The sequence below is a fragment of the Pseudomonas sp. CFBP2511 genome, assembly GCF_030209255.1.
GTDB lineage: Bacteria > Pseudomonadota > Gammaproteobacteria > Pseudomonadales > Pseudomonadaceae > Aquipseudomonas > Aquipseudomonas avellanae.
This window is the reverse complement of the sequence record NZ_JARVSI010000024.1, coordinates 288,358-346,028: the sequence shown is the minus strand read 5'-3', so window position 1 is coordinate 346,028 and position 57,671 is coordinate 288,358. Positions and strand designations below refer to the sequence as shown.

50 protein-coding genes, 2 tRNA genes, 1 other RNA gene and 1 pseudogene (2 of these 54 only partly in view) are annotated in these 57,671 nt (G+C 57.6%); 17 read left to right on the top strand and 37 right to left on the bottom strand.

Features of this window, described 5'->3' with window-relative positions:
- From QRN38_RS21280 to mreB, 6 genes are all read right to left on the bottom strand, one after another.
- Positions 1 to 1,557 carry the 5' end (the start) of a YhdP family protein gene (locus tag QRN38_RS21280; protein WP_011105014.1) on the bottom strand. It extends 2,259 nt beyond the left edge of the window, so the window shows 1,557 of its 3,816 coding nt (coding positions 1-1,557); it begins with the start codon at positions 1,555 to 1,557; the stop codon falls past the left edge of the window.
- A 181-nt stretch (positions 1,558 to 1,738) separates the two neighbouring features.
- Entirely contained in the window at positions 1,739 to 3,196 is a 1,458-nt protein-coding gene (gene rng, locus QRN38_RS21275) for a ribonuclease G (protein WP_003377531.1), read from the bottom strand.
- Positions 3,193 to 3,795: a Maf family protein gene (locus QRN38_RS21270; RefSeq protein WP_054090123.1), complete on the bottom strand. Its 603-nt coding sequence runs from the start codon at positions 3,793 to 3,795 to the stop codon at positions 3,193 to 3,195. The genes rng and QRN38_RS21270 overlap by 4 nt, the downstream gene beginning before the upstream one ends.
- A 67-nt stretch (positions 3,796 to 3,862) precedes the next feature.
- Positions 3,863 to 4,354: a rod shape-determining protein MreD gene (gene mreD, locus QRN38_RS21265; RefSeq protein WP_003377527.1), complete on the bottom strand. Its 492-nt coding sequence runs from the start codon at positions 4,352 to 4,354 to the stop codon at positions 3,863 to 3,865.
- Positions 4,347 to 5,426, bottom strand: coding sequence for a rod shape-determining protein MreC (gene mreC / locus QRN38_RS21260; protein ID WP_005766482.1), 1,080 nt, complete (start codon positions 5,424 to 5,426; stop codon positions 4,347 to 4,349). Before mreC ends, mreD begins: the two co-directional genes overlap by 8 nt.
- Before the next feature lie 230 nt (positions 5,427 to 5,656).
- The gene (gene mreB, locus QRN38_RS21255) at positions 5,657 to 6,694 is read right to left on the bottom strand and encodes a rod shape-determining protein MreB (RefSeq protein WP_002555108.1); all 1,038 of its coding nucleotides are present in this window, start codon (positions 6,692 to 6,694) and stop codon (positions 5,657 to 5,659) included.
- 206 nt (positions 6,695 to 6,900) lie between these two features.
- Here mreB and gatC point away from each other — a divergent pair, with 206 nt between their 5' ends.
- The 6 genes from gatC to QRN38_RS21225 all read left to right on the top strand — a co-directional run bounded on the left by gatC (position 6,901) and on the right by QRN38_RS21225 (position 12,090).
- Positions 6,901 to 7,188 carry an Asp-tRNA(Asn)/Glu-tRNA(Gln) amidotransferase subunit GatC gene (gatC, locus tag QRN38_RS21250; protein WP_002555109.1) on the top strand — a complete coding sequence of 96 codons (288 nt, stop codon included), beginning with the start codon at positions 6,901 to 6,903 and terminating at the stop codon, positions 7,186 to 7,188.
- Positions 7,189 to 7,202: 14 nt separating this feature from the next.
- Positions 7,203 to 8,654: an Asp-tRNA(Asn)/Glu-tRNA(Gln) amidotransferase subunit GatA gene (gene gatA, locus QRN38_RS21245; RefSeq protein ID WP_005766477.1), complete on the top strand. Its 1,452-nt coding sequence runs from the start codon at positions 7,203 to 7,205 to the stop codon at positions 8,652 to 8,654.
- A 10-nt stretch (positions 8,655 to 8,664) separates the two neighbouring features.
- Positions 8,665 to 10,110 carry an Asp-tRNA(Asn)/Glu-tRNA(Gln) amidotransferase subunit GatB gene (gatB, locus tag QRN38_RS21240; protein WP_057418814.1) on the top strand — a complete coding sequence of 482 codons (1,446 nt, stop codon included), beginning with the start codon at positions 8,665 to 8,667 and terminating at the stop codon, positions 10,108 to 10,110.
- A gap of 98 nt (positions 10,111 to 10,208) precedes the next feature.
- Complete coding sequence (locus tag QRN38_RS21235; RefSeq protein WP_057418797.1) at positions 10,209 to 10,577, top strand: septal ring lytic transglycosylase RlpA family protein; 369 nt, start codon at positions 10,209 to 10,211, stop codon at positions 10,575 to 10,577.
- Between the two features lie 66 nt (positions 10,578 to 10,643).
- Positions 10,644 to 11,675, top strand: a complete 1,032-nt coding sequence (locus QRN38_RS21230; RefSeq protein WP_005766471.1) for a calcium/sodium antiporter — start codon at positions 10,644 to 10,646, stop codon at positions 11,673 to 11,675.
- Between the two features lie 31 nt (positions 11,676 to 11,706).
- Positions 11,707 to 12,090: a carboxymuconolactone decarboxylase family protein gene (locus QRN38_RS21225; protein ID WP_007243700.1), complete on the top strand. Its 384-nt coding sequence runs from the start codon at positions 11,707 to 11,709 to the stop codon at positions 12,088 to 12,090.
- On the opposite strand, the gene QRN38_RS21220 is transcribed toward QRN38_RS21225, so the two are convergent.
- Both QRN38_RS21220 and QRN38_RS21215 read right to left on the bottom strand, forming a co-directional pair.
- Positions 12,077 to 13,027, bottom strand: a complete 951-nt coding sequence (locus QRN38_RS21220; protein WP_005766467.1) for an AEC family transporter — start codon at positions 13,025 to 13,027, stop codon at positions 12,077 to 12,079. The genes QRN38_RS21225 and QRN38_RS21220 overlap by 14 nt on opposite strands.
- A gap of 104 nt (positions 13,028 to 13,131) precedes the next feature.
- Positions 13,132 to 14,715: an alkaline phosphatase D family protein gene (locus QRN38_RS21215; RefSeq protein ID WP_007243701.1), complete on the bottom strand. Its 1,584-nt coding sequence runs from the start codon at positions 14,713 to 14,715 to the stop codon at positions 13,132 to 13,134.
- Positions 14,716 to 14,863: 148 nt separating this feature from the next.
- Here QRN38_RS21215 and QRN38_RS21210 point away from each other — a divergent pair, with 148 nt between their 5' ends.
- The 3 genes from QRN38_RS21210 to QRN38_RS21200 all read left to right on the top strand — a co-directional run bounded on the left by QRN38_RS21210 (position 14,864) and on the right by QRN38_RS21200 (position 19,302).
- The gene (locus tag QRN38_RS21210; RefSeq protein ID WP_057418796.1) at positions 14,864 to 15,880 is read left to right on the top strand and encodes a class I SAM-dependent rRNA methyltransferase; all 1,017 of its coding nucleotides are present in this window, start codon (positions 14,864 to 14,866) and stop codon (positions 15,878 to 15,880) included.
- Between the two features lie 124 nt (positions 15,881 to 16,004).
- Positions 16,005 to 18,968, top strand: coding sequence for a DUF748 domain-containing protein (locus tag QRN38_RS21205; protein ID WP_057418795.1), 2,964 nt, complete (start codon positions 16,005 to 16,007; stop codon positions 18,966 to 18,968).
- Positions 18,969 to 18,993: 25 nt separating this feature from the next.
- Positions 18,994 to 19,302: a DUF2845 domain-containing protein gene (locus QRN38_RS21200; RefSeq protein ID WP_032710582.1), complete on the top strand. Its 309-nt coding sequence runs from the start codon at positions 18,994 to 18,996 to the stop codon at positions 19,300 to 19,302.
- Between the two features lie 154 nt (positions 19,303 to 19,456).
- Here QRN38_RS21200 and QRN38_RS21195 read toward each other — a convergent pair whose 3' ends face one another.
- The 16 genes from QRN38_RS21195 to rlmE form a co-directional block, all read right to left on the bottom strand.
- Positions 19,457 to 19,810 carry a BON domain-containing protein gene (locus QRN38_RS21195; protein ID WP_004656644.1) on the bottom strand — a complete coding sequence of 118 codons (354 nt, stop codon included), beginning with the start codon at positions 19,808 to 19,810 and terminating at the stop codon, positions 19,457 to 19,459.
- A gap of 290 nt (positions 19,811 to 20,100) precedes the next feature.
- A complete protein-coding gene (gene pnp / locus QRN38_RS21190) occupies positions 20,101 to 22,206 on the bottom strand; it encodes a polyribonucleotide nucleotidyltransferase (RefSeq protein WP_003377508.1) in 2,106 nt (701 codons plus the stop codon).
- A 175-nt stretch (positions 22,207 to 22,381) separates the two neighbouring features.
- Positions 22,382 to 22,651: a 30S ribosomal protein S15 gene (gene rpsO / locus QRN38_RS21185; protein WP_002555121.1), complete on the bottom strand. Its 270-nt coding sequence runs from the start codon at positions 22,649 to 22,651 to the stop codon at positions 22,382 to 22,384.
- Between the two features lie 158 nt (positions 22,652 to 22,809).
- Complete coding sequence (gene truB, locus QRN38_RS21180) at positions 22,810 to 23,727, bottom strand: tRNA pseudouridine(55) synthase TruB (protein WP_005766456.1); 918 nt, start codon at positions 23,725 to 23,727, stop codon at positions 22,810 to 22,812.
- A 3-nt stretch (positions 23,728 to 23,730) separates the two neighbouring features.
- Positions 23,731 to 24,147: a 30S ribosome-binding factor RbfA gene (gene rbfA / locus QRN38_RS21175; RefSeq protein WP_003377505.1), complete on the bottom strand. Its 417-nt coding sequence runs from the start codon at positions 24,145 to 24,147 to the stop codon at positions 23,731 to 23,733.
- A gap of 159 nt (positions 24,148 to 24,306) precedes the next feature.
- Positions 24,307 to 26,832, bottom strand: coding sequence for a translation initiation factor IF-2 (gene infB, locus QRN38_RS21170; RefSeq protein ID WP_003377503.1), 2,526 nt, complete (start codon positions 26,830 to 26,832; stop codon positions 24,307 to 24,309).
- Positions 26,833 to 26,859: 27 nt separating this feature from the next.
- Positions 26,860 to 28,341 carry a transcription termination factor NusA gene (nusA, locus tag QRN38_RS21165; RefSeq protein ID WP_005620402.1) on the bottom strand — a complete coding sequence of 494 codons (1,482 nt, stop codon included), beginning with the start codon at positions 28,339 to 28,341 and terminating at the stop codon, positions 26,860 to 26,862.
- 59 nt (positions 28,342 to 28,400) lie between these two features.
- Positions 28,401 to 28,859, bottom strand: coding sequence for a ribosome maturation factor RimP (gene rimP, locus QRN38_RS21160; protein ID WP_032710579.1), 459 nt, complete (start codon positions 28,857 to 28,859; stop codon positions 28,401 to 28,403).
- Positions 28,860 to 28,989: 130 nt separating this feature from the next.
- Positions 28,990 to 29,066 (bottom strand) — tRNA-Met (locus QRN38_RS21155).
- A 95-nt stretch (positions 29,067 to 29,161) separates the two neighbouring features.
- Positions 29,162 to 29,247: transfer RNA gene (locus QRN38_RS21150), tRNA-Leu, on the bottom strand.
- 46 nt (positions 29,248 to 29,293) lie between these two features.
- Positions 29,294 to 29,674, bottom strand: a complete 381-nt coding sequence (gene secG / locus QRN38_RS21145) for a preprotein translocase subunit SecG (RefSeq protein WP_005766452.1) — start codon at positions 29,672 to 29,674, stop codon at positions 29,294 to 29,296.
- 4 nt (positions 29,675 to 29,678) lie between these two features.
- Entirely contained in the window at positions 29,679 to 30,434 is a 756-nt protein-coding gene (gene tpiA / locus QRN38_RS21140) for a triose-phosphate isomerase (protein ID WP_005739097.1), read from the bottom strand.
- A gap of 66 nt (positions 30,435 to 30,500) precedes the next feature.
- Complete coding sequence (glmM, locus tag QRN38_RS21135; RefSeq protein WP_005766449.1) at positions 30,501 to 31,844, bottom strand: phosphoglucosamine mutase; 1,344 nt, start codon at positions 31,842 to 31,844, stop codon at positions 30,501 to 30,503.
- A 16-nt stretch (positions 31,845 to 31,860) separates the two neighbouring features.
- On the bottom strand, positions 31,861 to 32,712 hold the full coding sequence (folP, locus tag QRN38_RS21130) for a dihydropteroate synthase (protein ID WP_011105022.1): 852 nt from the start codon (positions 32,710 to 32,712) through the stop codon (positions 31,861 to 31,863).
- 8 nt (positions 32,713 to 32,720) lie between these two features.
- The gene (gene ftsH / locus QRN38_RS21125) at positions 32,721 to 34,625 is read right to left on the bottom strand and encodes an ATP-dependent zinc metalloprotease FtsH (RefSeq protein WP_005766445.1); all 1,905 of its coding nucleotides are present in this window, start codon (positions 34,623 to 34,625) and stop codon (positions 32,721 to 32,723) included.
- A 193-nt stretch (positions 34,626 to 34,818) separates the two neighbouring features.
- Positions 34,819 to 35,469, bottom strand: a complete 651-nt coding sequence (gene rlmE / locus QRN38_RS21120) for a 23S rRNA (uridine(2552)-2'-O)-methyltransferase RlmE (protein ID WP_005620411.1) — start codon at positions 35,467 to 35,469, stop codon at positions 34,819 to 34,821.
- A gap of 103 nt (positions 35,470 to 35,572) precedes the next feature.
- Here rlmE and QRN38_RS21115 point away from each other — a divergent pair, with 103 nt between their 5' ends.
- Positions 35,573 to 35,884, top strand: coding sequence for a YhbY family RNA-binding protein (locus tag QRN38_RS21115; RefSeq protein ID WP_003377487.1), 312 nt, complete (start codon positions 35,573 to 35,575; stop codon positions 35,882 to 35,884).
- Positions 35,885 to 35,963: 79 nt separating this feature from the next.
- Here QRN38_RS21115 and greA read toward each other — a convergent pair whose 3' ends face one another.
- From greA to grpE, 7 genes are all read right to left on the bottom strand, one after another.
- Entirely contained in the window at positions 35,964 to 36,440 is a 477-nt protein-coding gene (gene greA / locus QRN38_RS21110) for a transcription elongation factor GreA (RefSeq protein WP_005766442.1), read from the bottom strand.
- A complete protein-coding gene (carB, locus tag QRN38_RS21105; protein WP_007243709.1) occupies positions 36,437 to 39,658 on the bottom strand; it encodes a carbamoyl-phosphate synthase large subunit in 3,222 nt (1,073 codons plus the stop codon). Before carB ends, greA begins: the two co-directional genes overlap by 4 nt.
- A 135-nt stretch (positions 39,659 to 39,793) precedes the next feature.
- Complete coding sequence (carA, locus tag QRN38_RS21100; protein WP_044392814.1) at positions 39,794 to 40,930, bottom strand: glutamine-hydrolyzing carbamoyl-phosphate synthase small subunit; 1,137 nt, start codon at positions 40,928 to 40,930, stop codon at positions 39,794 to 39,796.
- Positions 40,931 to 41,145: 215 nt separating this feature from the next.
- Entirely contained in the window at positions 41,146 to 41,949 is an 804-nt protein-coding gene (gene dapB, locus QRN38_RS21095) for a 4-hydroxy-tetrahydrodipicolinate reductase (protein ID WP_005766439.1), read from the bottom strand.
- A gap of 22 nt (positions 41,950 to 41,971) precedes the next feature.
- Positions 41,972 to 43,114, bottom strand: a complete 1,143-nt coding sequence (gene dnaJ, locus QRN38_RS21090; RefSeq protein WP_003377482.1) for a molecular chaperone DnaJ — start codon at positions 43,112 to 43,114, stop codon at positions 41,972 to 41,974.
- Between the two features lie 325 nt (positions 43,115 to 43,439).
- Positions 43,440 to 45,356: a molecular chaperone DnaK gene (gene dnaK, locus QRN38_RS21085; RefSeq protein WP_005766437.1), complete on the bottom strand. Its 1,917-nt coding sequence runs from the start codon at positions 45,354 to 45,356 to the stop codon at positions 43,440 to 43,442.
- A gap of 110 nt (positions 45,357 to 45,466) precedes the next feature.
- Positions 45,467 to 46,030: a nucleotide exchange factor GrpE gene (grpE, locus tag QRN38_RS21080; RefSeq protein ID WP_005766435.1), complete on the bottom strand. Its 564-nt coding sequence runs from the start codon at positions 46,028 to 46,030 to the stop codon at positions 45,467 to 45,469.
- Positions 46,031 to 46,298: 268 nt separating this feature from the next.
- Here grpE and recN point away from each other — a divergent pair, with 268 nt between their 5' ends.
- Positions 46,299 to 47,972 (top strand): DNA repair protein RecN, encoded by a 1,674-nt coding sequence (gene recN, locus QRN38_RS21075; protein ID WP_007243712.1) that lies wholly within the window; start codon positions 46,299 to 46,301, stop codon positions 47,970 to 47,972.
- 79 nt (positions 47,973 to 48,051) lie between these two features.
- Here recN and fur read toward each other — a convergent pair whose 3' ends face one another.
- Positions 48,052 to 48,459, bottom strand: coding sequence for a ferric iron uptake transcriptional regulator (gene fur, locus QRN38_RS21070; protein ID WP_002555142.1), 408 nt, complete (start codon positions 48,457 to 48,459; stop codon positions 48,052 to 48,054).
- 98 nt (positions 48,460 to 48,557) lie between these two features.
- Between fur and QRN38_RS21065 the strand changes: the two genes are divergently transcribed.
- The gene (locus QRN38_RS21065; protein WP_005766432.1) at positions 48,558 to 49,079 is read left to right on the top strand and encodes an outer membrane protein assembly factor BamE; all 522 of its coding nucleotides are present in this window, start codon (positions 48,558 to 48,560) and stop codon (positions 49,077 to 49,079) included.
- A gap of 65 nt (positions 49,080 to 49,144) precedes the next feature.
- Here QRN38_RS21065 and QRN38_RS21060 read toward each other — a convergent pair whose 3' ends face one another.
- From QRN38_RS21060 to QRN38_RS21050, 3 genes are read right to left on the bottom strand one after another with little or no spacing between them, the layout of a single operon-like run.
- Entirely contained in the window at positions 49,145 to 49,459 is a 315-nt protein-coding gene (locus tag QRN38_RS21060) for an RnfH family protein (protein WP_057417931.1), read from the bottom strand.
- Positions 49,452 to 49,886 (bottom strand): type II toxin-antitoxin system RatA family toxin, encoded by a 435-nt coding sequence (locus QRN38_RS21055; RefSeq protein WP_005620437.1) that lies wholly within the window; start codon positions 49,884 to 49,886, stop codon positions 49,452 to 49,454. The genes QRN38_RS21060 and QRN38_RS21055 overlap by 8 nt, the downstream gene beginning before the upstream one ends.
- 7 nt (positions 49,887 to 49,893) lie before the next feature.
- The gene (locus QRN38_RS21050; protein WP_007243715.1) at positions 49,894 to 51,297 is read right to left on the bottom strand and encodes a sodium-dependent transporter; all 1,404 of its coding nucleotides are present in this window, start codon (positions 51,295 to 51,297) and stop codon (positions 49,894 to 49,896) included.
- 115 nt (positions 51,298 to 51,412) lie between these two features.
- Between QRN38_RS21050 and smpB the strand changes: the two genes are divergently transcribed.
- From smpB to QRN38_RS21025, 5 genes and pseudogenes are all read left to right on the top strand, one after another.
- Positions 51,413 to 51,895 (top strand): SsrA-binding protein SmpB, encoded by a 483-nt coding sequence (gene smpB, locus QRN38_RS21045; RefSeq protein WP_003377471.1) that lies wholly within the window; start codon positions 51,413 to 51,415, stop codon positions 51,893 to 51,895.
- Positions 51,896 to 52,186: 291 nt separating this feature from the next.
- Positions 52,187 to 52,471: a PA2433 domain-containing protein gene (locus QRN38_RS21040; RefSeq protein WP_003377470.1), complete on the top strand. Its 285-nt coding sequence runs from the start codon at positions 52,187 to 52,189 to the stop codon at positions 52,469 to 52,471.
- Between the two features lie 110 nt (positions 52,472 to 52,581).
- Positions 52,582 to 52,969: a transfer-messenger RNA gene (ssrA, locus tag QRN38_RS21035) on the top strand.
- Between the two features lie 498 nt (positions 52,970 to 53,467).
- Complete coding sequence (locus QRN38_RS21030) at positions 53,468 to 54,709, top strand: hypothetical protein (RefSeq protein WP_057417930.1); 1,242 nt, start codon at positions 53,468 to 53,470, stop codon at positions 54,707 to 54,709.
- Positions 54,710 to 55,486: 777 nt separating this feature from the next.
- A pseudogene (locus QRN38_RS21025) lies at positions 55,487 to 56,555 on the top strand (IS630 family transposase).
- A gap of 106 nt (positions 56,556 to 56,661) precedes the next feature.
- On the opposite strand, the gene QRN38_RS21020 reads toward QRN38_RS21025, so the two are convergent.
- Positions 56,662 to 57,615 (bottom strand): retron St85 family RNA-directed DNA polymerase, encoded by a 954-nt coding sequence (locus QRN38_RS21020; protein ID WP_057417926.1) that lies wholly within the window; start codon positions 57,613 to 57,615, stop codon positions 56,662 to 56,664.
- Positions 57,612 to 57,671, bottom strand: partial view of a retron St85 family effector protein gene (locus QRN38_RS21015; RefSeq protein ID WP_057417925.1) — the final stretch only. 885 nt of this gene lie beyond the right edge of the window; the window shows 60 of its 945 coding nt (coding positions 886-945); the start codon falls outside the window, past its right edge; its stop codon occupies positions 57,612 to 57,614. Before QRN38_RS21015 ends, QRN38_RS21020 begins: the two co-directional genes overlap by 4 nt.

Sequence of the window (57,671 nt, the reverse complement as noted above, 5' to 3'; positions counted from 1 at the left end):
GGTGTAGCGACCATCGCCATCGACCATGCCAACCCGCAGGTCCATGTAGTCTTCCTGATCGTGGCTGAGGTGAATTCTGATCAGGAAGTCTGCCGCGATCTTGCCTTCATCGCCAAGCACCTTGATATACGGCGCGATCAGGGTGAACGCTTGATCATCCAGCTTCCAGGTCAGGCGGGCATTGGCTTTCTGATAGCGCCACGGCTTGGCGAAGATCGGGTCCAGGTGCAGCATGAAATCGTCAGTAGCGAGCCTCAGCTCGCCCTGCCCCAGATCGCCGCTGATCGCGCCGCTGACATTTCCGGCCGCCGGTGCGCCGCGATAGGCATTGAAACCGACCTTGTCCAGATTGGCAGCAAAACCCAAGCGCTTGTCGCCGGTGGCCTGCGGGCGGTAATCGAGCAATACGTTGCGAAGCCCGCCCGTCACCTTGAGCCCGTCGACCACCGCCATTGCCTTCTCAGGCAGTGGCGCGAGGGAGTCGATCAGTGGCGTGAGCGGTGTCAGGTCCAGGCGGTCAGCCTGCACATGCCAAAGCTCTTCGCTATCAGGCGTTGCAGCGGTCTGGGTCAGTTGCAGGCGGCTTTCCCAGCGGTCGCTGCCCAGGTTCATCGCCAGTGAATCAAGGTTCAGGTCGAAGCCTGTCGCCGTGCGCGCGAACCAGGCGTTGAGCGCCAGATTATCGATTGTAGACGGCTTGCGATCGGCGTAGACGCCTTTGATCTGCGGGGCATTCAGGCGTGCAGTTGCGCTTTGCACGGTGCCCTTGCCCCAGCTCATCCACAAGTCGCCACCGGCTTGCAGCCTGGACAGCGTCCATTCACGCGTGGCGCTTTTCGGCAGCCATTTGGCCCAGTCGCTTTGCGGCAGGCTGGCGTAGAAATCCGCTTCGCCGTCTTTCCACTGACTGGCCTGGATACGCGAGCGCACATTCAGCGCAAACGGCTGGCCATCCGGCAGGGTCAGGCGTGCGTCCAGACGCTGGTGATAGCTGCCGGTGGTCAGGCTAAGGTTGACGTAGGTCAGGGTCAGTGGCGCGGCGTCGAGCGGTTGCACCGTCACCTGGCTGTCGAGCAGCGACAGGTGCGACACCATTTGCATCTGATTGAGCAATTGCCCAGGGTCTAACGGGGTGTCGTTACGCAGCGGCAAGCCCTGCACGGCCCAGCCGCCTTCTTGATCCTGCTTGATCGTGAACTGCAGACCGTCTACTTCAAGGTGCGCGATGCGCACTTGACGCGCCAACAGGCTTGCCCAGAGATCAGGAACAACCCGCACACGATCCAGACGCAGGGCATTGGCGCCCTCACCGACCATGACGTCGTGGGCCAGCAATACCGGGGCAAAGCGGCTCCAGCTGCCTTCCAGGCTGCCAATGCTCAGCGGTATGCCCAATGCGCTGCTGGCTCGGGTTTCTACATCGACGCGGTATTCGGCAACCAGCGGCGCCAGTTGACGGCCGAGGCTGACGTACAGCGCCGCGAGCACCAGAATCAGCGCGCAGAGGCTCAGGCTCCAGCGCGTCAGGGTTGCAACGGCACGCGAAAGACGCCCCATCTCAGGATGCCCTGCGCAGCGGGATGCAGAGACCGGAATCGGCGAATCTATTCCGGCTCAAGTGTGCAGCTGCGCTCAGGTACAGGCTTTGCTCGTTTGCCACACATCATTCTCGATAAAACGGCATACCTGCCAGAAACCCGTTGGGCGCTTTTCATAACATTTCATACGCTCAGCCGCTTCAGAGCAGCACCACGTCGTATTGTTCCTGCGAGTACATGGTTTCTACCTGAAAACGGATGGTCCGGCCAATAAAGCTCTCCAGCTCAGCCACGTTGCCCGACTCTTCGTCGAGCAAGCGGTCCACCACGCGCTGATTGGCCAGAACGCGATAACCCACTGCCTGATAGGCCCTGGCTTCGCGCAGGATTTCCCGGAAGATTTCGTAACAGATGGTCTCCGGGGTTTTCAGCTTGCCCCGGCCCACGCAGCAATGGCAGGGCTCGCACAGCACCTGCTCGAGACTTTCGCGGGTGCGCTTGCGCGTCATTTGCACCAGACCCAGCTCGGTAATACCGATGATGTTGGTCTTGGCGTGATCGCGCTCCAGCTGTTTTTCCAGCGTGCGCAGCACCTGACGCTGGTGTTCACCGTCTTCCATGTCGATGAAATCGATAATGATGATGCCGCCCAGATTGCGCAGACGCAGCTGGCGGGCGATGGCTGTCGCCGCCTCCAGGTTGGTCTTGAAAATGGTTTCTTCCAGGTTGCGATGCCCGACAAACGCACCGGTATTGACGTCGATGGTGCTCATCGCCTCAGCCGGATCGATCACCAGATAACCGCCGGACTTGAGCGGCACCTTGCGCTCCAGGGCTTTCTGGATTTCGTCTTCGACGCCGTACAGATCGAAAATCGGCCGCTCGCCCGGGTAATGCTCAAGACGGTCGGCGATTTCAGGCATCAGTTCAGCCACGAACTGTGTGGTTTTCTGAAACGTCTCCCGTGAGTCAATGCGGATTTTTTCGATTCGCGGGCTGACCAGGTCACGCAAGGTACGCAATGCCAGGCCCAGGTCTTCGTAGATCACGGTGGGTGGGCTGACGGTCTTGATCTGATCGCCGATCTGGTCCCAGAGCCTGCGCAGATAACGAATGTCCATGAGGATTTCGTCGGCACCGGCGCCTTCCGCAGCGGTGCGCAAAATGAAGCCACCGGCCTCTTTGATGCCTTCCTGGGCGACACAATCGCTGACAACTTTTTTCAGTCGCTCGCGCTCGGCCTCGTCTTCGATCTTCAGAGAAATCCCGACGTGGGCAGTACGCGGCATGTACACCAGATACCGCGACGGAATCGACAGCTGCGTGGTCAGGCGTGCGCCTTTGCTGCCAATCGGGTCTTTGGTGACCTGCACCACCAGACTCTGGCCGTCATGCACCAGCGACGCAATGCTCTCGACGGCAGGCCCTTCGCGCATGGAAATTTCCGATGCATGAATGAATGCGGCGCGATCCAGACCGATGTCGATGAACGCCGCCTGCATGCCAGGCAACACCCGCACCACCTTGCCTTTGTAGATGTTGCCGACAATGCCGCGACGCTGGGTGCGTTCGACGTGCACCTCTTGCAGTACACCGTTTTCTACCACTGCCACCCGCGATTCCATCGGGGTGATGTTGATCAGAATCTCTTCACTCATGACTTGTCACCTTCCAGGCATTGCCAGCAGGGTATGCCGAAACGGCTGAGCAGTTCTGCGGTTTCACACAGCGGCAAGCCCACCACAGCAGAATAGCTGCCATGCAGACCCGCGACGAAAATCGCCGCCAGGCCTTGAATCGCATAGCCTCCGGCCTTGTCGGCAGGTTCGCCGCTGGTCCAGTAGGCGTGAGCCTCATGGGGTTGAATCGGGCGAAAGCGCACGCGACTGGTCACGACACAGGTTTCACTGCGCTGCCGGTCAGTCAGTGCCACGGCGGTGAGCACTTGGTGTTCTCGCCCGGACAGCGCAGCAAGCATGGCCAGCGCATCGGCCAGATCAACCGGCTTGCCGAGAATGCGCCCGTCGAGCACCACCGCCGTGTCAGCCCCCAGCACACAAGCCTGCTGATCGGCCGGCAACGCGGCCAACCCGGCCTGGGCCTTGCCAAGCGCGAGACGCTCGACATAGGCAGCCGGGGTTTCAAGGTCGAAGGGGGTTTCGTCGATCTGAGCGCTCAATACGGTGAAAGGCACACCGATCTGAGTCAGAAGTTCGCGACGGCGCGGCGAGCCAGAAGCCAGATAAAGCGAGGGCATAAGGACATCTCCGTGTCTGTGCGGGTGAACGCGATGGACGCCGCAGAGCGTCACGCTCACCTTGCGCTTAATTGATTTTCAAACGTTTGCGCAATCCACGCAGACCATAACTGACCCAAGGCCACAACAGCGCACTGACCAACGCAGGCAACACCAGCGCAAGGGTTGGCTGGCGATTGCCCGTCAAGGCACTGAGCCACAACTGCGCAAGCTGCGCCAGACCGAACACCACCAGCAGCACCAGGCACTGTTGCCACATGGGGAACATGCGCAGACGCTGCTGCAAGGACATCACCAGGAACGTGATCAGGCTGAGGATCAGCGCATTCTGGCCGAGCAGCGTGCCGTACAGCACGTCCTCCATCAGCCCCAATATCCACGCCGTGGTCATGCCGTATTTGTGCGGCAGCGCCAGTACCCAGAAGGTTAACAGCAAGGCCAGCCACAGCGGCCGAAAGATTTCCATGAACTGCGGCAGCGGCGAAACACTCAGCAACAAACCGATTGCGAACGTCAGCCAGACTACCCAGCCGTTGCGCCCGGAAACATGACTAACCATCGATAGGCTCCCGGGCGTTGGAGTTGGAAGGCGTGGACGCAGGCGGACGCGACGCAGCAGGTCGGGCGGCGGGCCTTGCTGCCGGAGTCGCGGCAGGCGTGGCAGCCGGAGCTGGCGTCGCGGGTTGCGCGGCGGGTTTATGCGTCGTTGTACTGCCGGGGAACGTCGGCACCGTTGCTTGCGGCCACATCGGAAATGCCGGTGTTGGCGGCGGCAAGGTCGCCATGACCGTGGGTTCGAGGCCTTTGTCGATCGACTCCTGAGCCTGCGCGGCATCGGCAGCGCGCTCTTCGGGCGAGCGACCGTCGGAGAACACCAGCAACAGGTAGCGACTACGATTCAAAGCGGCCGTAGGCACGGCGCGGACAATCGCGAAAGGCTGACCGGAGTCGTGAATGACCTCCTTGACCGTGGCCACCGGGTAGCCTGCCGGAAAACGCTGACCAAGGCCGGAGCTGACCAGCAGATCGCCTTCCTTGATGTCTGCGGTGTCCGCCACATGCCGAAGCTCAAGGCGTTCCGGGTTACCGGTGCCGCTGGCAATGGCACGCAGGCCGTTGCGATTGACCTGCACCGGAATGCTGTGGGTCGTGTCAGTCAGCAGCAGAACCCGCGAGGTGTAGGGCATCAATTCGACGACCTGGCCCATCAGGCCCCGTGCATCGAGCACCGGCTGCCCGAGCACCACGCCATCGCGCTCGCCCTTGTTGATGATAATGCGATGGGTGAAGGGGTTCGGGTCCATGCCGATCAGCTCGGCGACCTCGACCTTCTCGTTGACCAGCGCCGAAGAGTTCAGCAGCTCGCGCAGGCGCACGTTCTGCTCGGTCAGTGCCGCCAGCTTTTGCAGGCGACCTTGCAGGAGCAGGGCTTCGGTCTTGAGTTTTTCGTTTTCAGCGATGAGTTCTGTGCGGCTGCCGAACTGACTGGCAACGCCCTGATACAAACGTTGTGGCAGATCGACGACCCAGTAAGACTGCATGAGCACCATCGACATCTGGCTGCGCACGGGCTTGAGGATCGTAAAGCGGGCGTCGACCACCATCAACGCTACCGACAGAACGGCCAGCACCAGCAGACGTACACCCAGCGACGGGCCTTTTGCGAAAAGCGGTTTAATAGGCCGCTCCTCCGGGGCATGCGATCGTTGGATCGAACTTCGATTGGCAATTATTCATGCGGTATGTAACCGGCCTGGACAATGAGAGGGATAGGCACCCTGTTTCGGCGTCAGCCTGAGGCATACAGGTAGCACATACGCCACCTGCATACAAAAGACTCCGTGAAAGGCACCCCGGCGAATTACTCGCTGGAGAGCAGATCCATGGTGTGCTTATCCATCATTTCCAGCGCACGGCCACCGCCACGCGCCACACAGGTCAGCGGGTCTTCGGCAACGATCACCGGCAGACCTGTTTCCTGAGCCAGCAGTTTGTCGAGGTCACGCAGCAGCGCGCCGCCACCGGTCAGTACCAGGCCACGCTCGGCGATGTCAGAAGCCAGCTCCGGAGGCGATTGCTCCAGAGCGCTCTTGACCGCCTGAACGATGGTCGCCAGCGACTCTTGCAGTGCTTCGAGCACTTCATTGGAGTTCAGGGTGAAGGCGCGCGGGACACCTTCAGCCAGGTTGCGCCCACGGACGTCGACTTCACGTACTTCACCGCCCGGGTAGGCGGTGCCGATTTCCTGTTTGATGCGCTCGGCGGTGGATTCGCCGATCAGGCTGCCGTAGTTGCGACGCACGTAAGTGATGATCGCTTCGTCGAAACGGTCGCCGCCCACACGTACGGATTCGGCATACACCACACCGTTGAGGGAGATCAGCGCGATCTCGGTGGTGCCGCCGCCGATGTCGACAACCATCGAGCCACGTGCTTCTTCGACCGGCAGGCCGGCACCGATCGCAGCAGCCATAGGCTCTTCGATCAGGAACACTTCACGCGCGCCTGCGCCCAGGGCAGATTCGCGAATGGCCCGACGCTCGACCTGAGTGGATTTGCACGGAACGCAGATCAGCACACGAGGGCTTGGCTGCAGAAAGCTATTTTCGTGGACCTTGTTGATGAAGTACTGCAACATTTTTTCGCAGACGCTGAAATCGGCGATGACGCCGTCTTTCATTGGGCGAATGGCGGCAATGTTGCCTGGAGTACGGCCCAGCATACGCTTGGCTTCGGTACCGACAGCGACGACGCTCTTCTGATTGCCGTGAGTACGAATGGCAACGACAGAGGGTTCATTCAGGACGATACCGCGCTCACGCACGTAAATAAGGGTGTTGGCAGTGCCCAGGTCGATGGATAGATCACTGGAAAACATGCCACGCAGTTTCTTGAACATGGGATAAGGGACCCTAGGGAACGCGTGGTAAAAAAAGTGCGGCAAACTCTAACAACGACAGGGATTTTGGGCAAGGAGCCAATATGCTAAATTGGCGGTTTTCCGAACACGACCCTCGACGTTAGCGGCTTGAGACAGTAATAACGCGATAGTGTTCCGCAATTGGCAACAAAGCAAATCCGTCAGCATTCCACTGGAGATACCCCATGGCGCTTGAACGCTCCGACGTGGAAAAGATCGCTCATCTGGCCCGACTTGGCCTTAATGACGCCGATATTCCGCGTACTACCGAAGCCCTTAACAGCATCCTCGGGCTGGTCGATCAGATGCAGGCCGTCGACACCACCGGCATCGAACCACTGGCTCATCCGCTGGAAGCGACCCAGCGCCTGCGCGAAGATGCGGTAACCGAGCGAAATCGACGCGACACTTACCAAGCCATCGCACCAGCGGTCCAAGACGGACTTTATCTGGTTCCGAAAGTCATCGAGTAAGGGAAAGCGCCTGCATGCACCAAATGACTCTGGCCGAGATCGCTCGCGGACTCGCCGAAAAAAAGTTTTCTTCCGAAGAGCTGACCCGCGTTCTGCTGTCGCGTATCGCGCAGCTTGACCCGCAGCTCAATAGCTTCATCAGCCTCACCGAAGACCTGGCCATCACCCAGGCCCAGGCGGCAGACGCCCGCCGTGCGGCCGGTGAAAACGGGCCGCTGCTCGGTGCCCCCCTGGCGCACAAGGACCTGTTCTGCACCCAGGGCATTCGCACCAGTTGCGGCTCCCGGATGCTCGACAACTTCAAGGCGCCGTACGACGCCACGGTTGTGTCGAAACTGGCTTCGGCCGGCACGGTAACGCTGGGCAAGACCAACATGGACGAATTCGCCATGGGTTCGGCCAATGAGTCCAGCCATTACGGCGCGGTGAAAAACCCGTGGAACCTGGAATGCGTGCCTGGCGGCTCCTCTGGCGGTTCGGCTGCAGCAGTTGCTGCACGCCTGCTGCCTGCGGCGACCGGCACCGACACCGGCGGCTCGATTCGCCAGCCAGCGGCGCTGACCAACCTCACCGGCCTCAAGCCGACCTACGGTCGTGTGTCGCGCTGGGGCATGATTGCTTATGCGTCCAGCCTTGATCAGGCAGGCCCGATGGCTCGCACCGCCGAAGACTGCGCACTGCTGCTGCAAGGCATGGCCGGTTTCGACCCGCAGGACTCCACCAGCATCGACGAGCCGGTCCCGGACTACTCCGCCAGCCTCAATACCTCGCTCAAGGGCCTGCGTATCGGCGTGCCGAAAGAATATTTCAGTGCAGGCCTCGACCCGCGCATCGCGCAGTTGGTGCATGAGAGCGTCAAGGAGCTGGAAAAGCTCGGCGCAATCGTCAAGCAAGTCAGCCTGCCGAACCTGCAACACGCTATTCCTGCCTACTACGTCATCGCTCCGGCAGAAGCATCGTCCAACCTGTCGCGTTTCGACGGCGTGCGCTTCGGCTACCGCTGTGAAGACCCGAAGGACCTGACCGACCTGTACAAGCGCTCGCGCGCCGAGGGCTTTGGCCCGGAAGTGCAGCGACGCATCATGGTCGGCGCCTACGCGCTGTCGGCTGGTTACTACGACGCCTATTACTTGCAGGCGCAGAAAATCCGCCGCCTGATCAAGAACGATTTCATGAGTGCATTTGCCGAAGTCGACGTGATCCTCGGCCCGACCACGCCCAACCCGGCCTGGAAAATCGGCGCCAAGACCCACGACCCGATTGCCCAATACCTGGAAGACTTCTACACCATCACCGCCAACCTGGCGGGCCTGCCCGGCTTGTCCATGCCAGCGGGCTTTGTCGATGGTCTGCCGGTCGGCGTGCAATTGCTCGCCCCGTATTTCCAGGAAGGCCGTCTCTTGAATGTGGCGCATCAGTATCAGCAAGTCACTGACTGGCACACTCGCGCACCTGAAGGCTTCTGAGGAGAAACACATGCAATGGGAAGTCGTCATCGGGCTTGAGATTCACACTCAGCTTTCGACCCAATCAAAGATTTTTTCCGGCAGCGCCACCACGTTCGGCTCCGAGCCTAACACCCAGGCCAGCCTTGTCGATCTGGGCATGCCGGGCGTGCTGCCAGTGCTGAACAAGGAAGCCGTGCGCATGGCCGTCAAGTTCGGCCTGGCGGTAGATGCCGAAATCGGTCAGCACAACGTGTTCGCCCGCAAAAACTATTTTTACCCGGACCTGCCCAAGGGCTATCAGATCAGCCAGATGGAGCTGCCGATTGTCGGCAAGGGCCACCTGGACATTCCCCTGGAGGACGGCACGGTCAAACGCGTCGGCATCACTCGCGCGCACCTTGAAGAAGACGCTGGCAAAAGCCTGCATGAAGACTTCCAGGGCATGACCGGGATCGACCTGAACCGTGCCGGCACGCCGCTGCTGGAGATCGTTTCCGAGCCGGACATGCGCAGCGCAAAAGAAGCCGTGGCCTACGTCAAGGCCATCCACGCGATCGTTCGCTACCTGGGTATCTGCGACGGCAACATGGCCGAGGGCTCGCTGCGTTGCGACTGCAACGTGTCGATCCGCCCCAAGGGCCAGGTCGAGTTCGGTACTCGCTGCGAGATCAAGAACGTCAACTCGTTTCGCTTCATCGAAAAAGCGATCAACAGCGAGATTCAGCGCCAGATCGACCTGATCGAAGACGGCGGCAAGGTTATCCAGCAGACACGTCTGTACGACCCGAACACCAACGAAACCCGCGCCATGCGCAGCAAGGAAGAAGCCAACGACTACCGTTACTTCCCTGACCCAGACCTGTTGCCGGTGATCATCGAAGACTCGTTCATCGAAGAAACCCGCGCCACACTGCCGGAACTGCCACCGCAGAAACGCGAACGCTTCCAGAGCCAGTTTGGCCTGTCGACGTACGACGCCAGCGTGCTGGCATCCAGCCGCGAGCAGGCCGACTACTTTGAAAAAGTGGTCAGCATCAGCGGCGACGCCAAGCTGGCCGCCAACTGGGTCATGGTCGAACTGGGCAGCCTGTTGAACAAACAGGGGGTCGAAATCGACCAGTCGCCGGTCAGCGCCGAGCAACTGGGCGGTATGCTCAAGCGCATCACTGATAACACCATTTCGGGCAAGATCGCCAAAATGGTTTTTGAAGCGATGGCCAATGGTGAAGGCAGCGCCGATGAAGTGATCGAGAAGCGCGGCCTGAAACAGGTGACCGACAGCGGTGCCATCGAATCGATGCTCGACGAAGTACTGGCTGCCAACGCAGAACAGGTCGAACAGTACCGTGCAGCTGATGAAGCCAAGCGCGGCAAGATGTTCGGTTTCTTCGTCGGCCAGGCCATGAAAGCCTCCAAAGGCAAGGCCAACCCACAGCAGGTCAACGAACTGCTGAAGGCCAAACTGCAGGGTTAATCGTCCCAAGCTGACTGTCGCTGATTATCGTGCCAACGCGGAGCATTGGCACGATAGTCAAGTATCGATGAGCCCGATTTGCACTCAGGACCCCACCCATGCGTCGACTTCTTCTTGCCAGCAGCCTGCTGACCTTGCTGGCTGGCTGCGCCAATCACGTCATTGACCCACAAGGTTATGACGAAACCGGTACTGCCGCTTACTACGGTGCCCGCCATCATGGCAATCGCACCGCCAGCGGCGAACCGTTCAATCAGAACGCTCTGACCGCTGCCCACCGGCAGTTGCCATTCGGCACGCGCGTCAAAGTCACCAACCTGAACAACGACAAATCAGTGATCGTGCGTGTCAATGATCGTGGCCCGCACACACGGGGTCGTCTGATCGATGTCTCTCGCGAAGCAGCCGAACAACTGGGTATGCTGCGCAGCGGCACCGCGCCAGTTCGCGTTCAAGCCCTCGACTAAGCCCTCGATCAAGGACAACCCCCTATTCTCCAGCTATCGGCCCTGCCCGCCCCCGCGCTGATTCAGATGCTCAGTGGTTTGCTGTTGCTGCTGATCGGGGCCGAACTGTCGGTGCGCGCTGCCGTACACCTGGCGGCGATTTTCAAGGTTCGGCCACTGATCATCGGCCTGACTGTCGTGGCGATGGGCACCAGCGCGCCTCAAATGGCCGTCAGCCTGCAAGCCGCGTTTTCCGACAACACCGACATTGCCGTGGGCAGCGTCATCGGCGGCAACATCTTCAATGTGCTGGTCATCCTCGGGCTGTGTTCGCTGATCATTCCGTTGCGCGTCGCGCGTCAGGTATTGCACATCGACATCCCGCTGATGATCGGCGCCTGCCTGCTGGCCATCGGCCTGTCGTGGAGCGGCGAGTTCAGCAAATTTGACGGTGCGCTGCTTCTGGTCGCACTGCTGGTCTGTCTGGTCATCATCATCCGCCAAGGAGGCCAAAGCCCACGTCACGGGCGTGCCGCTACAAGCGGAAAACCGCGCACCTTCACGCGCATGGCCATGCTGGCTGCAGGCCTGCTGATGCTCATCGCGGGCGGGCACTTGCTGGTCGATGCCTCGGTGGTTATCGCCATCCACCTGGGGCTTTCCGAGCGTATTATCGGCCTGACCGTCATTGCCATCGGCACTTCACTGCCCGCGCTGATGACTTCCTTGATCGCAGCACTGCGCGGCGAGCGCGATATCGCGGTGGGCAATGTGATCGGCAGCAACCTGTTCAACCTGCTGGGCGTGCTGGGGCTCACCGCGCTGGTCGCGCCCACGCCGCTGACCATCTCGCCGAACGCGCTGGTTTTCGATCTGCCGATCATGCTGGGCGTTTCGCTGCTGTGCGTGCCGCTGTTCTATTCCGGCTACCGGATGGACCGTATCGAAGGCTTGCTGTTGCTGGCGTTGTACCTGACCTACGGGCTGCATATCCTGGCGATCAGCACCGGCATGGCGCTGGCCGAAAGGCTCGAAGGCTTGATGCTGACTTTCGCTTTGCCTGTGCTGGGAATTATCGTCGCCTGGGGCACTGTTCGCGCCTGGCGACGCCAGCACTGATCTCAATCCACATTCGCTCAAGGGGAAAGCCATGACAGACAAGACAATCAGCAACGGCGAACAGATTCGTCGTCAGGTGATGGGCGATGTCTTCGTTGACCGCGCACTGGGCAATGCCACCGAGTTCAGCCAGCCACTGCAGGACTTCGTCAACGAGCACGCCTGGGGCAGCGTCTGGAGCCGTGATGGTCTGCCGCTGAAAACCCGCAGCCTGATCACCCTGGCCGCCCTCACCGCGCTTAAATGCCCGCAAGAACTGAAGGGCCATGTGCGTGGCGCGCTGAACAACGGCTGCACCGTCGAAGAGATTCGTGAAGCACTGCTGCACTGCGCGGTATACGCCGGTGTGCCAGCGGCTATCGATGCGTTTCGGGCTGCGCAGGAAGTGATCGACAGCTACGTCAAGCCGGATTGATCCAGCCGCCCCATTGCAGAATGAAAATCCCCACGTTGGTGGTGACCGCTGCGGCCAGGGTGGTGATGACGATGATTGCTGCGGCCAGTTCGTAATTACCGTTGGCGGTGCGCGCCATGATGTAGCTGGCGGCGGCGGTCGGGCTGCCGAAATAAAGAAACAGAATGCCCAGCTCGGGACCGCGAAAGCCCAACAGCCATGCGGCCAGCGTGCAGATTAGCGGCAAGGTGATCATCTTCATGACGCTGGCACTGACGGCGAGCTTGCCGCTCTTGCGCAACGACGCCAGCGACAGCGTGCCGCCGATGCAGATCAACGCCAGCGGCAGCGTCATCTGTGCCAGCAAGCTGCCGGAAGTCTCCAGCCATTTGGGCAGACCGATGCCAAAGTAGGCAAAGGGCGAGGCGATGATCACGCTGATGATCAACGGGTTTACCAGCACACTCTTGAAAATGCTCCACGGATCGGACTTGATCACCGGGCTGTAGACCGCCAGCACCACCGTCGACAGCGTGTTATAGAAGACGATGACCAGCGCCGCGAGAATGGCCCCCAGGGAAATCCCTACCGGCCCATACATGCTCGCCGCCAGCGCCAGGCCGATCACACCGTTGTTGCCGCGGAACGCGCCCTGAACGTAGATGCCGCGCTCTTCATACGGGCAACGCCAGATCGCCCAGCCCCAGGCAAAAGCGAAACTCAACAGAGTCGCCGCACTGAAGAAAATAAGCAGGCTGGGTTTGAGCGCGGTGCGCAGATCGGCATGGATGATGCCGAGAAACAACAGCGCAGGCATGGTGACGTTAAACACCAGCCCCGAAGCGGCGACAATGAACCCGTCGTTGATTGCGCCGATACGCCGCAGCAACACGCCCAGAAACAGCATGGCAAACACCGGGGCGGTGATGTTCAGGGTTTCGAGAAAAATAGCCAGCATGCAACACACCCGGTCCCGTCGTTAGGTCGCTCATGATAGGCCACCCGTGACAGGCATGTTGCAAGGAATTTCCGAAAGCCCTACGCCATTGGCCTCATTGCCTGTCAGACGATGCGGCTGACTTGCGCTGCCGGCTGCAATTTGCGCTCGAACACCGACACACCATCCAGATCGCGCAGGGCGACAGACATTTCGCCCGTCTGCCCGTCGATATTCACCTCACCAAAGAATTGATAACCCGCAAAAGGCGAGGTGTTCTGCGCGGGAGGCGCCTTCTGGAACACCAGCTCAGGTCCGAAGGTCTTGTCCAGCACGTTAGGGCCGAAGCTGCCCGCATTCAAGGGCCCGGCGACGAACTCCCAGAACGGATCGAAATCCTGGAACACCGCCAGGTCCGGCTGATAGTGATGCGCGGCGCAATAGTGCACATCGGCCGTCAGCCACACACAGTCGCGAACCTTCTGCGCACGCAGATACGCCAGCAGCTCGGCAATTTCCAGCTCGCGGCCCAGCGCAGGGCCGTCGTTACCGTTGGCAATCGCTTCCCAGCGCGGCACGCCCGGGCTCACTTCGCCATCCGGCACACCCAGGCCGATGGGCATGTCAGCGGCAATCACTTTCCACTGCGCAGTGGACGCATCAAGTTCACGTTTGAGCCAGTCAAGCTGCTCGCGCCCCATAAAAGCAGTCGTCGGACCAGGCTTGTCGGCCAGATTGGCGTCATTGCCGTCGCGGTAACTGCGCATGTCGAGGACAAACACGTCGAGCATCGGCCCGTAGGGAATCTTGCGATAGATGCGCCCGCCCTTGTCCGCCTCTTGCAGGCGCAGCGGCGCGTACTCCAGATAAGCCTGACGGGCACGCGAGGACAACAGCTGGATGTCCTTGACCTTGTAGCGATCATCCAGCTGCTTGCTGGGCGACCAGTTGTTGGTGACTTCGTGGTCGTCCCACTGCCAGATCTGCGGCACTTCGGCGTTGAAGCGGCGCAGGTTTTCATCCATCAGGTTGTAGCGGTAATTACCACGGTATTCGTCGAGGGTTTCCGCGACCTTGCTTTTCGCCTCGGTGGTGATATTGCGCCAGATGCGCCCGCCCTCGGCCGTAATCTGCGCTGGTACCGGGCCGTCGGCATAAATAGTGTCGCCGCTGTGGATAAAAAAGTCCGGCAAGCGCAGGCGCATGGCTTCATAGATGCGCATGCCGCCGATGTCCGGGTTGATGCCAAAGCCCTGCCCGACCGTATCGCCACTCCAGACAAAACGAATATCGCGGCGCTGCTGTGGCGTGCTGCGCAAATGCCCGAACCAGGGTTCGCTGGCGACACCGGTCTGGGCATCTTCAAACGAGACACGGTAGAAAATCGCCTGATCCACCGGCAACCCGCTTAATTCGACACGCGCCGTGAAGTCAGTGCGCTGATCGGCCAGCGCCGACACCACACGGCGTGGCTGGGTGAACATGCTGCGGGTGTCCCACTCGACCACCATTCGCGAAGGCCGGTCGCTGCGGCTCCAGACTATCGCCTTGTCACCGAATACATCGCCGGATTGCACGCCGTCGGCCATCTTCGGACGATCCTGCACCGAGGCGATCACCGCTGGTGCAACACCCGGTAACAGCAGACCGGCACCTACGGCGCCAACGGCCTGGATGACACGGCGACGCTTGAGATCGAACTGGCTCACGGTTATCCCCTCGCTAACAGGCAAAAAAGCAACGTAGCAGGGCAATGTTGGCGCTGTGTGACAGAGGCGCCAATTCTCGACGGCTCAAGCCATCAATGGCAGGTAACTGGTAAACTCCCGCGCTTTATTACAGTCCGAGGCGCTTGGCATGTCTTCCCTGAATCAGGCGCTCAGCGTCGCCCTCGATAATCGTCGACCGTTGCTTGCCGAACTGCACACGCAAGGCACGGACTGCTATCGCCTGTTTCATGGCAGCCAGGAAGGCGCCAGCGGCCTGACCATCGACCGCTACGGTCCGCAATTGCTGGTACAGAGCTTTCACGCCAGCCTGGATCGCGAGGCTTTGCTCGCCGTGCATGCGCAGATCAATACCTACTTGGGCGTGGAAACACTGCTGGTCTACAACGATCGCTCGCAGGGCAATTCGCGGGTGGACCGTGAGGACACCGTCTACAAGGCCGAAGAAGCGGCCCTGGCCGATCATGTCGGGCATGAATGGGGGCTCAATTACCGGGTTCGGGGGCGGCACGCCGGTCAGGACCCGCTGTTGTTTCTCGACCTGCGCAACACGCGCGGCTGGGTCAAGCAGCACAGCGCCGGCAAAAGCGTGCTGAACCTGTTCGCCTACACCTGCGGTGTCGGCCTCAGCGCTGCAGCCGGCGGCGCCAGCGAGGTGTGCAATCTGGACTTCGCCGAAGGCAATCTGGCCGTGGGCCGCGAAAACGGCGCGCTCAACCCACAGCTGCCGACCATGCAATTCATTCAGTCCGATTACTTCCCGGCGATCCGTCAACTGGCCGGGTTGCCTGTCGCCGCGCGGCGCAGCCAGCAATTGCCCAGCTATGTGAAACTGCAGCCGCGCCACTATGACCTGGTTCTGCTCGACCCGCCCGCCTGGGCCAAGAGCGCATTCGGCACCGTTGACCTGTTGCGCGACTATCAAAGCCTGCTCAAACCGGCCCTGTTGGCGACGGCAGATGGCGGCGTGCTGATCTGCTGCAACAATCTGGCAAAGGTCAGCATGCAAGACTGGCGCGAGCAAGTGCTGCGCTGCGCCACCAAAACCGGTCGCCCGGTCCGTGACTGGCAAGAGATGCTGCCTGCCGGGGACTTTCCGTCTCATGACAATCAGCCACCGTTGAAGACGCTGATCCTGCAACTCTGATTCGTCACTTAAAATTGGAAAAGCAATACCGGAAAGTTCCTACAAGCCACGACAGCAGTACCTTGGGAACCGAACAGGCATGCCATACTCCAAGGGCTTCCAAAAGAGAGAGACGCCGCCGCCCATGTCCAAAGGATTGAAACGCACACTTGGCTCACTGCTGGCTGTGATCGTGCTCTACAGCTTGCTGGGGTTTTTCATCCTCCCCGGTGTCGCCCTGCGTATAGCGAATCAGCAACTGGCCAATTATTCGACCGTGCCCGCCAGGCTCGAACGCCTGGAATTCAATCCCTACACGCTGGAACTGACCCTCTGGGGCCTGAACATCGGCACGCCGGGCAAAGAACAGGTGGCGTTTGAAAAGCTCTACGCCAACCTGCAGATCGACAGCCTCTGGACCAAAGCGCTGCACCTGCAACGCGTCGAACTGATCAAACCCAAAGCCGAACTGTTGTTCGACAAGCAAGGCAAGCTCAATCTGGCGCAGTTGTTCAAGCTGCCTGCCAGCGAACCTGCGAAAGACCAACCGCCGAGCAAGCCGTTCCCGCTGCGTATCGGCGAGATCAAGCTGGCTGACGGCTACGTGCACTTTCAGGATGTGCGCCCCAGCGAGCCGATCGAATTCCTCTACGACGCGCTGAATTTCGAACTCAAGAACCTCAGCACTCTGCCCGAAGACAATGCCGACATGACGCTGGTCGCGGCAGGCCCCGATGGCGGGCAGATCGACTGGGTGGGCCGCATCAGTCTGGTGCCGATCACCTCCGAGGGCACGTTGAAGGTCACGGACGGCAAGATGAAGCTGTGGTGGCCTTATGTACGTGACGCCCTGCCGCTGGCGCTTGAAAATGGCGTGCTGAATTTCAGCACCGCTTACAAGCTCGACCTCTCCAAAGAAACCGAACTCAAGCTGACCAACCTGTCGGCCAGTGTGGCGCCCTTCGCGCTGAACACCCCCGACGGTCGCCCACTGGTGCGCCTGCAACGCCTGGATGTCAGCGAAACATCGGTTGATCTGGCCCGGCAACTGGTCAGTGTCGGCAAGATTCGCAGCCAGAAGCTCGAAACCTGGGCAGCGCGCGAAGCCGATGGCCAACTGGACTGGCAAAAACTGTTCGCCAACCCGCCGGGCAAGCCTGCCGCGCCGAAAAAACCGGCAGTGGACGAAAAGGCCGCTGAACCGGCGCCTGCCCCCCAGGCATCTGCGCAAGCCAGCGCTCAGCCAGGCAAGCCGTGGCAAGTGCTGTTACGCGATGTGCAACTGCGCAACTACACGGTTCACCTGACCGATCGCGTGCCCAAAGAACCTGTTGCGCTGGATGTCGGCCCGCTGAATCTGGACATGCAAAACTTCGACAGCCTGAACAAATCCCCCTTCACCCTCAAGCTAGACACCGGTCTGGGCAAACAGGGCAATCTCACTGCAACCGGCGACGTGAACCTGAACCCGGTGAGCGCACGATTGAACGTGACCACCCGCGACATCGATTTACGCGTCGCGCAGGCTTACATCAGCCCGTTCATTCTTCTTGAACTGCGCAGCGGCATGCTGGGCAGCGATCTGGCGGTCAACCTGAAAAGCACCGAGCCGCTGGCGTTCAGCGTCACGGGCAAAGCCCAGGTTAATCAGCTACACACGCTCGACACGCTCAAACAGCGCGATTTTCTCAAGTGGCAACAACTGGAGCTCGAAGGCCTGGACTACCAGCACGGCACAGGCCTGTCGATTGCCAAAGTCAACATGAGCCAGCCGTACGCGCGCTTCATGATCAACGAAGACCGCACCACCAACGTTGACGACCTGCTGATTCCGCAGCCCGATGACAAGGCGGCCTCGCAGCCAAAAACAGCCAAGACCCAGCCCAAGGCTAAAACAGAGAACCCGCTGGCGATCTATGTCGGTGAAGTGAACATCAAGGACGGCTCGGCAAACTTTGCCGACATGACCCTGACACCCAACTTTGCGACCGCGGTGCAGCAACTCAATGGTCGCATCGGCACGATCAACAACCGCAAAGCCACTCCGGCCCCGGTCGATATCGAAGGTAAGGTAGACCGTTATGCACCGGTGACCATCAAAGGCAGCCTCAACCCTTTCGACCCGATGGCCAGCCTCGACATCACCACCAGCTTCAAGCGCGTCGAGCTGACCAACCTTACGCCTTACTCGGGTAAATTCGCCGGCTTCCGGATTCGCAAAGGCAGGCTCAACCTCGATTTGCACTACCTGATCACCAAGGGCCAGCTCAAGGCACAGAACAAAGTGCTGATCGAACAGTTGCAACTGGGCGAACGGGTCGACAGCCCGGATGCGCTGGACCTGCCTATTCGCCTGGCGGTTGCGCTGCTCAAGGACACCAAGGGGCGCATTTCCCTGGAGCTGCCTATCGAAGGCGACCTCAACAACCCTCAGTTCAGCGTGATGCCTATTGTCTGGCAGACGCTGCGTAACCTGGTGCTGCGCGCCGCGCAAGCGCCGTTCAAGATGCTTGGCGGGCTGGTGGCAGGCGGCAGCTCCGAGGACCTCGGCAGCGTGAGTTTCGCGCCAGGCGCCAGTGACTTGTCGGTCGAGGCAAAAAAGGCGCTGGACAAGCTCTCAGCCGCACTCAAGGAGCGCCCGGACCTCAAGCTTGAGATTGAAGGCACCAGTGCCGCCAGCAGTGACGGCCCGTTGATTGCCCAGCAGAGGCTGGAGCGGGAATACCAGTATACGTATTACAAGATTCTTCAGAGACGCGGTGACAAGGTCCCGGCCAGGGCTGGGCTGATTCAGGTCCCGGACGATGAGAAAGCGCCGATGCTTGAAGGCATTTACCGAACTCGCCTGAAACAGCAACCGCCTGCTGAATGGGCAAACCTGGGCAAGGAACAACGCGCAGGCCAGATGCGTGCCGCCGTACTCAAATTCTGGAGCGGTAACGAGCTGTTGCTGCGTGAGCTGGGCCAGAGCAGGGCCAGTAGCATCAAGGATTATCTGGTGGACACCGGCAAGCTGGAAGATGCGCGCGTGTATTTTGTCGACGCCCGGCTGGGTCAGGCTCAACCGGATGGTAAAGTCGTCAGCCCTCTCCACCTCGACAGTGAATAAACCCTTGGCACGCACCCGAATCAAGATGCTGATTACCCTGACCCTCGCCGCTTTGGCGGGGTCAACCGCTACCTTTTCCTACGCCACCTCAACCTTGCGGTGCGGCAGCCAGCTGGTAAGCACCGGTGACCGGGCATTCGAAGTTCAGCAGAAGTGTGGCGAGCCCGTGAGTCAGGAGGTTCTTGGCACTCAAGAGACCTTCAACAGCACTTATCGCAGGTCAGAGGCGGTCAGGATAGAAGAGTGGGTCTACGGCCCTGATAACGGCATGTATCAGTACCTGCGCTTTGAAGGCGGTCGCCTGGTGAGGATTGAAAGCAAACGTCGCAACTGATCGCCTTGTTGCGTTCAGCGCCTTGTGCATATTTCCCGCCCACAATAGAACAGGCCCCGACTCTTCAGCCGGGGCCTGTAATGGCTACATCCTTGTAGCCTCGCATGAACCTTCCATCAATCAATGACTGGGGGTGTTCATGTGCAGTGTTCGATTACTCGGCTTTCAGGCCAGCAGCCGATACGTCTTTGACGCCTTTGATTTTCTTGGTGATTGCTACAGCGATTTTCTTCTGAGCATCAGTTACAGCTACGGTCGAAGACAGGGAAACCACGCCTTTGTTGGTTTCAACCTTGATGTCCGAACCCGGGATGCCTTTTTCAGTCAGCAGGTCAGCTTTGACTTTGGTGGTGATCCAGGTGTCAGAGGTATCTTCTTTGACTTCTTGAGTGGTGGTGTTAGCTGCCAGAACCATTGGCGCTTGGGCCGAAGTCTGAGCGAATGCAGCGTTAGCCATGGTCAGAGTCAGGGCAGTAGCGGTAGCAGCAGCGATAGCGAACTTCTTCATACGATAACTCCTGTTTTTCTCAAAATCTGCGCCAGCTGTGTGGCTGCAGGGTTATCAGTTATATCGCAATCGGTGTGCCAAATATGAGAACGCAAAAAAACCCTTTAAAATCAGCAGCTTGTGTTTTTGGCCATTTAACGGAGTCGTGCAGATTGCCCGTTCGCCGCTTCCCGGGCTTGCAAGATGCATGTTCACATCAGGCATTTCGCGCGGTGCAAACATAAGCCCCTAATTGCACTCATAAAAAAAGGACTCCGAAGAGTCCTTTTTTCAAGTACTGCTTAAATCAATCAGACGCCCGACGCTTTCGCTGCGGCGACGTCTTTGATCGACAGCTTGATACGACCGCGGTTGTCCACGTCCAATACCAGTACTTCGACCTCTTCACCTTCTTTCAGGATGTCGGTCACTTTCTCTACGCGAGCGTCGCTCAACATGGAGATGTGTACCAGGCCATCCTTGCCAGGCAGGATGTTCACGAATGCGCCGAAATCGACGATGCGCTCAACCTTGCCCAGGTAGATTTTGCCGATCTCTGCTTCTGCGGTGATACCCAGAACGCGCTGGCGTGCTGCTTCAGCCGCTTCCTTGGATTCGCCGAAGATCTTGATCGAGCCGTCATCTTCGATGTCGATCGAAGCCTTGGTCTCTTCGCAGATTGCACGGATGGTCGCGCCACCCTTGCCGATCACGTCACGGATCTTGTCGGTATCGATCTTCATCGCGATCATGGTCGGAGCGTTGGCCGACAATTCGTTACGCGACTGACCGATGATCTGGTTCATCTGACCGAGGATGTTCAGGCGAGCTTCCAGGGCTTGGCCCAGAGCGATCTCCATGATTTCTTCGGTGATGCCTTTGATCTTGATGTCCATCTGCAGCGCGGTAACACCTTTGGAGGTACCGGCTACTTTGAAGTCCATGTCGCCCAGGTGATCTTCGTCACCCAGGATGTCGGTCAGAATGGCGAACTTCTCGCCTTCCTTGACCAGACCCATGGCGATACCGGCAACCGGTGCCTTCATCGGAACACCAGCGTCCATCAGTGCCAGAGAAGCGCCGCAGACCGAAGCCATGGAGCTGGAACCGTTGGACTCGGTGATTTCCGACACAACACGGATGGTGTAGGGGAACACATCAGCGCCCGGCAGCATGGCCTGTACGCTGCGGCGTGCCAGACGGCCGTGACCGATCTCGCGACGACCTGCGCCGCCCATACGACCACACTCGCCCACCGAGAACGGAGGGAAGTTGTAGTGCAGCATGAAGGGGTCTTTTTTCTCGCCTTCAAGGGTGTCGAGCAGCTGTGCGTCGCGTGCAGTACCCAGGGTGGCAACAACCAGCGCCTGAGTTTCGCCACGGGTGAACAGTGCCGAACCGTGAGTCTTTGGCAGAACGCCGACTTCGATGTTCAGCGGGCGGACAGTGCGAGTGTCACGGCCATCGATACGCGGCTTGCCGTTGACGATGTTTTCGCGAACGGTGCGGTATTCGATTTCACCGAAAGCCGCTTTGACTTCGCCGGCAGACGGGCTGCCTTCTTCGACAGCCAGCTTGGCAACGACCTGGTCTTTCAGCTCGCCCAGACGGGCATAGCGGTCGGCTTTGACGGTGATGGTGTACGCCTGGGAGATCGCATCGCCGAACTCGGCACGGATAGCGCCCAGCAGTGCAGTCGCTTCAGGCTTTGGCTGCCAGTCCCAGGTAGGCTTGGCGGCTTCGGCAGCCAGTTCCTTGATGGCGTTGATGACCACCTGGAACTCGTCGTGGGCAAACAGCACAGCGCCCAGCATCTGGTCTTCGGTCAGCTCTTTGGCTTCCGACTCAACCATCAGAACGGCTTCGGAAGTACCGGCTACGACCATGTCCAGGCTCGAAGCCTGCAGTTGCTCGTAAGTAGGGTTCAGCAGGTAGCCGGTGCTTTCGTGGAAAGCAACGCGCGCAGCGCCAACCGGACCGTCAAACGGGATACCGGAGATGGCCAGAGCAGCCGATGTACCGATCATCGCAGCGATGTCCGGATCGATCTTCTTGCTGGTGGAAACGACTGTGCAGACAACCTGCACTTCGTTCATGAAGCCTTCTGGAAACAGCGGACGGATCGGACGGTCGATCAGGCGCGAGGTCAGGGTTTCTTTCTCGGAAGGACGGCCTTCACGCTTGAAGAAACCACCAGGAATCTTGCCGGCAGCGTAGGTTTTTTCCTGATAGTGCACGGACAGAGGGAAGAAGCCTTTGCCAGCGTCAGCCTGTTTGGCGCCGACCACAGTCACAAGTACGCTGACGTCGTCGTCAACGGTGACCAATACTGCGCCAGAGGCTTGACGGGCGATACGGCCTGTCTCGAGGGTTACGGTCGATTGACCGAACTGAAACTTTTTGATTACCGGGTTCACGGTTTCCTACCTTTCTTTGTGGCTCTTGGGGAACTGGTTTCTTGCGAATTCTTGGGCAGCGTGGGGAATCGGCCCCTTCCACAGCCCAGATAAAACTTGAGGCTGGGAGCCTGCCAGACCCACCGGGTAAACCCGACGGATCGCGACAGACAACCAACCTCTAGCAACGTCGTTATTAGCGACGCAGACCCAGACGACCGATCAGGGCGCTGTAACGGCTAACGTCCTTACCTTTCAGGTAATCCAGCAGCTTGCGGCGCTGGTTTACCATACGGATCAGACCACGACGGGAGTGGTGGTCCTTACCGTTGGCCTTGAAGTGGCCTTGCAGTTTGTTGATGTTGGCGGTCAGCAGTGCAACTTGCACTTCTGGCGAACCAGTATCACCAACAGCTTGCTGGTAGTCGGTTACGATCTGAGCTTTTTCTTCAACGCTGAGTGCCATGTGGGCAATCCTTATTTCAGGGAAGCGCTTCCGGGGAAACGTTTCCAACAGGCCGAGGACAAAACCTCGTATTAAAAAATGAGATATGACCGTGCCTGTTGACAGCCATCCTCGTTCCACCCCACTGCCAGGCTAGCCCGCCAGTGGACTGGTTCCGGTCACTCTGACCGAATCAATCGACGCGGCGCAATACGCCCGTCTTCGCTGACTTCACCGATACCGATGAAGCGACCTTCGTGATCCTGCACCCGCACCATACCGAATTTAGGTGCGTCCGGGGCGCGTACCGGCTGACCATGCAACCAGTAAAACGAACTGTGCTCGGAAAACTTCAGCAGTGGCCAGTCCAGCAGGCCGCTGTCCGAAGGCATCAGGAAGCGGTCAACCGCTTCGTTGCCACCGTCGGCATGCACTTGCTCGAGCTCTTCCAGCGTAACAGTCTGAGCCAGTGTGAAAGGCCCGGCCTGGGTACGGCGCAGCTCTGCGACGTAGGCACCACAGCCGAGTTTTTCACCGATATCCTCGACCAGCGTGCGGATATAGGTGCCTTTACTGCAATCCACCGACAGACGTGCTGTCTCGCCTTCGCAAGCAAGTAATTCCAGGCGCGCAATAGTAACAGAACGGGGCTCGCGCTCCACTACTTCCCCTGCACGCGCCAGTTTATAAAGTGGCTGCCCGTCACGCTTGAGGGCCGAGTACATGGGAGGTATCTGGCTGATTTTCCCGCGAAAGTCGGGCAGAACCGCTTCGATATCGTCGCGACCAACGGTCACCGGACGCGTGAGCAAAACATCGCCCTCGGAGTCGCCAGTGGTCGTGGTCTTGCCCAGTTGGGCCAGCGTCTCGTAGGACTTGTCCGAATCGAGCAGATACTGAGAGAACTTGGTCGCCTCGCCAAAGCACAACGGCAGAACGCCGGTTGCTAAAGGATCAAGGCTGCCCGTGTGCCCCGCCTTCTCGGCATTGAGCAGCCAGCGAACCTTTTGCAGAGCGGCGTTGGACGTGAAGCCCAGTGGCTTGTCGAGCAGGATGATCCCGCTGACATTGCGACGTATACGCTTGACCTGAGCCACCCTTTATTCCTCGGTACTTTCAGGCTTTGCATCTGGCGATGCAGGGCCTTCCTGGTGCTGACTGTCCTGCGCCACTGCGCGCTCGATCAGTGCCGAGAGGTGCGCACCACGCACGACGCTTTCGTCGTAGTGGAAGTGCAATTGAGGCACGCTGCGCAGCTTCATTTCACGGGCCAGCTGCATGCGCAGGAAGCCTGCGGCAGCGTTGAGCACCTTGATGGTCTGCGCGATGTCTTCCGCGTTGTCCTGCCCCATGACGGTCATGAAAATCTTTGCGTGACCGACATCACGGCTGACGTCTACGGCGGTAATCGTGACCAGACCCACACGTGGGTCCTTGATTTCGCGACGGATCAGTTGCGCCAGCTCGCGCTGCATCTGATCGCCGATACGTTGGGTACGGCTGTATTCTTTTGCCATGCTTGTTACCTGTTACTGATCCGGGACCAAACCCTGACAGTCTGAAAGCGGCAAACGCCCGGCCTGACAATTGCCAGACCGGGCGTTGCGTTTAGAGCCCATGGAGAAAGCGCTGCATGTACATGCGACGCCCCCACCATGACTCCTGAAGCTCGCGATTTAGAGGCTGCGAGCCACTTGGACCTTCTCGAAGACTTCGATCTTGTCACCAACCTTGACGTCGTTGTAGCTCTTGACGCCGATACCGCATTCCATGCCGGCACGTACATCGGCAGCGTCATCCTTGAAGCGGCGCAGGGATTCCAGCTCGCCTTCGAAGATAACGATGTCTTCACGCAGAACACGGATTGGACGGTTGCGGTAAACAGTACCTTCCAGAACCATACAACCTGCGATCGCGCCGAATTTCGGCGAACGGAACACATCGCGGACTTCGGCAATACCCAGGATATTCTCCCGAACGTCGCTGCCAAGCATACCGGTAAGGGCTTTCTTGACGTCTTCGATGATGTCGTAGATCACGTTGTAGTAACGCATATCCAGACCTTCCTGCTCGACAATCTTGCGTGCGCCAGCATCGGCACGCACGTTGAAGCCGAACAGTACAGCGTTGGAGGCCAGTGCCAGGTTGGCGTCGCTCTCGGTGATACCACCGACACCGCCACCCACTACGCGCACTTGCACTTCGTCGTTACCCAGGCCGTTCAAGGCGCCGTTCAACGCTTCGAGGGAACCACGAACGTCAGATTTGAGGACGATATTGAGCGTCTTCTTCTCTGCCTGACCCATGTTCTCGAAGATGTTTTCCAGCTTGCCAGCGTGGGCACGGGCCAGCTTGACTTCGCGGAACTTGCCTTGACGGAACAGAGCCACTTCACGGGCTTTCTTCTCGTCGGACAGCACGCTCATCTCGTCGCCAGCGTCCGGGGTACCGTCCAGGCCGAGAATCTCGACAGGGATAGAAGGACCCGCTTCCTTGACCGGCTTGCCGTTCTCGTCAAGCATGGCGCGGATGCGGCCGAAGTTCGAACCGACCAGAACCATGTCGCCCTGACGCAGCGTACCGTCCTGAACCAGAACAGTAGCAACCGGACCGCGGCCCTTGTCCAGACGGGACTCGACAACAACACCACGGCCAGGAGCCGAAGGCGTTGCCTTGAGTTCCAGGACTTCGGCTTGCAGCAAGACAGCTTCCAGCAGCTCGTCGACGCCCGTACCCATTTTCGCGGAGACCGAAACGAAAGGCGTATCACCGCCCCACTCTTCGGACGTCACGCCATGGACTGACAACTCGCTGCGAATGCGGTCGAGATCTGCACCCGGCTTGTCGATCTTGTTCACCGCAACCACCAGCGGAACGCCAGCAGCAACAGCATGCTGAACGGCTTCGATGGTCTGTGGCATCACGCCGTCGTCGGCAGCAACCACCAGAATCACGATGTCGGTCGCCTTGGCACCACGGGCACGCATTGCGGTAAACGCAGCGTGACCAGGGGTGTCGAGGAACGTCACCATGCCGCGTTCGGTTTCAACGTGGTAGGCACCGATGTGCTGGGTGATACCACCGGCTTCACCAGCCGCTACCTTGGCGCGACGGATGTAGTCGAGCAGCGAAGTCTTGCCGTGGTCGACGTGGCCCATTACGGTCACAACCGGCGCACGAGAGAACGACTCGCCTTCGAACTTCAGCGATTCCGCCAGGGAATCTTCCAGGGCATTGTCGCTGACCAGCGTGACCTTGTGGCCCAGCTCTTCGGCGATCAACTGGGCAGTTTCCTGATCCAGTACCTGGTTGATGGTCACCGGGGTGCCCATCTTGAACATGAATTTGATGACTTCAGCAGCCTTGACCGACATCTGTGCCGACAATTCGCCGACAGTGATGGTCTCGCCGATGGCAACGTCACGGATAACCGGGCCGGTAGGGCTCTGGAAACCATGCGCGTTACGCTTCTTCAGCTTGCCCTTGCCACGACCACCACGACGGAAGCTGTCGCTTTCTTCGTCGGTGGTGCGAGGTGCAACACGAGGGGCAGGAGCCTTCTCTTTGACCGAAGCACGATGCGGAGCGTTCTTGCGATCGCCGTCGCCGCCACGGGCGTTGCGGTCGTCAGCACGAGGCTTGTCAGGGCGACGTTGTTCGTCACGCTTGCGGGCATCGGCAGACGGCGCTGCGCTGGCAGGTGCCGGAGCAGCGGCTGCAGGTGCTTCACGTACAGGCTCGGCTGCAGCAACAGGTTGCGCAGGTGCCGAAGCAGGCTGGCCGGCAGCAGGCTGATTGCGCGCATCTTCTTCAGCGCGACGCTTGGCTTCTTCTTCAGCCTTTTGACGAGCGGCATTTTCTACCGCACGGCGTTCGTCCATCTCGCGCTTGCGCTCGGCTTCGATCTCTTCCGGGCTACGCTGCACAAAGACTTTCTTCTTGCGCACTTCAACGCTGATGCTCTTGCTGCCAGCAACGCGCAGGGTGCTGGTGGTCTTGCGCTGCAAGGTAATCTTGCGAGGCTCTTCCACCTTGGCCTTGTGACCGCTTTTCAGGTGCGTCAACAAGGCTTGTTTTTCGTTATCGGTCACAACTTGCTCGGCGGCGGTGTGCGGCAGACCTGCCTCACGCATCTGCTGTAACAGGCGCTCTACCGGTGTGTCGACCACTTTGGCCAGTTCTTTCACCGTGACTTGCGTCATGCACTTCTCTCCTCAGGCCGCGCCTACTTACTCGAACCAGTGGGCTCGGGCGGCCATGATCAACTTGCCGGCACGATCATCGTCAATGCCGTCGATGTCGAGCAGGTCATCTATAGACTGCTCGGCCAGGTCTTCGCGGGTAACTACGCCGCGCACCGCCAGTTCCATCGCCAAATCCTTGTCCATACCCTCAAGCGAGAGCAGGTCTTCGGCCGGATGGGCGTCTGCCAGCTTTTCCTCTGTAGCGATGGCTTTAGTCAACAAACGATCCTTGGCACGAGCGCGAAGCTCGTTGACGATATCTTCGTCAAAGCCGTCGATGTTGAGCATTTCTTCCAACGGTACGTAGGCAATCTCTTCCAGGCTGGTGAAGCCTTCATCAACCAGCACCTGAGCCAGTTCTTCATCGACTTCGAGCTCTTCGATGAAGTTGCGCAGGATGTCACCGGTTTCAGCTTGCTGCTTGGCCTGGATGTCCGATTCGGTCATTACGTTCAGGGTCCAGCCAGTCAACTGACTGGCCAGACGAACGTTCTGACCGCCACGACCAATAGCCTGGGCCAGGTTGTCCGCGCCTACCGCGATGTCCATTGCATGAGCGTCTTCATCTACGATGATTGCAGCTACTTCTGCAGGGGACATTGCGTTGATCACGAACTGCGCAGGGTTATCGTCCCAAAGCACGATATCCACACGCTCGCCACCCAGCTCGCCGGAAACAGCCTGAACTCGCGAACCGCGCATGCCGATACAGGCACCTTGCGGATCGATTCGTTTGTCCTTGGAGCGAACAGCGATTTTCGCACGAGAGCCCGGGTCACGAGAGGCAGCCATCACCTCGATGAGACCTTCGGCAATTTCCGGCACTTCAATGCGGAAAAGCTCGATCAGCATCTCTGGCGCAGTACGCGACAGAATCAGCTGAGGGCCACGGTTTTCAGTACGAATTTCCTTCAGCAGAGCACGGACGCGAACACCGACCCGGAAAGTTTCCCGGGAAATGATGTCTTCACGAGCCAGCAAGGCTTCGGCATTGTTACCCAGGTCAACGATGACATTGTCACGTGTAACCTTTTTAACAGTACCAGAAATGATTTCACCCAGACGCTCACGGTAGGCATCGACTACCTGAGCACGCTCGGCTTCACGAACTTTCTGCACGATGACCTGTTTTGCGGTCTGTGCAGCAATACGACCAAATTCGATGGAATCGATTTTCTCTTCGATCAGGTCGCCTGCAACGGCACCAGGCTTTTTAGCCTGAGCCTGATCGACGGCCAGCTCGTAAGCAGGATCGTCCAGATCTTCGTCTTCGACGACTGTCCAGCGACGGAAAGTCTCGTAGTTGCCTGTTTGGCGGTTGATCTCTACACGCAGTTCAACTTCGTCTTCAAAACGTTTCTTGGTAGCAGTGGCCAGAGCCAGCTCCAGCGCTTCAAAAATAACACTTGCCGGAACGCCCTTTTCATTGGACACCGACTCAACAACCAGCAGTACTTCTTTGCTCATCGTACGCCTCGCCTTTCGCAAGCCATTGGATCCGCGGGATCCGCAGTAACCGGCACGTATCAGTCAAACGTGGGAATAATGTTGGCCTTGTCGATCAAGTCGATCGGCAACAGAAACTCATGGTCTTCAACATGCACCACGACATCCTGCTCCTCCACCCCGCGGAGAAGGCCTTGAAAGTTGCGTCGACCTTCGAAAGGCGAACGCAGCTTTATTCTTACTTGTTCCCCGGCGTACAAAGCGAACTGCTCGATAGTGAACAGCGGGCGCTCCATGCCAGGAGAAGAGACTTCAAGGGTGTATTCGGTGCTGATCGGGTCTTCTACGTCCAACACACCGCTGATCTGGCGACTGACGATTGCGCAGTCGTCTACCAGAACACCACCTTCTTTATCGATATAAATACGCAGCACCGAATGCTTGCCCTGGGAACTGAAATCGATCCCCCAGCATTGATAGCCAAGCGCCACGACCACAGGGGCCAACAAGCCCTGCAACTGTTCTAGCTTGCTCGACACCTGAACCCCCTCGTACATGCTTTAGAAATAAAAAAATGGGCAAAAGCCCATCCCTGAAAACGCCGCTGAACATCGGCGTCACGTACTGTCCAGCTAACAAAAAGCCCCTTAAAAGGGGCTCCGCTAAAACTGGTTGCGGGGGCTGGATTTGAACCAACGACCTTCGGGTTATGAGCCCGACGAGCTACCAAACTGCTCCACCCCGCGACAAAGCTGGGGCGGAAGTATACGACCGATCCATTGCTGGGTCAATCCAACATCCACCTACAAGAAAGCCCGCTAATGCGGGCTTCCTTGTTAATTGGTACCGAGAAGGGGACTCGAACCCCTACACCCATTGGGCACAACCACCTCAAGGTTGCGTGTCTACCAATTCCACCACCTCGGCATTACAACTCTTTGGCGATCTCGCAAAAACATCGCCGAATTCTTTTTTACTTCTTCTCTGGAGCCTGAGGTGCATCAGCAGGAACAACTGCTGGCTTTTGCTCTTCGAGAACCGGCACATCACCTGCCGCCGGCTTTTGCTTCACTTCCAGTACTGCAGGGTCTGGCAAACCTACCTGAGTCAGCTGTTGAGCTTTCTCTTTAGCAAAGTAACCTAACCCCAAGCTGGTTATGAAAAAACATGCGGCAAGTATAGCAGTAAACTTACTGAGAAAGGTAGAGGTTCCTTGACCTCCGAAGACAGTATTTGATGCACCTGCTCCGAAAGACGCACCTGCGTCCGCACCTTTACCCTGCTGCAGCAATACCAGAGCGACAACGCCCAGAGCGCCCAACAGGTGAAAAACGATTACGACTGTTTCCAGCATTTTTTCAGTTTCCCGCGGCGCGACAGATCGCACCGAACTCATCTGCATTCAGGGACGCTCCACCAATGAGCCCCCCATCGATATCCGGCATGCTGAAAAGCTCGACCGCATTGGCCGCCTTCACGCTGCCGCCATAGAGAAGTCGCACGCCTTGTGCGACTTCGGCATTCTCTTTTGCCAGTTGCGCACGAATTGCTGCGTGCACTTCCTGCGCCTCTTGAGGCGAAGCGGTCAATCCGGTGCCGATGGCCCAGACTGGCTCGTAGGCAATTACTGCATTGACCAGCGCACCAATACCAAACTCTGCAATGACGCTGTCAAGCTGACGCCCGACAACTTCAAGCGTTTGCCCTGCCTTGCGCTCTTCAAGCGTCTCGCCTATGCAAAGCACAGGGGTAAGACCGCTTGCCTGTATCGCTGCGAACTTCTTGTTGAGCACCTCGTCCTGCTCGCCAATCAGCTGACGACGCTCCGAGTGCCCGACGAGTACCAGCTTGCAACCGGCATCAGCCAATTGGCTCGATGCGATTTCGCCGGTCAGTGCGCCCTGCTCAGCCTGAATGGCTGCATCCTGCGCACCAACAATGATCGACGTACCCTGAAGGCCCTCGATCACTCGACTGGTAAACAGGCTTGCAGGCATTACGGCGATATCGACGCTGCCAGGCAACGCCTGCTTGACCAAACCCTCGATCAGCTCAGCGACGCTGGCGCGGGTACCGTGCATTTTCCAGTTACCAGCTACCATTGGGCGACGCATGCTACACCTCGTGGGTCAAAGTGGGCGCAGATGTTACCCAACACTTCCGACACTGGCAAGCCGAAATCAGGCGCAAACTTCAGCAACCAGTTTTGCGAGCTCTTCGGCGTACGCCCTGACCTGCGCTTCGTCCTCACCTTCGACCATCACCCGCACCAGAGGCTCTGTGCCGGATTTGCGCAATAGCACCCTGCCACGCCCCGCCATCTGTTCGGTGACGCGCGCACAGGCTTCCTGCACCGACGGGTGGGTAACCGGGTCGACACTGGAACCCTCGAAACGCACATTGATCAGGATTTGCGGGCACTTGCGCAATTTCAGGCGCGCCTCGGCAAGGCTGATGCCGCTGCGACGCAAGGCAAGTATCACCTGCAGCGAGGCGATAATGGCGTCACCGGTGGTGGCATGCTGGAAACACACGATGTGCCCGGAGTTTTCACCACCGATCTGCCAATTACGCTCAAGCAGCTCGGCAATCACATAACGGTCGCCAACGTTGGCCCGCACGAAGGGAATATTCTGTTCGGCAAGAGCGAGCTCAAGACCCAGGTTACTCATCAGCGTGCCGACAACACCTCCCTGCAAGCGGCCACGTTCGTGCAGATCGCGCGCAATGATGTAAAGCAGCTCATCGCCATCAACGATGGTCCCAGTGTGGTCGACCATCAGCACGCGGTCGCCGTCACCATCAAAACCGATGCCCATGTCCGCGTGCTCCGCAACCACAGCGGCCTGCAAGGCCTCCATGTGAGTAGAGCCGCAGTCCTTGTTGATGTTGAGCCCGTCAGGCTGCGCCGAGAGCACCACAACCTGCGCCCCCAACTCACGGAAGACGTTGGGCGCCACCTTGTAAGTCGCGCCGTGCGCGCAATCGATCACCACCTTGAGCCCGGCAAAATCGGTACTGGTCGGCACGCTGCTCTTGCAGAATTCGATGTAACGCCCGGCAGCATCGTTGATCCGCGAGACCTTGCCGAGGTTTTCGGACTCGGCCACGGTCATCGGTGCGTCGAGCAACTCCTCGATCATCATTTCGATCTCGTCAGGCAGCTTGGTGCCCTGGCCGGAGAAGAACTTGATGCCGTTGTCGTAGTGCGGATTGTGCGAAGCACTGATGACGATGCCTGCTTCGGCATGAAAAGTGCGCGTCAGATACGCGATGGCAGGTGTAGGCATCGGCCCCAGCAGCAGCACGTCAGCGCCCGCCGCAGAAAGCCCTGCTTCCAGTGCAGATTCGAACATGTAGCCGGAAATACGCGTGTCCTTACCGACAAGAATGCGGCAGGCGCCCATCTTGCGAAAGGCCATGCCTGCAGCCCAGCCCAGTTTCAGCATGAACTCGGGTGTAATCGGGAATTGCCCTACACGACCACGAATGCCGTCGGTTCCGAAATATTTTCTGGTAGTCATGGATGCCCCACTGTTTTTATTCAGCTGCCTGGACAGCTGCGATCATGCGCACCACGTCAGCCGTTTCGGCGACATCGTGCACACGTAGAATTCTTGCCCCTTTGGTCATCGCCAGGGCGGCCAGGGCCAGCCCTCCAGACAAGCGCTGATCTACGGGGCGTCCCAGCACTGCACCGATCATGCTTTTGCGCGAAACCCCCACCAACAGCGGCCGACCCAGCGCGTGCAACGCTTCCATACGCCTGAACAGGCTCAGATTATGTTCCAGCGTCTTGGCAAAACCAAAACCCGGATCAAGGATGAGCTGTTGCCGATCAATCCCCGCGGCCACACACTGATTCATGCGCTCCAGCAGGAAGGCACTGACCTCGCCCAGAAGGTCCTCATAGTGCGGATCATTCTGCATGGTGCCCGGCTCGCCCTGCATATGCATCAGACACACCGGCAAACCGGTGCTTGCAGCCGCCTCAAGCGCGCCTGGACGCTGCAACGAGCGAACGTCATTGATCATGCCAGCGCCCAGCCCTGCCGTCGCCAGCATGACCTCAGGCGTTGACGTATCAACCGAGATGATCACATCGAGTTCACGCGCAATAATCTCGACAACCGGCGCTACACGCTCGACTTCTTGCGCAGGAGACACCGGGCGTGCGCCCGGACGGGTCGACTCGCCACCGACGTCAATCAGCGTGGCACCGGCCAGCACCATGGCTTCTGCATGACGCAGGGCAGCATCGAGCTGGCTGTAACGGCCGCCGTCGGAGAACGAATCTGGAGTCGCGTTGAGGATGCCCATCACATGGGTATGGGCCAAATCAAGAACCCGGTTGCCGCAAGGCAACCGGGTTGGGTACAGCGCAGATGTCATGTCAGACCTTAATGCTCAGCAGCAGGACCGCCAATAGGCGTTTCCGGACGAGGATCAGGTGTGATCGGAGTACCGTTGGTACCTGAACCGCCATCCCAGTCACGCGGCTCGCGCGGTGGGCGACCGGTCATGATGTCATCGATCTGATCGGCATCGATGGTCTCGTACTTCATCAACGCGTCGGCCATCGCTTCAAGCTTGTCGCGATTGTCCGTCAGCAGCTGCTTGGCGGTGCCGTAGCAGTGGTCGATGATGCTGCGTACTTCCGAGTCGATCAGCTTGGCGGTGTCGCCGGAAACACTGGAATTCTGGCTGCCGCCGCGCCCCAGGTAACCACCATCTTCGTCTTCAGAGTACATCAATGGACCCAGCTTTTCAGACAGGCCCCATTTGGTGACCATGTTCCGGGCAATCTGGCTGGCACGCATGATGTCGTTGGACGCACCCGTCGTGACGCCATCAAAGCCCAGGGTCATTTCTTCAGCGATACGACCGCCGTACAACGAGCATATCTGGCTGATCAACGCACGCTTGGACAGGCTGTAACGGTCTTCTTCGGGCAGGAACATGGTCACACCCAAAGCGCGGCCGCGAGGAATGATCGACACCTTGTAGACCGGATCATGCTCGGGCACCAGACGACCGACGATGGCGTGACCCGCCTCGTGGTAAGCCGTGTTGCGTTTTTCCTTGTCGGACATGACCATCGATTTGCGCTCGGCGCCCATCATGATCTTGTCCTTGGCCAGTTCGAATTCCTTCATTTCGACGACACGCTTGCCGGAGCGCGCAGCGAACAGCGACGCTTCGTTGACCAGGTTGGCCAGATCGGCACCGGAGAAACCCGGAGTACCGCGAGCGATAACGCCTGGATTGACGTCCTCACCCATAGGCACTTTGCGCATGTGGACCTTGAGAATCTGCTCACGACCACGAATGTCCGGCAGACCCACCACAACCTGACGGTCGAAACGGCCCGGACGCAGCAATGCAGGGTCCAGTACGTCAGGACGGTTGGTCGCGGCAATGACGATGATGCCGTCATTCATTTCAAAGCCGTCCATCTCTACCAGCAACTGGTTGAGGGTCTGCTCGCGCTCGTCGTGACCACCACCCATGCCGGCACCACGATGACGACCGACCGCATCGATTTCGTCGATGAAGATGATGCAGGGCGCGTGTTTCTTGGCTTGTTCGAACATGTCACGGACGCGGCTTGCACCGACACCCACAAACATTTCGACGAAGTCGGAACCGGAAATCGTGAAGAACGGCACTTTGGCTTCGCCGGCAATCGCCTTGGCAATCAACGTCTTGCCGGTACCCGGAGGACCAACCATCAGCACGCCGCGCGGAATTCGACCACCCAGACGCTGGAACTTGCCAGGATCACGGAGGAACTCGACGAGCTCGCCGACTTCTTCCTTGGCTTCGTCACACCCTGCAACATCCGCCAGGGTGGTCTTGACCTGATCTTCAGACAACAGACGCGCCTTGCTTTTGCCAAAGCTCATCGGGCCGCCTTTGCCGCCCGCTCCGCCCTGCATCTGGCGCATGAAGAACATGAAGACCGCGATGATCACCAGAATCGGGAAGCTGGCGACCAGCAACTGGGTCCAGATGCTCTGCTGTTCGGGCTGCTTGCCTTCGACCACAACGTTGTTGCTGACCAGATCGCCGATCAGGCCATTGTCCGGAATGTTCGGACGAATGGTCTTGAAGGTGTCACCGTCACTGCGTTTGCCCGTGATCACGTAGCCATCGACAGAAACCTTCTCGACCTTGCCATCCTTGACCTGCTGGATGAACTCGGAATAGTTGAGGTTCTGCGGCTCGTTAGGGCTTGAGAAGTTGTTCATCACCGTCACAAGGACAGCCGCGATGATCAACCACAGGATCAAATTCTTTGCCATATCGTTCAATTAGCTACCCTCTGAAGCAAGCTCCACGCAGCAAGCGTGCCTCGCATGATATTCACTGGCCTAACTTACTACAGAACCTACAGATACGGCAGACACCGTCTGTAACCCTTTGTGAAACTTTGACACCATAATGTTCGTTGATGCTGCACTGGCGACGCCATTTGAAAAAAGCTATCGCGCTCTATCAAAAACGTTCGATGCTGGCTGCGCCATCGATTCCGCGAAAACCACGAGCCAGCAGGTATTGCTCGCGCGATCGGTCGCGGGACGACGAAGGCTTGCGCATCTGCACCTTGTCGAACAGCTTGCGAATGTCCTTGTGGTAAATATCGAAGCCTTCACCCTGGAAGACCTTGATCAGAAAATCGCCACCGGGACGCAGTACCCGACCGGCAAGGTCGAGCGCCAATTCACAGAGAAACATTGCACGCGGCATATCGACAGCGCTCAATCCACTCATATTGGGGGCCATATCGGAAATCACAAGGTCTACCTGCGTATTACCGACGGCTTCAAGAATCTGCTCAAGGATGGCGTCCTCGGTGAAATCCCCCTGAATGAAGGTCACGTCCGGGATGCTGTCCATCTCAAGAATGTCGGAAGCTATCAGGCGACCTTGACCACCGATCAGACGACTGGTCACTTGCGACCAGCCACCCGGCGCAGCGCCGAGGTCGATGACGGTCATGCCGGGGCGGATGATCTTGTCCTTTTCCTGAATCTCGAGAAGCTTGTAGCTGGCACGCGAACGGTAGCCGTCCTTCTGCGCCATTTTGACGTATTTGTCGTCGAAGTGTTCTTTGAGCCAGTTATGGCTTGTCTTGGAACGGGCCACAGGGCACCTCAAAAATAAACGAGTCGTGATTAACTGGGCGGTCCCGGACTCGCTCGGGTAAACTGGCCGCCGCTTTTAAAAGATCAGACGCAGAGGTCAGATTATGCCGCTCACTCCAGAGCAGAAGAAACAATACAAATCCATTGGTCACCATCTGAAACCGGTATTGACCGTGGCTGACAATGGTTTGACTGAAGGTGTACTTGCAGAGCTTGAACGCGCATTGAGCGATCACGAGCTGATCAAGATCAAGCTCAATATCCTCGACCGCGAAAGCCGTCTGGGTGCCGTTGCAGAACTGTGCAAGGCTGGCTCAGCCGACCTGGTACAGGTCATCGGCAAAATGGCGTTGATCTACCGCAAGAACCCAAAGGTAAACAAGCAACTGTCCAACGTCCACCGCGCGCACGGATAAAAATATGCGCCAGGGCCGCTTAGTGTGTGCCCTGACGCGTTTTTACCGCTGAAAGTGCCCGCCATGGCGGGCACTTGCATCAGATATGACGCACTTCGATGATTTCGTATTCGATAACGCCACTCGGCGTTTTCACCACGACGACGTCACCTTCTTCCTTGGCAATCAAGGCGCGAGCAATGGGCGAACCCACTGAAATCTTGCCCTTCTTGATATCCGCCTCGTCCTCACCCACGATCTGGTAAACAACGCTTTCGTCGGTCTCGACGTTGGCGATTTCGACTGTCGTGCCGAAAATCACCTTGCCAGTGTGCGCAATAGTCGTAACGTCGATCACCACCGCGTTCTGCATACGGCCTTCGATATCACGGATACGCGCTTCAACCATACCCTGCTGCTCGCGGGCAGCATGGTATTCAGCGTTTTCCTTGAGGTCGCCCAGCTCGCGCGCAGTACCAATGTCCTGGCTCAATTTGGGACGGATCACCTTGGTCAGGTGAGTCAGCTCTTCTTCCAGGGCGCGAGCGCCCTGAACGGTCATCGGGTATTTGATCATGCCTTCAATCCTGCATGGAGGTCCTGCAAGCGACGCACGGTCTTCTCTGGACCGAACTTGAGCGCTTCGCAGATCGCTTCGCCTGCTGCAATGGTAGTGGTGCAGTAAATCTTGTGCTGCAAGGCGTTGCGACGGATGGAGTAGGAATCAGCGATAGACTGACGGCCTTCGGTGGTGTTGATGATCAGGGTGACTTCGTCATTCTTGATCATGTCGACCACGTGCGGGCGACCTTCGGTCACCTTGTTGACGCGACGCACTTTCAGGCCGGCCGCTTCGATCAGCTTGGCCGTTCCGGCTGTTGCGACAATTTCGAAACCCAGGTTGATCAGGTCACGAGCAACCGCTTCAACCAGCGGCTTGTCGTCATCACGTACGCTGATAAACGCAGTACCGCCGGTCGGCAGCACTTCGCTGGCGCCCATCTGAGCCTTGGCGAACGCTTCACCGAAGGTGTCGCCCACGCCCATCACTTCGCCGGTCGACTTCATTTCCGGGCCAAGGATCGGGTCAACGCCAGGGAATTTGGCGAACGGGAACACGGCCTCTTTCACACTATAGAAATTAGGAATGATTTCCTTGGTGAAATTCAGCTCTTTCAGGGTTTTACCCGCCATCACGCGCGCAGCGATCATGGCCAGGGAAACACCGATGCACTTGGAAACGAACGGCACGGTACGCGATGCACGCGGGTTCACTTCGATCACGTAGATGTCTTCGCCCTGAAGTGCCAGCTGTACGTTCATCAGGCCCACCACGCCCAGTTCCAGGGCCATCTTCTTGACCTGTTCGCGCATCTCGTCCTGGATGTGAGCAGGCAGCGAGTACGGCGGCAGCGAGCAGGCGGAGTCGCCGGAGTGAACGCCCGCCTGTTCGATGTGCTGCATGATCGCGCCGATCACCACGTCAGTACCGTCGCAAACTGCATCGACGTCCATTTCGATGGCGCAGTTCAGGAAGTGGTCGAGCAGCACCGGGCTGTCGTTGGACACCTGAACCGCTTCACGCAGGTAACGCTTGAGCTCGTCTTCCTGGTAAACGATTTCCATCGCCCGGCCGCCCAGTACATAGGACGGACGCACGACCAGCGGGTAACCGATTTTCGCGGCGGCACGAATCGCTTCGTCTTCGCTGCGCACGGTGGCGTTTGGCGGCTGACGCAGGTTGAGACGCTCGACCATCTGCTGGAAGCGCTCGCGGTCTTCTGCGCGGTCGATGGCGTCCGGGCTGGTGCCGATGATCGGCACGCCGGCGGCTTCCAGGGCACGGGCGAGTTTCAGCGGGGTCTGGCCGCCGTACTGCACGATCACGCCCTTGGGCTTCTCGACGCGTACGATTTCCAGTACGTCTTCCAGGGTGACCGGCTCGAAGTACAGACGATCAGAGGTGTCGTAGTCGGTGGAGACGGTTTCCGGGTTGCAGTTGACCATGATGGTCTCGTACCCGTCTTCACGCAGCGCCAGGGCTGCGTGCACGCAGCAGTAGTCGAACTCGATACCCTGGCCGATACGGTTAGGGCCACCGCCGAGGATCATGATCTTGTCGCGCGTCGAAGGGTTGGCTTCGCACTCTTCTTCGTACGTCGAGTAAAGGTACGCGGTGTCGGTTGCAAACTCGGCCGCGCAGGTATCGACGCGCTTGTAGACCGGGAACACATCCAACTTGTGACGGTGCGTGCGCAGGTTTTTCTCGGTAACGCCGACCAGTTTGGCCAGGCGTGCATCGGAGAAGCCCTTGCGCTTGAGACGGTACATCAGGTCGCGATCAATTGCCGACAGGCCAAGCGTCTTGATCTTCTCCTCGTCCTTGACCAGATCTTCGATCTGGACCAGAAACCAGGGGTCGATCATGTTCATGGCGAAGATTTCTTCGACAGTCATGCCTGCGCGGAACGCATCGGCGACGTACCAGATACGCTCGGCACCCGGCACGGTCAGCTCGCGCTTGAGCGTGCTCATGCTTTCCGGATGGCTGAGGTCCAGCTTCGGATCAAGGCCACACACACCAACTTCCAGGCCGCGCAGCGCTTTCTGCAGGGATTCCTGGAAAGTACGGCCGATGGCCATGACTTCACCCACCGACTTCATCTGCGTGGTCAGGCGTGCATCGGCCTTGGCGAACTTCTCGAACGCGAAGCGCGGCAGCTTGGTAACGACGTAGTCGATGGATGGCTCGAAGGACGCCGGGGTCTTGCCGCCGGTGATTTCGTTGGACAGCTCGTCGAGGGTGTAACCCACTGCAAGCTTGGCCGCAACCCGGGCAATCGGGAAGCCGGTCGCCTTGGAAGCCAGCGCCGAGGAACGCGACACGCGCGGGTTCATCTCGATGACGACCATACGGCCGGTGTCCGGGCAGATGCCGAACTGAACGTTGGAACCACCCGTTTCAACGCCAATCTCGCGCAGTACCGCCAGCGAGGCGTTACGCAGGATCTGATATTCCTTGTCGGTCAGGGTCTGTGCCGGGGCAACGGTGATGGAGTCACCGGTGTGCACACCCATCGGATCGAAGTTTTCGATGGAGCAGACGATGATGCAGTTGTCCTTTTTGTCGCGGACAACTTCCATTTCGTACTCTTTCCAGCCGATCAGCGATTCGTCGATCAGCAGTTCCTTGGTCGGAGACAGGTCCAGACCACGAGCGCAGATTTCTTCGAACTCTTCACGATTGTAAGCAATACCGCCGCCCGTGCCACCCATGGTGAACGACGGACGGATGATGCAAGGGAAACCGAGCTTTTCAAGAACCGCGTTGGCTTCTTCCATGCTGTGCGCGATGCCGGAACGCGGGCACGCCAGGCCGATGGACTTCATGGCCTTGTCGAAACGCGAACGGTCTTCAGCCTTGTCGATGGTGTCGGCGTTGGCACCGATCATCTCTACGCCGAACTTCTCCAGAACGCCTTCACGCTCCAGATCCAGTGCGCAGTTCAGTGCGGTCTGGCCGCCCATGGTTGGCAGCAACGCGTCCGGGCGCTCTTTCTCGATGATCTTGGCAACGGTCTGCCATTTGATCGGCTCGATGTAGGTGGCGTCGGCCATGGCCGGGTCGGTCATGATGGTCGCCGGGTTGGAGTTCACCAGGATAACTCGATAGCCCTCTTCGCGCAGGGCTTTGCAAGCCTGGGCGCCGGAGTAGTCGAATTCACAGGCCTGGCCGATCACGATGGGGCCGGCGCCGAGAATCAGGATGCTTTTAATATCTGTACGTTTTGGCATGGGTTGTCACTCAAATCCGCAGGTCAGTCGGCAAGCCGTCTTGAACATTTTTCTGAGGTGGCCTGGGCGGCAGCAACCGGACGTGTGGTCCGGGGCCGCCCTGGGCACCTGCGTTTACAGTCTCAAGGCAACCGGTCAGCGTCGCTTGGCCATGGCGTCGATAAAGCGGTCAAACAGGGGCGCTACATCGTTCGGGCCTGGGCTTGCTTCAGGGTGACCCTGGAAGCTGAACGCGCTCTTGTCAGTCAGCTCGATACCCTGCAGGGTGCCGTCGAACAGCGACTTGTGGATAGCGCGAACGTTGCCCGGCAATGTCGATTCATCAACCGCAAAACCGTGGTTCTGACTGGTGATCATTACAACGCCGGTGTCCAGATCCTGAACCGGGTGGTTTGCACCGTGGTGGCCATGGCCCATTTTCACGGTCTTGGCACCCGCAGCCAGCGCCAGCAGCTGGTGACCAAGGCAGATGCCGAATACTGGCACTTCGGTTTCCAGCACTTGCTTGATCGCCTTGATGGCGTAGTCGCATGGCTCAGGGTCGCCAGGGCCGTTGGACAGGAAAACACCGTCCGGATTGTAGGCAAGCACTTCGCTGGCAGGCGTTTGCGCAGGCACTACCGTCACCCGGCAACCGCGCTCGACCAGCATACGCAGGATGTTGACCTTGACGCCGTAATCGTAGGCAACCACGTGATAAGGCAGCTCGGAAGCGGCGATTTCGGGGTGGCTGTCGGTCTGCAGGTTCCAGACACTGTGGCGCCACTCGTAGGTGTCCTTAGTGCTGACTTCCTTCGCCAGGTCCATGCCCTTGAGGCCAGGGAACCCGCGAGCGGCGGCGATGGCTGCCTCTTCGGAAATGTTGTCCCCTGCCATGATGCAACCGTTCTGGGCGCCTTTCTCACGCAGAATGCGGGTCAGGCGACGCGTGTCGATGCCAGCGATGGCAACGACATTGTTGGCTTTCAGGTAATCACCAAGGGACATCTTGTTACGCCAGTTACTGGCAACCAGTGGCAGGTCACGGATGACCAGACCCGCTGACCAGACACGATCCGACTCGGCGTCTTCAGGTGTAGTACCGGTGTTGCCGATGTGCGGGTAAGTCAGGGTAACGATCTGCTGGGCGTAGGAAGGATCGGTAAGAATTTCCTGATAGCCTGTCATTGCGGTGTTAAACACCACCTCACCAACGGTTTGACCGTCGGCTCCAATGGCTTCGCCGCGAAAAATGCTGCCATCAGCAAGGGCGAGTATGGCTGGCTTAGTCAAGAAGACCTCCCGTAAATAAAGCCTGAAAGGGCGATCGCAGGTTGCAAAAAAGCGGAATGACGTAGTTACGTCACCCCGCTTTCTTATGGAATCATCTGCGCGCTTTTAGTGGACACACTAAAGCTGTAGCTTACAGAAAAGGCCCATTTTGGTCTACCACCAATGAGCCTGAAAAGCGGGAAAATGCGACAGGGCCTTGCAGGCCCTGTATTGAATCAATGCAGACCCAGTACATCCTGCATGTCGTACAAGCCTGGGGCCTTGCCGTCGAGCCACATTGCAGCCCTGACCGCGCCCTTGGCGAAGGTCATGCGGCTGGACGCCTTGTGGGTGATTTCAACCCGCTCGCCGTCCGCTGCGAACAGCACAGTATGGTCACCGACCACGTCACCGGCCCGAATAGTCGCAAAACCGATGGTCTGACGATCACGCGCGCCGGTCTGACCTTCGCGCCCGTAGACCGCGACTTTTTCCAGATCACGGCCCAGTGCATTGGCGACTACTTCGCCCATGCGCAGCGCGGTGCCAGACGGCGCATCGACTTTGTGCCGATGGTGCGCTTCGGTGATTTCGATATCGACTTCATCACCCAGCACGCGAGCAGCGGTGTCGAGCAGCTTCAGGCACAGATTCACACCGATGCTGAAATTGGCCGCGAAAACGATCGGGATGTCTTTCCCCGCTTCGACCAGACGCTGCTTCTCTTCGGCACTGAAACCGGTCGTCCCGATAATCATGGCCTTGCCTGCCTTGCGGCAGAACGCCAGGTTTTTCAGCGTGACCGACGGGTGAGTGAAGTCGATCAACACATCGAACTCATCCATCACCTTCGCCAGATCATCTGACAACGGCACACCGATACGGCCCAGCGCCGCCAGTTCGCCCGCATCAGCACCCACCAGCGTGCTGTCGGGACGATCGACGGCAGCGGTCAGCCCGGCGCCAGGCGCCTGCTGAACCGCTTCGATCAAAGTCTTGCCCATGCGCCCGGCGGCGCCTACTACAGCAATACGTCGCATGCCCTACTCCCGTTGATAAGCCTTACAGATCGCCGAAGAAACGCTTCACACCCTCGAACCAGCCACTGGCCTTGGGAGAGTGGGACTCGTCGTTCTCAAGCGATGTGCGGAACTCTTCGAGCAATTCACGCTGACGCTTGCTCAGGTTGACCGGTGTTTCGACTGCAACGCGGCACATCAAGTCACCCGCGCCACCGCCACGCACCGGAGCAACACCCTTGCCACGCAAGCGGAACTGCTTGCCGGTCTGGGTGCCCTCAGGGATTTTCAGTTTGACGCGACCATCGAGCGTCGGCACTTCAAGCTCGCCGCCCAGCGCCGCGTCGGTAAAGCTGATCGGCACTTCGCAGAACAGATGCTTGCCATCACGCTGGAAGATTGCGTGTTCGCGCACATTGATCACGACATACAAGTCGCCGGTCGGCCCACCCTGAGCACCCGCCTCGCCTTCGCCCGACAGGCGAATGCGGTCACCGGTGTCAACACCTGGCGGCACTTTGACGGAAAGGGTCTTGGACTCTTCGACACGCCCTTCGCCGTGGCACGAGTCACACGGGTCAGAAATGATCTTGCCGTGGCCGTGGCAACGTGGGCAGGTTTGCTGCACAGAGAAGAACCCCTGCTGCATGCGCACCTGACCAATACCGCCACAGGTCGGGCAGGTCACCGGGGACGAGCCCTTCTTGGCGCCACTGCCGTCGCAAGGCTTGCAGTTGACCAGCGTCGGCACGCGGATATTCACCGTCGTACCGCGAACCGCTTCCTCAAGGTTCAGCTCAAGCGTGTAACGCAGGTCGCTGCCACGCTGGGCACCGCCACGACCGCCACCGCCACCGCCCCGGCCACCGCCGAAGAAGTCGCTGAACACGTCGCCAAAGATGTCCGAGAAGTTGGCGCCACCGGCACCACCGCCAAACCCGCCGCCGCCACCCATGCTCGGGTCAACGCCTGCATGGCCGTACTGGTCGTAGGCCGCGCGTTTGCTGGCATCGGACAGCACTTCGTAGGCCTCGTTGGCCTCCTTGAACATCTCTTCAGACGCTTTGTCATCAGGGTTGCGGTCAGGGTGATGCTTCATCGCCAGACGACGATAAGCCTTCTTCAGGTCCGCCTCGCTGGAGCCTCGCTCCACACCCAACACTTCGTAATAATCACGCTTTGCCATAATTCTTCCGCACTCTTGAGGACGTTTGGCAAGACCCTCCTGAGCCCAGCCAAACTCGTTGAGCCCCATACAGGCCCGGACCCAACTCACGTCAATTCAACGATCCTGGTCTTCGTTCAACAGCCAGACGGATCCGGCCGAGAAAGCGGCAGAATGATTCGCCACGCAGGAGCGCAGCGATCTTGCCACATGGCGTACGGAGCGAATCCGCACGCCGAAATTTTGGGTGTTCCAGACACGCCAACGCGGGAGCAAGCTCCCGCGCGGCGACATCCTACCAGTCAGCGCTCGAAAGAGGTCAACCGGCTTTCAAGTGAGCCTGCGCTTACTTGTGGTCTTTTACTTCTTCAAACTCGGCGTCGACGACATCGTCAGCCTTGGCAGTTTCTTCAGCTGGCTTGGCCGCAGCGTCCGGGTTTTCAGCCTGCTCGGCGTACATCTTCTGAGCGATTGGCGCGGAAACCTTGGACAGCTCTTCGACCTTGGCTTCAATGGCAGCCTTGTCGTCGCCTTTGATAGCGGCTTCCAGAGCAACCAGTGCAGCTTCTACCGCAGTCTTCTCTTCAGCGGTGACCTTGTCGCCCGCGTCAGCGATCATCTTGCGAGTCGAGTGGACCAGCGCATCGCCCTGGTTACGGGCAGAGGCCAGCTCTTCGAACTTGCGATCTTCTTCGGAGTTGACTTCAGCATCGCGAACCATCTGCTGAATTTCTTCCTCGGACAGACCGGAGTTGGCCTTGATCACGATGGACTGCTGCTTGCCGGTAGCCTTGTCTTTCGCGCCAACGTGCAGGATGCCGTTTGCGTCGATGTCGAAGGTCACTTCGATCTGCGGCACGCCACGTGGAGCGGGTGGAATCTCGGCCAGGTCGAACTTGCCCAGCGACTTGTTCTGACCGGCCTGCTTGCGCTCACCCTGCAGTACGTGAATGGTCACAGCGTTCTGGTTGTCATCGGCAGTCGAAAACACCTGGGATTTCTTGGTAGGAATCGTGGTGTTTTTCTCGATCAGCGCAGTCATCACGCCGCCCATGGTTTCGATACCCAGCGTCAGCGGGCTGACGTCCAGCAGCAGAACGTCTTTTACATCACCGGCCAATACCGCGCCCTGAATAGCAGCACCCATTGCAACAGCTTCGTCCGGGTTGACGTCTTTACGCGCTTCTTTACCGAAGAACTCGGTTACCAGCTTCTGTACCAGCGGCATACGCGTCTGGCCACCGACCAGAATCACGTCGTTGATCTTGCCGATGTCGATGCCGGCATCTTTCAATGCGATACGGCAAGGCTCGATGGTGCGCTGAACCAGGTCTTCAACCAGCGATTCCAGCTTGGAGCGCGAGATTTTAACAACCAGGTGCTTTGGACCGGTGGCATCTGCAGTGATGTACGGCAGGTTGACTTCGGTCTGGGTGCTGGAAGACAGCTCGATCTTGGCTTTTTCAGCCGCTTCTTTCAGACGCTGCATGGCCAGCGGGTCGCCTTTGAGGCTCATGCCGCTTTCTTTCTTGAATTCGTCAACGAAGTAGTCGATCAGACGAATATCGAAGTCTTCACCGCCCAGGAACGTGTCGCCATTGGTGGCCAGCACTTCGAACTGATGCTCGCCATCGACTTCGGCAATTTCGATAACCGAAACGTCGAAAGTACCGCCACCCAGGTCATAAACGATGACAGTGTGGTCGCCCTTGGCCTTGTCCATACCGTATGCCAGAGCGGCTGCGGTAGGCTCGTTGATGATGCGCTTGACGTCCAGACCGGCGATACGGCCAGCGTCCTTGGTCGCCTGACGCTGACTGTCGTTGAAGTAGGCTGGAACGGTGATGACCGCTTCGGTAACCGCTTCACCGAGGTAGTCTTCGGCAGTCTTCTTCATCTTTTTCAGGATTTCAGCGGAAATCTGAGGAGGCGCCATTTTCTGGCCATTCACTTCAACCCAGGCATCACCGTTGTCAGCCTTGACGATCTTGTAAGGGACCATCTGGATGTCTTTCTGAACGACTTGCTCGTCGAACTTGCGACCGATCAGACGCTTTACCGCGTACAGGGTGTTGTGCGGGTTGGTAACAGCCTGACGCTTGGCGGACTGACCGACCAGGATCTCGCCATCGTTGGCATAAGCAATGATCGAAGGCGTGGTACGCGTACCTTCGGCGTTATCGATAACCTTGACGTTACCGTTTTCCAGAATGGAGACGCAGGAGTTGGTAGTCCCCAGGTCGATACCGATAATTCTGCCCATCTTGACTCTCCCGAAACTTGCAAAATTTGAATGTGGTTGCCGCAATTGCGTTTACAAATTGCGGTAGCTCTTAAACGCTTGACCTTTAAATGGGGGCCTTACAGCTAATTTCAAGCCTGCTCGTTGATTGACGGCGTTGCAGGCGATGGTGCCTTGCTGACCACGACCATGGCCGGGCGCAGCAGACGACCATTAAGCTGATAACCCTTCTGGAATACCTTGAGCACAGTATTAGGCTCGACATCGGCACTTTCCTGCATGGCCATTGCCTGGTGCTGGTCGGCACTGAACGGTTGACCATGCGGATCAATGGCTTCCAGCTGATAACGCTTGAGGGTGTCCTGGAACATCTTCAAGGTCAGCTCGATGCCTTCACGCATCGGGCGAATGCTTTCATCGTCCGGGTTGGACAGATCAAGGCCTCGCTCCAGACTATCGATGATCGGCAACAGATCACCGGCAAACTTTTCCAGCGCAAACTTGTGCGCTTTTTCAACATCCTGTTCGGCACGGCGGCGGACATTCTGCAAATCCGCAGCCACCCGAAGGGATTGGTCCTGCGCAGCAGCCAGTTGCTCTTCGAGCACCTGCACGCGGTTTGTCAACTCTTCACCCGCGCCTGCCTCGGCAGCCTGATCCTGAGCCTGCGCATCCAGATTCTGTTCGTCAGCCATAAATATTCTCCTCTAAAAACGTCCGCGATCCCGACTCGCGCTTCTGCCACCTATATGGGATCGGAATTTCCCGCTTCAAGGGTCTGATGTGATCGAGATACGTATTCCCTGACAAAAAAACCGGATATGGGGCCAGAAAAAATGGCGCCATGAGGCAACCGGTACTAAAAAACACTGAAAGCAGACCAAATCGAGCTAAGCAGAGGCATTGTCAGCCACGAACAAAACACTGTATAAATATCCAGACAAACAGCCCGGGAGCCGCTCAATGCTGGTGCACCTTTCCGTACACAACTACGCCATCGTCGAACACCTTGATCTGGAACTGGATCGAGGCATGAGCGTTATTACTGGCGAAACCGGTGCCGGCAAGTCGATCATGCTCGACGCCCTGGGCCTGACTCTGGGCGACCGGGCCGACAGCGGCGTGGTCAGGCCGGGGGCCGACAAGGCAGACATCCTTGCCACGTTCGACCTGGGCGACATTCCCGAGGCCGAGGCCTGGCTCAAAGAGCGCGACCTCGACAACGACGGCCCCTGCATCCTGCGCCGGGTGATTACCGCCGAAGGTCGCTCACGCTCTTACATCAATGGCTCGCCCTGCCCTCAGGGAGACTTGAAAGCGCTGGGCGAACTGCTCATCGATATCCACAGCCAGCATGAACATCAGTCGCTGCTCAAGACCGACACCCATCGACGCCTGCTGGATGAATACGCTGGCGCGACCGACCTCGCCCGCCAGGTTCATCTTGCTGCGCAGCGCTGGCGGCAGACGCGACAGGAGCTGGAGCGTCTCTCCAACTCCGGCGACGAACAGCGCGCACGCCATCAATTGCTCAGCTATCAGCTTGAAGAGCTGGAAAGCCTGAGCCTGGGCGAAAACGAGCTGGAGCAGCTCGAACAGGAACACAAGGACCTGACCAACGCCGAAAGCCTGCTGAGCATTTGCCGACAGGTCGTCGAGCAATGCAGCGAAAGCGATTCCGGAAATGTACTCACAGCCTTGACCGCCAGCCTGCATCGCCTCGGCAGCGTCGACCATTCACCTACGGCCCTGAGCGAGGCCACAGGCCTGCTGTCCAGCGCGCAGATCCAGGTAGAAGAAGCCGTAGGCGAGCTGAATCGCTTTCTGGATCATTTCGATGCCGACCCTGCCCGCTTGCAACAGCTTGAAGAGCGACTCGATGCTATCTATACGCTGGCGCGCAAGCACCGCATCCAGCCAGGCGAAGTAGCCACGCTGCAACAAAAGCTGCTGGATGAAATAGAAACACTGAATGCCAACGACGAGTCCATCGAGCGTCTGGAGCACGAGGTGCAGGCATTTGCCCGGCATTATCAGGAGAAAGCGCGCGAATTGAGCGACCGGCGCCATACGTCAGCGACCACGCTGGCCAATGCCGTCGAGCAGGAAATTCACCGACTGGGCATGCCCGGCGGACGCTTCCAGATCGACCTCAAACCCAACGCCAATGCCGAGCCGCTGCCTCACGGCCTTGAGCAAGTGGAGCTGCTGGTCAGCGCCAACCCCGGTCAGCCACTCAAAGCGCTGGCAAAAGTGGCTTCGGGGGGCGAACTGTCACGGATCAGCCTTGCCATTCAGGTGATCACCGCACAAACCTCACGGGTGCCAACACTGGTGTTCGACGAGGTGGATGTGGGCATCGGCGGCCCGACTGCCGAGATCGTGGGTCAACTGCTGCGTCGCCTGGGCGAGCGCGGGCAGGTCATGACCGTCACGCACTTGCCGCAGGTCGCGGCGCAGGGCCATCAGCATCTGTTCGTGCACAAGGTCAGGGATAACGACGCAACGCGCACGGCGGTCTCCAAACTGACGAAAACCGAGCGCATAGAAGAAGTGGCCCGAATGCTGGGCGGCATCGACCTCACCAAGGAATCCTTGGCACACGCCAAGAAAATGGTCGTGACGGCTAAAACCTGAGCCACTGAAACGCAGTCACTTAAAACGCAATCATAGAAAGCACAAAGGCGACCTTGGGTCGCCTTTGTGTCATCTGGTTTCACGCCTTTTTGTTGCGTACGTAAAGCACCAGATTGTGGTCCACCAGGTCAAAGCCGTGTCTTTCGACGATGGCTTTTTGAAGCTTCTCGATTTCTTCGTCGAAGAATTCGATCACCTCGCCTGATTCCACGTTGACCATGTGGTCGTGATGGCCGCCATCAGCCAGCTCAAACACAGCATGACCACCGTCGAAATTGTGGCGAACCACCAATCCCGCAGCTTCAAACTGGGTCAGGACACGGTAAACCGTGGCCAGGCCGACGTCCTCGCTAGCCTCCATCAGCGCCTTGTAAACATCCTCGGCACTCATGTGGCGCTGCTCGGCAGAATCGAGCATTTGGAGTATTTTAACCCTCGGTAGGGTTACCTTTAGTCCTGCTTTTCGTAGTTCGCTATTTTCAACCATGGTCAGCTTTCTCGCAGACGCTGCTTCGCAGCTTCTCTTAATGCAGGTATGATCGGGGTTTACGTTGTCCCAGCCAAGATAGTGGAAGTCGCCCACCGATGCAAAACACCAAGCTCTTGCTAACCAGTTTCACCTTCGTGGGACTGCTCGCACTCGCCGGTTGTTCATTCCCCGGGGTTTACAAAATCGACATCCAGCAGGGTAATGTCGTCACGCAGGACATGATAGACCAGTTACGCCCCGGAATGACCCGGCGGCAAGTACGGTTTATCATGGGCAACCCCCTGTTGACCGACACCTTCCACGCCGATCGGTGGGATTACCTGTACAGCCTGCAGCCAGGTGGCGGTGAACGCCAGCAGGAGCGTGTCAGCCTGATATTCAACGGCAATGACCAGCTAGTGAGCCTGTCCGGCGACTTCATGCCAGGCGTCAGCCGCGATGAAGCCATTCTCGGCAAAGGCAGCGATACCACTGCGCCTGTAGAGAATCAGCCGCAGCAGCCGCCTGAACAGCCAGCCAAGCCAGGCTCGCTGCTGGACACCATCCAGAAAGATGTGGACAGCGTCGAGACCGTACCGGTCCCGACTCAAGAGCCACTGGACACTAACCCCCGTTAGTCGCCAGCCGCTCAGCAAAAAGCCCGGCACGCCGGGCTTTTTTGTGTGCTTCATTCAGCCGGTGTTCAGCCTGGCAGCGTTCTTTTCTCACGGGCTTTGGCCGCGCGCAGACGCCTGATTTCCATCGGGTCGGCCAGCAACGGGCGATAAATCTCGATTCGCTCACCCGCCTCCAGCACTCGCGCTGCAGGGTCAGCGACCACCTTGCCGAAAATACCCACGGGGCACTGTGACAGATCCAGCTCGGGAAACTCCCGATTCATGCCACACAGCGCCAGCGCCTGACGTACCGACGAGCCTGCCGGCACATCGACCGTCATCAACACCTGACGCTGAACCGTGGCATACACCACTTCGATCTGAATCGACACCTCAGCCATGCAGCTCTTTCGCTCGCTGGCAGAATGCGTCCACCAGCGTGTTGGCCGCCTGATTGAACAACGGCCCCAGCGTGGCGCGCACAATCGTTCCGGCGTAATCGAAAGACAAATCCAGGCTGATCTTGCAGGCCTTTTCACCCAGCGGCTTGAACGTCCAGACGCCATGAAACTGCTCGAACGGCCCTTCGACCAGATCCATCACAATCGATTCGCCGGGGACCAGCGTATTGCGCGTCATGAACTTCTGACTCAGACCGCCCTTGGCGATCTCAAGGCTGGCGCGCATTTGCGACTCGCTGGCGTCAAGCACGGTAGCGGAAGAGCACCACGGCAGAAACTCGGGATAACGAGCCACGTCATTGACCAGGTCATAAAGGAAACCGGCCGGGTACGGCAGTAAAGCAGAGCGTTGTATGTGCGTAGTCATGTGAGCGTCATTTCCAGAGCTGAGCGGCAAACACCACAAGAATGCCGAGCGGCGCCACGTAGCGCATCAAAAAGAACGTCAGGTTGAAGAGCAGCGGACTGCGAATCGACAATTCGTCGCGCACCGCCTCACGGCCCATCACCCAACCAGCGAATACCACAAAACACAATCCACCCAGCGGCAACATGACCCGCGAGGTGAAGAAATCAATGACTCCGAAGAAGTCCAGGCCATTCGATGCGCCCCATTGATAGAGGTGGAATACGCCTCCATCGTTCACGAAGAACTTGGCTTTTTGCCAGATGTTGAACGAGAACACCGTTCCCAGACCGACAAACCAGCAGGTAAATGCCAGCCAGAACGTCACCCAGGCGCGGCGAATACGGGTGCGCTCGACCAGGTACGCAACCATTGGCTCAAGCAGCGAAATGGCCGAGCTCCAGGCCGCAACCGCGACCAGCACAAAGAACACGACACCCATCAACTGCCCGAACGCAACGTTACCAAACGCGAACGGCAGCGCGACAAACATCAGACCCGGCCCCTCGCTCGGACTCAGCCCTGCGGCAAAGACAATCGGAAACAACGCCAAGCCGGCCAGCAGCGAAACAAACGTATCGAGCAGCGCGATGCCCACGACCGTGGTGCTGATGGAGGCGCCTTTGGTCATGTAAGCGCCGTAGACCATGATCGAGCCAACGCCGACGCTCAACGAAAAGAACGCATGCCCCATTGCTGGCAGCAAGCCATCTAGCACCTTGTCGGGGTTGAAATCGAACATGAAATGCACGCCTTCCATGAAGTGCCCGGTGGTCAGGCTGTAGCCCAACAGCGCCAGCATCAGCAGGAACAGCATCGGCATCATGATCCGCAGACTGCGCTCCAGCCCTGCCTCGACACCTTTGCCGATGACAACGGCAGACAGCAGCATAAAGACCGTGTGCCACAAAATCAGTCGCCAAGGGTCGGCAATCATCGCGCCGAAATAGGCACCGACCTGATCCGCCGTCACGCCCTGAAAATCGCCACGCCCCATGTCGATGATGTAATCCAGCGACCAGCCGCCCACCACGCTATAGAAGGAGAGAATCAGCAGCGCCGTGATCATCCCGGCGAAAGCACCCCATGACCAACGCGCCGAATGCCCCGCCTCGACCGCCAGCGTCTTGAGCGCATTCGCAGGACTGAGCCGCGAACGACGACCAATCAGCGTCTCGGCGATCATCACCGGAATGCCGATCAGCGCGATGCACGCCAGAAATACCAGTACAAATGCGCCGCCGCCATAGGCACCGACCATGTACGGGAATTTCCAGATACTGCCCAGCCCCACGGCAGAGCCAGTGGCAGCCAGGATGAACACCCAGCGACTTGCCCAGCTACCGTGGACCGAAACCTTGTCCGTCGACATTTTATTGAAACGCCCAGCCAAAAAAGATCGCGCATTGTCCGGGATTCAACCTTTGTGCTCAAGCACACGCTTTCCCGTAGCCGACATTGATGCAACTCCCTATAATGCGCCCCCTATGGCTAAGCTCAAGAAACACCCTACAGGGACCATCGCGCAGAACAAAAAGGCGCGTCACGATTACTTCATCGAACACAAGTTCGAGGCCGGTCTGGTCCTGTCTGGCTGGGAAGTAAAAAGCCTGCGTGCCACCAAGGTACAGCTGGTTGACAGTTACGTGCTGCTCAAGGACGGCGAGGCCTGGTTGATGGGTTGCCACATCACGCCTCTCAAGACTGCCAGCACGCACGTCATCGCTGACCCGACACGCACCCGTAAACTGCTCCTGAACCAGCGCGAGCTCGAAAAGCTCACCAGCTCGGTTCAGCAAAAAGGCTACGCCTGCGTCGCCCTTTCCATTTACTGGAAGCAGCACTTGATCAAGTGCGAAATTGCTTTGGGTAAAGGGAAAAAGGAATACGACAAGCGCCACACCGAGCGCGAACGCGATTCGGACCGTGAGCTGCAGCGTGCCGTGCGCACCAAGGGCAAGGACGACTAGCCCTTTGCGAGTGCCAAATGCCTTGAACCAGGCATTTGGCGCTGCGCCGCTTCAATCACTTCGCCTCCCCTTCCCACCCGGCATAATCACAACCTCAACGCGAAGATCGCCCCACTTTGGTGCCTTAACTGCCCAATGTGGCTTTTTCGCATCTGCGCAAAAATAAAATAGAACGCCTGCGTTACAGCACAGTCAATCCTTTAGGCCCTGAAAATGAACGGGCTTTCAAACCCTCGGGCGACGGCGTCAACGACCGGCCATACCGAGTCCACAGGTTATAAGGAGAGACACATGATGCGTACCGCCCTCACTGGATTGTTCCTCAGCGCCGCCCTGTTGGCTTCGCCGGTATTCGCCGCCGATGATTTGTGTGGCGCCAACATCAAAACGATCGAAAATGCCCAGGTTTCTTCCGGCACCAACCTGAGCCCTGAAACCAAGACCATGCTCGAAACCACCGAGAAAAACGCCAAAGCGGCCCAAGCGCAGAACGATGAGAAAAAATGCATCGAGATCACCACCAAGGTGATCACCTCGCTGAAAAACACCGGGTCGGGCAGCGAAGGCACCAAATAACACCCTCGATCAGGCCAGCCACCGGGCTTGCCTGATCGATTGCAGCAAACGGGTCGACGTGGCACGCCAATCGGCGTACACTGCGCCCCAGCGACTGCGAAAGCAGTCTCGGGGCCGATTTGGATTCGACGCCGGTGATGAAACTTTAGGTGCATGCCGAGTTGGTAACAGAACTCGTAAATCCACTGTTGCAACTTTCTATAGTTGCCAATGACGAAAACTACGGTGCTCAACTAGCTGCGTAAGCAGCCTAGCCGCACTTCTGGTAGCTTCGGCTCCAGCAATCATCAGGGGATGCCTGTAAACCCAAAATGATTGTCATATAGAACAGGATCGTCGCCTAGTACGTTGTGGACGAAGCGACTAAAACTTACGCAACTCGCCCAATGCACCCTGCCCGTCGGGTCGCTGAGGGTTAACTTAATAGACACGGCTACGCATGTAGTACCGACAGCGGAGTACTGGCGGACGGGGGTTCAAATCCCCCCGGCTCCACCAAATGAAACAACGAAGACCTCCGAAATCACTCAGATTTCGGGGGTTTTTTGCGTTTACATGGTCGCTTAAGTCCCACATTACGTCCCACACCTCAACTGACACATTATCGAATGCAATCGTCATAGCCGACTGCTCGATGCCAACCTGTGGCAGTCCGTCCAAGATTCGTCGTTTCACCCGTCGGGCCCTTAGGGCACGCGGGTGGCTAGCCCCCCCGGTGAACAACCAACGTTCATTGATGACTGCCTTGGTGCCGAGCGGCTGAGTAGATCGCTCCCCTCTATCGACTCCTGACCAAGCTGTTTCTTAGCTAGCGAACAACCTAGATATTCAAGGCTTCGGGCGAATGGCCATTAAGACACGCAACCACTATGATGTCAGATTGGTAGCTCCGCCTATAGGCTGTATCGTTACCCCATTAGATCGAAAAAAAAATTAGGTGAATGGAAGCACTCCTGTCCGCCTATCGCCCCCAACGAAATCCGAAGGATCTGATTTATGCGACGCACTGGTACCCTAAACTTTTTTGAGATTGAGAAATGCGGCCTGTACGGTTTTGTTTCAGACAACTGCTATGGGTTGGAAGCAGAGCTGGCACTTGAGGCCATCAAAAACTGGGTGAGTGGTCGATCTTTCAAGACCACCGTGCCGTGGGACGACTCTGCAAAATCGAAAAGCGTGAATTGCTACTGCCATGACGTCTATAAAGACGAGGCAACTGGAGACTTCCTGTTTGTACTATGGAAATCTGATCCAGATAACGACAAATCCATGGTCGGAGTAAAATTAGACAGTAGTGGAAACTTGAGCAAGTTTCTGAAGCCAGAGACAGGTGCCGATCAGGAGGATGTCATTTGGGGCCACCCTAGCTATTACTGGTTTATGCCAAGTAAAAAATATATGGTCTCTGTAAAGTTTGACAATTCGCGCTGCGATTCAGATATGGTTCACGACTGGCTAAATGGCTGTGTAAACTTCAGGGTTAAGTTTCCCGGTATTAAAAAGAAAGAGGAAGTCAAAGCCTCAGGTCACGAAAAAGCATTTACAAGAGTGTATTTCGATGTAAAAAGGGAAGTGATCGAGGCCGCCGAAAGCACAGAGACCAAACCTACCCAGCACTCCTCAACGCAGGCTGCTAACGAAACTGTCGTGAAAGCAGATGACGAATTTAAATATAAGGTGACATTTAAATTCAAAGCGGCGTTGAAAATTTTCTCCACTACCGACGCCAAGATAAACGAAATTGCGCATACAACAAAGTATGTACTAAACAGAAAATACGTTCCTACTTATGCGCAAGGCGAAGTTCTTGAGGGATGGGTTGGTGGCCTGTCACGCATCCCTGTGGTATCAAAATTATTCAGTCGCCCCAGCCAAAAAAACAAAGAAAACTTAAAAGTAGAGCTTAAGATAGAGACATCACCGAGCAAGGCTGAAATCCTAGATATTATTGCTTCCAGTGGAGACATGGATGCAGATGGCTGGGAAAAAGTTGGATTTATGGATCAGAACTCACGTGTAACATGGGCACAGGAGTATCGTCTCACCGACTCCATTTCGGTCGAGGACGGCGGTAGCGATGTTATTCCAGCGGCGACTCTATTTGGTTACTTATCTCCTAAGCGGGCAGAATATATCGCAAGCATCGCCAAACAGAAAGAACTTGAAGAAACCGCACAGGCAGCTTTGGCGGCTGAAGATCTAGCCTCAGCGGAGGCAAAAAGTGCAGAAGCGGTATGAGTGGTCGCTCTATATAGCCATCCCTGTTCTTGTATTTTGGGGACTATTTTTCCTTGTAAAATGGTCTGCAATAGCTGTTAGCTATGCCGACATAAAGGACTACGGAGGCGCTCTTCTAAATGTGTCTGGGTGCGTATTCACCATCATGGGGATATGGGTAGCATACCTATACCCAGACGCCTTAATCCGAATAACATCCGACAACGTTTCCAGTGCGGACTTTAGCGAAGCACAGGAGAACTCCGCCAGACTAAAAACTATGGTAGGAAGCATAATAATCTCAGCCTTAGCCGCAATGGCAATCATCTATGTTCTTCTGGGGAAAACTCTTATATCCAGCACTATCTTCTACCAAACCCATCGCCTAGATATAAAGTATTTCGCAATAACTATCATAATCTATGCGACTTTATTGCAAACCCTATCTGTTTTCTTCGTTATACGTTCAAATTTTCTATTTCTCATTGAATTTCATGAGAAAAGAGTTAGACGCGAACGGGACGACGACGCTTGAAGCTCTTCGTCTTCGCGGTACCTGTGACGCAATTGTGAACAGGTAGTCAAGGGCAGGGAGGAGGCCGCAGCCCGCGCAACGAAGTGAGCAGGAACGGGGGACCTCATGGCGAAGCTTACCCTTGACCTACACGGAAAGCGCAAACTACCAGAAGGGTATGGGGACTCCCCCATGCCCTTCGCATCTAGTGTGCAGTTCGCGAAATAAATTTCTGTTCATTTCGTCTACACTTCAAACGTCATCCCTGCCTTGGAGAGCTTGCCATGAGCGCTCTGGACATCACGCTTAGCCCCGAAGAAAAGAGCGAGCTCAAACGTCGGGTACGCTCTGCCACCATTCCTCAACGAGAAGGTCGGCGAGTACGGATTATTCTGCTGGCTGCCGAAGGCGAAACCCGAGACAACATTGCACGCTTGACCGGTTTTTCCTGCCCGACAATCACCGACTGGTGCCAGTGTTTCCAAGTACATCGGCTTGATGGACTGATCGACAAACCAGGACGCGGACGCAAGTCGCCGTTGCCTGCCGAGACAGTTCGCCGTGTCCTAGAACAGGTCACCCGTCCTCGCATCGGAGAACCACGCTGGAGCTGTCGGAGCATGGCAAAGGCGGCGGGTATTTCCCACAATTCATAAACTGTGGGCTGCCAATGATTTGAAGCCCCATCTGACGCGCACATTTAAGTTGTCCAATGATCCGCAGTTTGAAGAGAAATTCTGGGATGTGATCGGGCTCTATTTAGCCCCGCCGGACAAGGCTTTGGTGTTGTGTTGCGATGAGAAAAGCCAGGTTCAAGCCTTGGAACGGACGCAGCCGGGCCTGCCTTTGGGCATCGGTAATATCCAGACCCAATCCCATGATTACACCCGCCACGGCACAGTCACGTTATTCGCTGCACTGGATTATCTTCAGGGAAAACTGATCAGCAGCATCGAGTGTCAGCACCGGCATTAAGAGTGGCTGGCCTTTCTCAAGAAGATCAATAAACAAACGCCCAAACACCTCGATCTTCACCTGATCGTCGATAACTATGCGACCCACAAGCATGCTGCTGTGAAAGCGTGGCTGGCGAAACATCCTCGCGTTCATATTCATTTCGCGCCGACCTCCAGCTCCTGGATGAATATGGTTGAACGCTTTTTTCGAGACATCACGGTGTATCTTCGCGACGGCAGTTTTGCCTCGGTTCGCGAGCTGGAAAGCTCCATTACAGCGTTCATGGCGTTACGAAATGCTCAGCCGACCCGATACGTTTGGAACGCAAAGGGAGAGGAGATTTTGAACAAAATCCACCGGGCGCGTGAAGCACTTGATGCGACAGACAATAAGTAAATTATTTCGAAAACAGCACATTAGCTAACGTTTCAGCCTCGCCATCATCAGCTCGGGCCAAAGCAGTAGTTTTACGAGAAGTCTTTTTATTTCGCCACAGCTATGTCTAATTACTTTTTTTTCCTCGGACCCTCATAAGTTCGGTGATGACTTTTGAAGTATATTTCCCTCTAAGCTTAGCAACAAACAAAGGTTCAATATCTTGCGCAAAACCTATCAGTCCTTGCAGATGGGCAATAGACTTATTATCAAGCGCGCCGATTGCGAAACGGTGAACCATTGCGCTAATCAACCGTTTTCTGTCCCGCCCTATAGTTACGCCACCTTCATTACTCAGAACCAGCCCTGTTACTCGCCGCTGGTTCTTTTTTGATGCATGGATGGTTTTATCTGCATTGAGTGTTAACAAAGGCTCAGACAATTGCTTGAGAGTAACCTTTAGGAACTCTTCTACTAGAAAGGTTTTACCCTTTTCGTTAGAGGAAAATGTTAAATCATCAGCATATCGCGAATAAATAACGCCCTGCTCAACGCACCATTTATGCACGACCGAATCAAAATTAAACATCACAGCATTCGACAATACAGGTGAAGACGGAGCACCAATACTAAGCACCAACCGCCCGGTTGCTCGGTCACGAATACAACTCATTCTGGCCATATCGACGATACTTTTTTCAGATAGCTCACCCTTAAAAACCGTAGACAATAAAACTTTTATGTTGCGCTCAGTTATAGAACCAAAAAAATTAACAAAATCAAATTTTGATAAATACGTAGAACCCGCATGTCGCTCAGCATTATCTTTAATGCTCGCTCCGTGCTTATATGCCGCTGCACATTCATGTATTGGCATCTTTGAAAACCATTCTCTCATCATGAAGTTTTGAAAGATTTTGGTTTCCTTTGCAGGCTGTGCGATTTGTCTAATACCTCCATTCATCTTTGGAATGGTGTAACGCTTGTACGCATACGGAGCCCTAAGCAAAAGACGAGTGACATCGTGCTCAGATATCAAAAACTCATCAGAAAGGTGCTCACGAAAATTATACTCGCTCATTTCGCAATCCCTAGCTTCGCTCTATCAATCGCTCTGTTGCGATTTCGCTCGAATGT

Excerpts from the sequence above, each read along its gene's own strand:
- rng (WP_003377531.1), bottom strand. The coding sequence starts at position 3,196 with ATGAGTGAAGAGATTCTGATCAACATCACCCCGATGGAATCGCGGGTG.
- QRN38_RS21270 (WP_054090123.1), bottom strand. The coding sequence starts at position 3,795 with ATGCCCTCGCTTTATCTGGCTTCTGGCTCGCCGCGCCGTCGCGAACTT.
- mreD (WP_003377527.1), bottom strand. The coding sequence starts at position 4,354 with ATGGTTAGTCATGTTTCCGGGCGCAACGGCTGGGTAGTCTGGCTGACG.
- mreB (WP_002555108.1), bottom strand. The coding sequence starts at position 6,694 with ATGTTCAAGAAACTGCGTGGCATGTTTTCCAGTGATCTATCCATCGAC.
- gatC (WP_002555109.1), top strand. The coding sequence starts at position 6,901 with ATGGCGCTTGAACGCTCCGACGTGGAAAAGATCGCTCATCTGGCCCGA.
- gatA (WP_005766477.1), top strand. The coding sequence starts at position 7,203 with ATGCACCAAATGACTCTGGCCGAGATCGCTCGCGGACTCGCCGAAAAA.
- gatB (WP_057418814.1), top strand. The coding sequence starts at position 8,665 with ATGCAATGGGAAGTCGTCATCGGGCTTGAGATTCACACTCAGCTTTCG.
- QRN38_RS21235 (WP_057418797.1), top strand. The coding sequence starts at position 10,209 with ATGCGTCGACTTCTTCTTGCCAGCAGCCTGCTGACCTTGCTGGCTGGC.
- QRN38_RS21230 (WP_005766471.1), top strand. The coding sequence starts at position 10,644 with ATGCTCAGTGGTTTGCTGTTGCTGCTGATCGGGGCCGAACTGTCGGTG.
- QRN38_RS21225 (WP_007243700.1), top strand. The coding sequence starts at position 11,707 with ATGACAGACAAGACAATCAGCAACGGCGAACAGATTCGTCGTCAGGTG.
- QRN38_RS21220 (WP_005766467.1), bottom strand. The coding sequence starts at position 13,027 with ATGCTGGCTATTTTTCTCGAAACCCTGAACATCACCGCCCCGGTGTTT.
- QRN38_RS21210 (WP_057418796.1), top strand. The coding sequence starts at position 14,864 with ATGTCTTCCCTGAATCAGGCGCTCAGCGTCGCCCTCGATAATCGTCGA.
- QRN38_RS21205 (WP_057418795.1), top strand. The coding sequence starts at position 16,005 with ATGTCCAAAGGATTGAAACGCACACTTGGCTCACTGCTGGCTGTGATC.
- QRN38_RS21200 (WP_032710582.1), top strand. The coding sequence starts at position 18,994 with ATGCTGATTACCCTGACCCTCGCCGCTTTGGCGGGGTCAACCGCTACC.
- QRN38_RS21195 (WP_004656644.1), bottom strand. The coding sequence starts at position 19,810 with ATGAAGAAGTTCGCTATCGCTGCTGCTACCGCTACTGCCCTGACTCTG.
- rpsO (WP_002555121.1), bottom strand. The coding sequence starts at position 22,651 with ATGGCACTCAGCGTTGAAGAAAAAGCTCAGATCGTAACCGACTACCAG.
- rbfA (WP_003377505.1), bottom strand. The coding sequence starts at position 24,147 with ATGGCAAAAGAATACAGCCGTACCCAACGTATCGGCGATCAGATGCAG.
- infB (WP_003377503.1), bottom strand. The coding sequence starts at position 26,832 with ATGACGCAAGTCACGGTGAAAGAACTGGCCAAAGTGGTCGACACACCG.
- nusA (WP_005620402.1), bottom strand. The coding sequence starts at position 28,341 with ATGAGCAAAGAAGTACTGCTGGTTGTTGAGTCGGTGTCCAATGAAAAG.
- secG (WP_005766452.1), bottom strand. The coding sequence starts at position 29,674 with ATGCTGGAAACAGTCGTAATCGTTTTTCACCTGTTGGGCGCTCTGGGC.
- tpiA (WP_005739097.1), bottom strand. The coding sequence starts at position 30,434 with ATGCGTCGCCCAATGGTAGCTGGTAACTGGAAAATGCACGGTACCCGC.
- glmM (WP_005766449.1), bottom strand. The coding sequence starts at position 31,844 with ATGACTACCAGAAAATATTTCGGAACCGACGGCATTCGTGGTCGTGTA.
- folP (WP_011105022.1), bottom strand. The coding sequence starts at position 32,712 with ATGACATCTGCGCTGTACCCAACCCGGTTGCCTTGCGGCAACCGGGTT.
- ftsH (WP_005766445.1), bottom strand. The coding sequence starts at position 34,625 with ATGGCAAAGAATTTGATCCTGTGGTTGATCATCGCGGCTGTCCTTGTG.
- QRN38_RS21115 (WP_003377487.1), top strand. The coding sequence starts at position 35,573 with ATGCCGCTCACTCCAGAGCAGAAGAAACAATACAAATCCATTGGTCAC.
- greA (WP_005766442.1), bottom strand. The coding sequence starts at position 36,440 with ATGATCAAATACCCGATGACCGTTCAGGGCGCTCGCGCCCTGGAAGAA.
- carB (WP_007243709.1), bottom strand. The coding sequence starts at position 39,658 with ATGCCAAAACGTACAGATATTAAAAGCATCCTGATTCTCGGCGCCGGC.
- dapB (WP_005766439.1), bottom strand. The coding sequence starts at position 41,949 with ATGCGACGTATTGCTGTAGTAGGCGCCGCCGGGCGCATGGGCAAGACT.
- dnaJ (WP_003377482.1), bottom strand. The coding sequence starts at position 43,114 with ATGGCAAAGCGTGATTATTACGAAGTGTTGGGTGTGGAGCGAGGCTCC.
- dnaK (WP_005766437.1), bottom strand. The coding sequence starts at position 45,356 with ATGGGCAGAATTATCGGTATCGACCTGGGGACTACCAACTCCTGCGTC.
- grpE (WP_005766435.1), bottom strand. The coding sequence starts at position 46,030 with ATGGCTGACGAACAGAATCTGGATGCGCAGGCTCAGGATCAGGCTGCC.
- recN (WP_007243712.1), top strand. The coding sequence starts at position 46,299 with ATGCTGGTGCACCTTTCCGTACACAACTACGCCATCGTCGAACACCTT.
- fur (WP_002555142.1), bottom strand. The coding sequence starts at position 48,459 with ATGGTTGAAAATAGCGAACTACGAAAAGCAGGACTAAAGGTAACCCTA.
- QRN38_RS21065 (WP_005766432.1), top strand. The coding sequence starts at position 48,558 with ATGCAAAACACCAAGCTCTTGCTAACCAGTTTCACCTTCGTGGGACTG.
- QRN38_RS21060 (WP_057417931.1), bottom strand. The coding sequence starts at position 49,459 with ATGGCTGAGGTGTCGATTCAGATCGAAGTGGTGTATGCCACGGTTCAG.
- QRN38_RS21055 (WP_005620437.1), bottom strand. The coding sequence starts at position 49,886 with ATGACTACGCACATACAACGCTCTGCTTTACTGCCGTACCCGGCCGGT.
- QRN38_RS21050 (WP_007243715.1), bottom strand. The coding sequence starts at position 51,297 with ATGTCGACGGACAAGGTTTCGGTCCACGGTAGCTGGGCAAGTCGCTGG.
- smpB (WP_003377471.1), top strand. The coding sequence starts at position 51,413 with ATGGCTAAGCTCAAGAAACACCCTACAGGGACCATCGCGCAGAACAAA.
- QRN38_RS21040 (WP_003377470.1), top strand. The coding sequence starts at position 52,187 with ATGATGCGTACCGCCCTCACTGGATTGTTCCTCAGCGCCGCCCTGTTG.
- QRN38_RS21030 (WP_057417930.1), top strand. The coding sequence starts at position 53,468 with ATGCGACGCACTGGTACCCTAAACTTTTTTGAGATTGAGAAATGCGGC.
- QRN38_RS21020 (WP_057417926.1), bottom strand. The coding sequence starts at position 57,615 with ATGAGCGAGTATAATTTTCGTGAGCACCTTTCTGATGAGTTTTTGATA.